General features: G+C 61.2%; 49 protein-coding genes, 1 tRNA gene and 1 pseudogene. 38 read left to right on the top strand and 13 right to left on the bottom strand.

The annotated features are described in order from the left end of the window. Positions 1-547: 547 nt before the first annotated feature. Positions 548-1,606 carry a quinolinate synthase NadA gene (nadA, locus tag ACIPOO_RS26240; protein WP_400610861.1) on the top strand — a complete coding sequence of 353 codons (1,059 nt, stop codon included), beginning with the start codon at positions 548-550 and terminating at the stop codon, positions 1,604-1,606. Between the two features lie 94 nt (positions 1,607-1,700). Here the strand turns inward: nadA and ACIPOO_RS26235 are convergent, their stop codons facing one another. Beyond that, a complete protein-coding gene (locus ACIPOO_RS26235; RefSeq protein WP_400610859.1) occupies positions 1,701-3,134 on the bottom strand; it encodes a M48 family metalloprotease in 1,434 nt (477 codons plus the stop codon). A 150-nt stretch (positions 3,135-3,284) separates the two neighbouring features. Between ACIPOO_RS26235 and ACIPOO_RS26230 the strand changes: the two genes are divergently transcribed. Beyond that, on the top strand, positions 3,285-3,536 hold the full coding sequence (locus ACIPOO_RS26230; RefSeq protein ID WP_400610857.1) for a sulfurtransferase TusA family protein: 252 nt from the start codon (positions 3,285-3,287) through the stop codon (positions 3,534-3,536). A gap of 33 nt (positions 3,537-3,569) precedes the next feature. Then, on the top strand, positions 3,570-4,640 hold the full coding sequence (locus ACIPOO_RS26225) for an AI-2E family transporter (protein WP_400610855.1): 1,071 nt from the start codon (positions 3,570-3,572) through the stop codon (positions 4,638-4,640). Positions 4,641-4,754: 114 nt separating this feature from the next. Here the strand turns inward: ACIPOO_RS26225 and ACIPOO_RS26220 are convergent, their stop codons facing one another. Continuing rightward, positions 4,755-5,228: a peroxiredoxin gene (locus tag ACIPOO_RS26220; protein WP_400610853.1), complete on the bottom strand. Its 474-nt coding sequence runs from the start codon at positions 5,226-5,228 to the stop codon at positions 4,755-4,757. A 10-nt stretch (positions 5,229-5,238) separates the two neighbouring features. Then, positions 5,239-5,802, bottom strand: a complete 564-nt coding sequence (locus tag ACIPOO_RS26215) for a glycine cleavage system protein R (protein ID WP_274134556.1) — start codon at positions 5,800-5,802, stop codon at positions 5,239-5,241. A 326-nt stretch (positions 5,803-6,128) separates the two neighbouring features. Here ACIPOO_RS26215 and dapA point away from each other — a divergent pair, with 326 nt between their 5' ends. From dapA to ACIPOO_RS26180, 7 genes are all read left to right on the top strand, one after another. After that, positions 6,129-7,007 (top strand): 4-hydroxy-tetrahydrodipicolinate synthase, encoded by an 879-nt coding sequence (dapA, locus tag ACIPOO_RS26210; RefSeq protein WP_274134558.1) that lies wholly within the window; start codon positions 6,129-6,131, stop codon positions 7,005-7,007. A gap of 17 nt (positions 7,008-7,024) precedes the next feature. Further along, entirely contained in the window at positions 7,025-8,140 is a 1,116-nt protein-coding gene (gene bamC, locus ACIPOO_RS26205) for an outer membrane protein assembly factor BamC (protein ID WP_400610850.1), read from the top strand. Beyond that, entirely contained in the window at positions 8,141-8,899 is a 759-nt protein-coding gene (locus tag ACIPOO_RS26200; protein ID WP_400610848.1) for an MBL fold metallo-hydrolase, read from the top strand. It begins immediately after the preceding gene. Between the two features lie 74 nt (positions 8,900-8,973). Beyond that, the gene (gene purC, locus ACIPOO_RS26195) at positions 8,974-9,687 is read left to right on the top strand and encodes a phosphoribosylaminoimidazolesuccinocarboxamide synthase (protein WP_085710248.1); all 714 of its coding nucleotides are present in this window, start codon (positions 8,974-8,976) and stop codon (positions 9,685-9,687) included. A 91-nt stretch (positions 9,688-9,778) separates the two neighbouring features. Beyond that, positions 9,779-9,868: transfer RNA gene (locus tag ACIPOO_RS26190), tRNA-Ser, on the top strand. A gap of 254 nt (positions 9,869-10,122) precedes the next feature. After that, entirely contained in the window at positions 10,123-10,401 is a 279-nt protein-coding gene (locus ACIPOO_RS26185) for a hypothetical protein (protein WP_400610846.1), read from the top strand. Continuing rightward, a complete protein-coding gene (locus ACIPOO_RS26180) occupies positions 10,398-10,637 on the top strand; it encodes a hypothetical protein (protein ID WP_400610844.1) in 240 nt (79 codons plus the stop codon). Before ACIPOO_RS26185 ends, ACIPOO_RS26180 begins: the two co-directional genes overlap by 4 nt. A 37-nt stretch (positions 10,638-10,674) precedes the next feature. Here the strand turns inward: ACIPOO_RS26180 and ACIPOO_RS26175 are convergent, their stop codons facing one another. Continuing rightward, the gene (locus ACIPOO_RS26175) at positions 10,675-11,622 is read right to left on the bottom strand and encodes a tyrosine-type recombinase/integrase (protein WP_400610842.1); all 948 of its coding nucleotides are present in this window, start codon (positions 11,620-11,622) and stop codon (positions 10,675-10,677) included. Next, positions 11,571-11,903: an Arm DNA-binding domain-containing protein gene (locus ACIPOO_RS26170; RefSeq protein WP_400610840.1), complete on the bottom strand. Its 333-nt coding sequence runs from the start codon at positions 11,901-11,903 to the stop codon at positions 11,571-11,573. Before ACIPOO_RS26170 ends, ACIPOO_RS26175 begins: the two co-directional genes overlap by 52 nt. Positions 11,904-11,943: 40 nt before the next feature. Here ACIPOO_RS26170 and ACIPOO_RS26165 point away from each other — a divergent pair. Then, positions 11,944-12,105 (top strand): annotated as a pseudogene (locus ACIPOO_RS26165) (DUF4113 domain-containing protein); the annotation flags it as partial. Between the two features lie 123 nt (positions 12,106-12,228). Here ACIPOO_RS26165 and ACIPOO_RS26160 read toward each other — a convergent pair. Continuing rightward, positions 12,229-13,128, bottom strand: a complete 900-nt coding sequence (locus ACIPOO_RS26160) for a DUF6236 family protein (RefSeq protein ID WP_400610838.1) — start codon at positions 13,126-13,128, stop codon at positions 12,229-12,231. A gap of 211 nt (positions 13,129-13,339) precedes the next feature. Beyond that, entirely contained in the window at positions 13,340-14,443 is a 1,104-nt protein-coding gene (locus ACIPOO_RS26155) for a hypothetical protein (protein ID WP_400610836.1), read from the bottom strand. Positions 14,444-14,700: 257 nt separating this feature from the next. Here ACIPOO_RS26155 and ACIPOO_RS26150 point away from each other — a divergent pair, with 257 nt between their 5' ends. From ACIPOO_RS26150 to ACIPOO_RS26130, 5 genes are all read left to right on the top strand, one after another. Beyond that, entirely contained in the window at positions 14,701-15,246 is a 546-nt protein-coding gene (locus ACIPOO_RS26150; RefSeq protein ID WP_400610834.1) for a hypothetical protein, read from the top strand. A gap of 30 nt (positions 15,247-15,276) precedes the next feature. Further along, complete coding sequence (locus ACIPOO_RS26145; protein ID WP_400610832.1) at positions 15,277-15,615, top strand: hypothetical protein; 339 nt, start codon at positions 15,277-15,279, stop codon at positions 15,613-15,615. Positions 15,616-16,026: 411 nt separating this feature from the next. After that, the gene (locus ACIPOO_RS26140; RefSeq protein WP_400610869.1) at positions 16,027-16,422 is read left to right on the top strand and encodes a nucleotidyltransferase domain-containing protein; all 396 of its coding nucleotides are present in this window, start codon (positions 16,027-16,029) and stop codon (positions 16,420-16,422) included. Beyond that, entirely contained in the window at positions 16,412-16,828 is a 417-nt protein-coding gene (locus ACIPOO_RS26135; RefSeq protein WP_400610830.1) for a DUF86 domain-containing protein, read from the top strand. The genes ACIPOO_RS26140 and ACIPOO_RS26135 overlap by 11 nt, the downstream gene beginning before the upstream one ends. A 151-nt stretch (positions 16,829-16,979) precedes the next feature. Beyond that, a complete protein-coding gene (locus ACIPOO_RS26130) occupies positions 16,980-17,441 on the top strand; it encodes a hypothetical protein (protein WP_274134564.1) in 462 nt (153 codons plus the stop codon). Positions 17,442-17,637: 196 nt separating this feature from the next. Here the strand turns inward: ACIPOO_RS26130 and ACIPOO_RS26125 are convergent, their stop codons facing one another. Both ACIPOO_RS26125 and ACIPOO_RS26120 read right to left on the bottom strand, forming a co-directional pair. Next, positions 17,638-20,622, bottom strand: a complete 2,985-nt coding sequence (locus ACIPOO_RS26125; protein WP_400610828.1) for a type III effector HrpK domain-containing protein — start codon at positions 20,620-20,622, stop codon at positions 17,638-17,640. Between the two features lie 63 nt (positions 20,623-20,685). Beyond that, a complete protein-coding gene (locus tag ACIPOO_RS26120) occupies positions 20,686-24,102 on the bottom strand; it encodes a hypothetical protein (RefSeq protein ID WP_400610826.1) in 3,417 nt (1,138 codons plus the stop codon). A 703-nt stretch (positions 24,103-24,805) separates the two neighbouring features. Between ACIPOO_RS26120 and ACIPOO_RS26115 the strand changes: the two genes are divergently transcribed. The 7 genes from ACIPOO_RS26115 (at position 24,806) to ACIPOO_RS26085 (ending at position 30,634) form a co-directional block, all read left to right on the top strand. After that, entirely contained in the window at positions 24,806-24,970 is a 165-nt protein-coding gene (locus ACIPOO_RS26115) for a hypothetical protein (protein ID WP_268800027.1), read from the top strand. Between the two features lie 110 nt (positions 24,971-25,080). Then, entirely contained in the window at positions 25,081-26,016 is a 936-nt protein-coding gene (locus ACIPOO_RS26110) for an FHA domain-containing protein (protein ID WP_400610824.1), read from the top strand. Next, entirely contained in the window at positions 26,013-26,372 is a 360-nt protein-coding gene (locus ACIPOO_RS26105) for a hypothetical protein (protein ID WP_274134568.1), read from the top strand. Before ACIPOO_RS26110 ends, ACIPOO_RS26105 begins: the two co-directional genes overlap by 4 nt. Positions 26,373-26,428: 56 nt before the next feature. Then, complete coding sequence (locus tag ACIPOO_RS26100) at positions 26,429-26,722, top strand: tetratricopeptide repeat protein (RefSeq protein WP_400610867.1); 294 nt, start codon at positions 26,429-26,431, stop codon at positions 26,720-26,722. Further along, the gene (gene sctV / locus ACIPOO_RS26095; protein ID WP_400610822.1) at positions 26,719-28,860 is read left to right on the top strand and encodes a type III secretion system export apparatus subunit SctV; all 2,142 of its coding nucleotides are present in this window, start codon (positions 26,719-26,721) and stop codon (positions 28,858-28,860) included. Before ACIPOO_RS26100 ends, sctV begins: the two co-directional genes overlap by 4 nt. Positions 28,861-28,910: 50 nt before the next feature. Next, entirely contained in the window at positions 28,911-30,191 is a 1,281-nt protein-coding gene (locus ACIPOO_RS26090) for a type II and III secretion system protein family protein (protein WP_400610865.1), read from the top strand. 14 nt (positions 30,192-30,205) lie between these two features. Continuing rightward, on the top strand, positions 30,206-30,634 hold the full coding sequence (locus ACIPOO_RS26085; protein WP_400610820.1) for a hypothetical protein: 429 nt from the start codon (positions 30,206-30,208) through the stop codon (positions 30,632-30,634). A gap of 11 nt (positions 30,635-30,645) precedes the next feature. On the opposite strand, the gene ACIPOO_RS26080 is transcribed toward ACIPOO_RS26085, so the two are convergent. Then, entirely contained in the window at positions 30,646-31,428 is a 783-nt protein-coding gene (locus ACIPOO_RS26080) for a tetratricopeptide repeat protein (protein ID WP_400610818.1), read from the bottom strand. Positions 31,429-31,612: 184 nt separating this feature from the next. Here ACIPOO_RS26080 and ACIPOO_RS26075 point away from each other — a divergent pair, with 184 nt between their 5' ends. Genes ACIPOO_RS26075 through ACIPOO_RS26015 form a run of 13 tightly spaced genes read left to right on the top strand, consistent with a single transcriptional unit; the run spans position 31,613 to position 40,589 of the window. Further along, positions 31,613-32,206: a type III secretion protein gene (locus tag ACIPOO_RS26075; RefSeq protein WP_400610816.1), complete on the top strand. Its 594-nt coding sequence runs from the start codon at positions 31,613-31,615 to the stop codon at positions 32,204-32,206. 35 nt (positions 32,207-32,241) lie between these two features. Beyond that, positions 32,242-32,463: a hypothetical protein gene (locus ACIPOO_RS26070; RefSeq protein ID WP_400610809.1), complete on the top strand. Its 222-nt coding sequence runs from the start codon at positions 32,242-32,244 to the stop codon at positions 32,461-32,463. A gap of 9 nt (positions 32,464-32,472) precedes the next feature. Next, on the top strand, positions 32,473-32,937 hold the full coding sequence (locus ACIPOO_RS26065) for a hypothetical protein (RefSeq protein WP_400610807.1): 465 nt from the start codon (positions 32,473-32,475) through the stop codon (positions 32,935-32,937). A gap of 3 nt (positions 32,938-32,940) precedes the next feature. Then, positions 32,941-33,723, top strand: a complete 783-nt coding sequence (gene sctJ, locus ACIPOO_RS26060; protein WP_274134580.1) for a type III secretion system inner membrane ring lipoprotein SctJ — start codon at positions 32,941-32,943, stop codon at positions 33,721-33,723. After that, positions 33,720-34,340: a type III secretion protein gene (locus ACIPOO_RS26055; RefSeq protein ID WP_400610805.1), complete on the top strand. Its 621-nt coding sequence runs from the start codon at positions 33,720-33,722 to the stop codon at positions 34,338-34,340. The genes sctJ and ACIPOO_RS26055 overlap by 4 nt, the downstream gene beginning before the upstream one ends. Next, positions 34,340-34,936 carry a type III secretion system stator protein SctL gene (gene sctL / locus ACIPOO_RS26050; RefSeq protein ID WP_400610803.1) on the top strand — a complete coding sequence of 199 codons (597 nt, stop codon included), beginning with the start codon at positions 34,340-34,342 and terminating at the stop codon, positions 34,934-34,936. Before ACIPOO_RS26055 ends, sctL begins: the two co-directional genes overlap by 1 nt. Beyond that, positions 34,926-36,248 (top strand): FliI/YscN family ATPase, encoded by a 1,323-nt coding sequence (locus tag ACIPOO_RS26045; protein ID WP_400610801.1) that lies wholly within the window; start codon positions 34,926-34,928, stop codon positions 36,246-36,248. The genes sctL and ACIPOO_RS26045 overlap by 11 nt, the downstream gene beginning before the upstream one ends. 16 nt (positions 36,249-36,264) lie before the next feature. Continuing rightward, a complete protein-coding gene (locus ACIPOO_RS26040) occupies positions 36,265-36,738 on the top strand; it encodes a hypothetical protein (RefSeq protein WP_400610799.1) in 474 nt (157 codons plus the stop codon). Beyond that, entirely contained in the window at positions 36,735-37,775 is a 1,041-nt protein-coding gene (gene sctQ, locus ACIPOO_RS26035) for a type III secretion system cytoplasmic ring protein SctQ (RefSeq protein ID WP_400610797.1), read from the top strand. Before ACIPOO_RS26040 ends, sctQ begins: the two co-directional genes overlap by 4 nt. Further along, positions 37,772-38,425 carry a type III secretion system export apparatus subunit SctR gene (gene sctR, locus ACIPOO_RS26030; RefSeq protein WP_400610795.1) on the top strand — a complete coding sequence of 218 codons (654 nt, stop codon included), beginning with the start codon at positions 37,772-37,774 and terminating at the stop codon, positions 38,423-38,425. The genes sctQ and sctR overlap by 4 nt, the downstream gene beginning before the upstream one ends. Positions 38,426-38,429: 4 nt before the next feature. Beyond that, complete coding sequence (gene sctS, locus ACIPOO_RS26025; RefSeq protein ID WP_274134589.1) at positions 38,430-38,699, top strand: type III secretion system export apparatus subunit SctS; 270 nt, start codon at positions 38,430-38,432, stop codon at positions 38,697-38,699. Between the two features lie 6 nt (positions 38,700-38,705). Next, positions 38,706-39,518, top strand: coding sequence for a type III secretion system export apparatus subunit SctT (gene sctT, locus ACIPOO_RS26020; RefSeq protein WP_400610793.1), 813 nt, complete (start codon positions 38,706-38,708; stop codon positions 39,516-39,518). Between the two features lie 24 nt (positions 39,519-39,542). Further along, complete coding sequence (locus ACIPOO_RS26015) at positions 39,543-40,589, top strand: EscU/YscU/HrcU family type III secretion system export apparatus switch protein (RefSeq protein WP_400610791.1); 1,047 nt, start codon at positions 39,543-39,545, stop codon at positions 40,587-40,589. 799 nt (positions 40,590-41,388) lie between these two features. On the opposite strand, the gene ACIPOO_RS26010 is transcribed toward ACIPOO_RS26015, so the two are convergent. The 3 genes from ACIPOO_RS26010 to ACIPOO_RS26000 all read right to left on the bottom strand — a co-directional run bounded on the left by ACIPOO_RS26010 (position 41,389) and on the right by ACIPOO_RS26000 (position 46,858). After that, entirely contained in the window at positions 41,389-44,178 is a 2,790-nt protein-coding gene (locus tag ACIPOO_RS26010; protein ID WP_400610789.1) for an ATP-binding protein, read from the bottom strand. Positions 44,179-44,491: 313 nt separating this feature from the next. Further along, complete coding sequence (locus ACIPOO_RS26005; RefSeq protein ID WP_274134593.1) at positions 44,492-45,730, bottom strand: saccharopine dehydrogenase family protein; 1,239 nt, start codon at positions 45,728-45,730, stop codon at positions 44,492-44,494. A 30-nt stretch (positions 45,731-45,760) separates the two neighbouring features. After that, complete coding sequence (locus tag ACIPOO_RS26000; RefSeq protein WP_274134595.1) at positions 45,761-46,858, bottom strand: carboxynorspermidine decarboxylase; 1,098 nt, start codon at positions 46,856-46,858, stop codon at positions 45,761-45,763. A 396-nt stretch (positions 46,859-47,254) separates the two neighbouring features. On the opposite strand from ACIPOO_RS26000, the gene ACIPOO_RS25995 reads away from it, so the two are divergent. Continuing rightward, the gene (locus tag ACIPOO_RS25995) at positions 47,255-48,943 is read left to right on the top strand and encodes an NAD-dependent malic enzyme (protein WP_400610787.1); all 1,689 of its coding nucleotides are present in this window, start codon (positions 47,255-47,257) and stop codon (positions 48,941-48,943) included. Positions 48,944-49,189: 246 nt separating this feature from the next. Continuing rightward, positions 49,190-50,860: a GMC family oxidoreductase gene (locus tag ACIPOO_RS25990; protein WP_400610785.1), complete on the top strand. Its 1,671-nt coding sequence runs from the start codon at positions 49,190-49,192 to the stop codon at positions 50,858-50,860. Positions 50,861-50,958 lie beyond the last annotated feature (98 nt).

The raw sequence follows: 50,958 nt of genomic DNA, 5'->3' as shown, positions 1-50,958 counted from the left end.
CCATGTGAGAGTAGGTCATCGTCAAGATTAAATTCCAGAACCCCAATCGCTAACGCGGTTGGGGTTTTGTTTTTGCGCCTGGAAAAGTTTTCCACACTGATGCCGCCCTGTAGGAGCGCGCTTGCCCGCGACTGCGCCAGGACAAACACCACCGCAGCGCCTGACCCACCGTCATCGCGGGCAAGCGCGCTCCTACAGGCGATTGTGGCGCCTATCCCGTAGCAGTCCGGCTTGCCGGCGAGGCGATCTCGGGTCCGCCATCGTCTGAATGCGACCCCTGACCCCTGTGGGAGCGGGCTTGCCCGCGACTGCGCCAGGACAAACACCACCGCACCGCCTGACCCACCGCCATCGCGGGCAAGCTCACGCCTACAGGTTCGTGGTGCTCCGCCGCCGGTAAGTGATCGCTCAACAGGTTACGTGATACATTCGCCGCCGCTTCAAAGCCGGAAGCTTCATGACCGTGAGGGTTTCCCGCTTTTTTTGTTGCCTGTTGTTCAGGTGTAAACTCGACGTTCGCGCTCGCGCGCATTCAGGTTCTGCGAACATGACACAGATTTCCGAACGCCTTCTGGTACAGGCGCATCTAGACGCCAAGCAGCCCAAGCCACTGACCCCGGAAGAAGAAGCCGAATACCGACGCCTGATCGCCGCCGAACTCAAGGCCCAGGACGCCGTACTGGTTGCGCACTTTTATTGCGATCCGGTGATTCAGGCGCTGGCTGAAGAAACCGGCGGCTGTGTGTCGGACTCCCTCGAAATGGCCCGCTTCGGCAAGAACCATCCCGCCAAGACCGTCCTGGTGGCCGGTGTGCGCTTCATGGGCGAAACCGCAAAGATCCTCACCCCAGAGAAACGCATCCTCATGCCGACGCTGGAGGCGACCTGCTCGCTGGACCTGGGCTGTGGCGTGGATGAGTTCACCGCATTCTGCGATCAGCACCCAGAGCGCACGGTGGTGGTGTACGCCAACACCTCGGCAGCGGTGAAGGCGAGGGCGGACTGGGTGGTGACCTCAAGCTGCGCGCTGGAGATCGTCGAGAGTTTGATGGACAACGGCGAGAAAATCATCTGGGGCCCGGACAAGCACCTGGGTCGCTACATCCAGCGCCAGACCGGTGCAGACATGCTGCTGTGGGACGGTGCATGCATCGTTCACGAAGAGTTCAAGTCGCGCCAGCTCGAAGACATGAAGGCGCTGTACCCGGATGCGGCGATCCTGGTGCACCCTGAGTCACCGGAATCGGTGATCGACCTGGCCGATGCCATCGGTTCGACCAGCCAGCTCATCAAGGCTGCGCAGACCTTACCGAACAAGACCTTCATCGTCGCGACCGACCGGGGCATCTTCTACAAGATGCAGCAGTTGTGCCCGGACAAGGTGTTCATCGAGGCCCCTACGGCCGGTAATGGCGCGGCATGCCGCAGTTGTGCGCACTGCCCGTGGATGGCGATGAATACCCTGGCGCGCACGCTGCAGTGCCTGCGTGAGGGGACCAACGAAGTCTTTGTAGACCCTGCGATCATCCCCAACGCCGTGCGCCCGCTGCAGCGCATGCTGGACTTCACCCAGGCTGCCCGGTTGAAACTGTCCGGTAACGCCTGAAGACAGCTTCAAGCTACGAGCCACAAGCTGCAAGAAAAAGCAAGATCACCGCGCTCCTTCTTGCGGCTTGTAGCTTGACGCTTGTAACTGCTCTTCAGTTCATCATCTCTTTGACCGCCCGCTCCTGGGCGATGATTTCCTGCTGCCGCGCATCGATCCGCGAGGCCAGTTGGAAGTTGTTGTTCGCCCGGCGCTTGGCGAACTCTAACTGCTGGATCGCCTGCTTGAAGTCGCCCATCAAGGCGAAGTACTCGGCGCGAGCCTGGTGTGAGCCGATCGTGTTGCCCGACAGGCCACGAGCATCGGCCACCTGGTTCCAGATATCCGGATCGTCCGAACGGCTCTTGAGCAGGGTCTCAAGGGCCTTCAGTGCTTCAGGCGCCTTGGACTGCTTGAGCAGCACATCCACCTTTGCCTGGTTGAGCGGGTAGTCGTCGGGATACATGTCCAGCATCCGGTCGACCCGCTGCTGGGCGTCAGGCAGGCGATTGTTGGTGATGTCCAGGTGGATGGCGGCCAGGTTGTAGGTGATGTTGTCCGGGGCCTTGTCCAGCAATGGCTTGAGGCTCTCGCGGGCTTCATTCAACTGGCCGGCCTTGGTCTGCGCCAGGGCCAGGCCGTAGCGCGCCGCGTCGTTTTTCGGGTTCTCGGTCAATTGCGCGCGGAAGCGCTTGGCTGCCACGCCCGGGGTTTCTTCATAGATCAGGATGACCCGCGAACGCATCAGCTGATACGCGAGGCTGTCTTCCTTGCCCCCCGGCTTGGCCTGTTCGGCGCGGTTGCGGGTGTCGGCGATACGCGACTCGGTCACCGGGTGGCTCATCAGGAATTCAGGCGGCTTGGCGTCATAGCGGTACTGGCGCGCCAGGCGCTCGAACATGGTCGGCATGTTGCGCGGGTCATAGCCGGCTTTTTCCAGATTGAGGATACCGATGCGGTCCGCTTCGGCCTCGTTCTGCCGGGAGAAGCGCGCCTGCTCCTGGATGGCCGCGGCCTGAGAGCCGGCGATGGCGGCAATACCGGCGTCACCTGCACCGGCAGCGGCCATGACGATGCCCGCCAGCATGGCCGCCATCACCGGCACCTGCATGCGTTGCTGCGCTTGCACCCCGCGAGCGAAGTGGCGTTGTGACAAGTGCGCCAGTTCGTGCGCCAGTACCGCTGCGTACTCGCCCTCGGTCTCGGCATGCAGGAACAGCCCGCCGTTGACCCCGATGATCCCGCCGGGCGCCGCGAAGGCGTTGATTTCCGGGGTGTTGATCAGGATGAATTCCAGGCGCCGGTCCTGCACCTGGCTGGTTTCGGCCAGGCGATAGACCGACGTCTCGACGAAGTCCTTCAGTTGCGAATCGGACAACTGCGAGACCTGCGCGCGCAACAGGCCCAGCCATGCGCGGCCCAGGTCGTGTTCCTGTTGCGGCGAGACGACGGAGGAACTGGCATCGCCGAGCGAGGGCAGATCGTCCGCGAAAGTCGGGGTTGCCATCAGGCAAGCGAGCGTCAGCAGTGCGGGGCGCAGAAAAGTCATGCACAAAACTCTGAGGCAGAAAGGGGTTACTGTAGCTGGCTCAATGGCTTGCTGACCAGAGTGGGGTATTCTTGAAAACCTGTAGGAATGTTCTTCTTCATGCTATTTGCGGTTTCTGTGTAATTGGATGTGTCTACCCGGAGAGAAACGATGTCTGACGCTGTAGGTCGTCCTGCGACCTGTGATGCCGAGCTGGATGCCAGCGGCCTGAATTGCCCGCTGCCGCTGCTTAAGGCCAAGATGGAACTCAACCGCCTGGCCAGTGGTGCCGTACTCAAGGTCACCGCCACCGACGCCGGCTCGCAACGGGATTTTCGCAGCTTTGCCAGACTGGCCGGGCATGCGCTGTTACATGAAGAAGTGGCTGACGGCATTTATCGCTACTGGCTACGCAAGGCCTGACGATTTCCTACCCCTCGCTTCAAAGGATCATTGATGTTCAAAGTGCTTCGCGACTGGATGCAGCGCTACTTCTCGGATGAAGAAGCCGTGGTGCTGGCGGTGCTGCTTGTCTTGGCGTTCACCATCGTCCTCACGCTGGGCGGCATGCTGGCCCCGGTACTGGCAGGTCTGGTGCTGGCCTTCCTGATGCAGGGGATGGTAGTTCAGCTCGAACGACTGCGCATGCCTGAAGGCGGTGCGGTCGGGGTGGTCTTCGCTCTGTTCATGGGGGCGCTGGCGTTGTTCCTGCTGGTGCTGGTGCCGTTGCTCTGGCATCAGATGATTACGCTGTTCAACGAGCTGCCGGGCATGCTCGCGAAATGGCAGTCCCTGCTACTGTTGTTGCCCGAGCGCTATCCGCACCTGGTGTCCGACGAGCAAGTGCTGCAGGCCATCGAGGCCGCCCGTGGCGAAATCGGCAAGTTCGGCCAGTGGGCCCTGACGTTCTCGCTGTCCAGCCTGCCGTTACTGGTCAACATGATGATCTACCTGGTGCTGGTGCCGATCCTCGTGTTCTTCTTCCTCAAGGACCGTCGGATGATTGGTCGCTGGGTCCGAGGATACCTTCCCCGTGAGCGTACGCTGATTACTCGCGTCGCCGAGGAGATGAACCGGCAGATCGCCAACTACATCCGTGGAAAAGTCATCGAGATCTTCATCTGCGGCGCAGTCACGTACATCGCGTTCGTCACCATGGGGCTCAACTACTCGGCGCTGCTGGCCATGCTGGTAGGCATTTCCGTCGTGGTGCCGTACGTGGGTGCGGTCGTGGTGACGGTGCCGGTGGCCTTCATCGCGTTGTTTCAGTGGGGCTGGAGCGACCAGTTCATCTATCTGATGGCGGTCTACGGGATCATCCAGACGCTGGATGGCAACGTGCTGGTGCCACTGCTGTTCTCGCAGACGGTGAGCCTGCATCCGGTCGCGATCATCTGCGCGGTGCTGTTGTTCGGCGGGCTGTGGGGCTTCTGGGGGATTTTCTTCGCGATTCCGCTGGCGACCCTGTTCAAGGCCGTGCTGGATGCCTGGCCACGCAATGAGCCGACGGTGGCACCGTTGTTGTAGGAGGCATGACGCAATCTCTGTAGGAGCGCGCTTGCCCGCGACGGCGTCCGGTCTGAATCACTTCGTGTGACTGACACAACGCCGTCGCGGGCAAGCGCGCTCCTACAGGGGGTGTCAGGCGTTATTGAGCGCCTGAGCCGCTTCCAGCACCGCAGCCACATGGCCCGGTACTTTCACCCCGCGCCATTCCTTGCGCAGCACACCGTTCTTGTCGATCAGGAAAGTGCTGCGATCAACGCCCATGTATTCCTTGCCGTACAGCTTCTTGAGCTTGATCACGTCGAACAGCTGGCAAAGCGCCTCGTCCTTGTCGGAAATCAGCTCGAAGGGGAATTCTTGCTTGGCCTTGAAGTTCTCATGGGATTTCAAGCCATCGCGGGACACGCCGAACACCAGGGTGTTGGCGGCCTTGAAGTCCGCGAACTGATCGCGAAAGCCCTGGCCTTCGGTGGTGCAGCCTGGGGTGCTGTCCTTGGGGTAGAAGTAAATCACCACTTGCTGGCCCTTGAGGGCCGACAGGCTGACCACCTGATCGCTGGTGGCTTGCACCTGAAAGTCGGCAACGGGTTTGTCCAGTTCTACAGCCATGGGGATGTCCTTACATTGGGGCTTGCGGGCGCCATGGTTCGATCAGCGCATCGAGGTTGAGGGCGTCGGCGAAGTCCAGGAACTGGTCACGCAGCCAACTGATCTGGGTGCCGGCCGGCAGGGTCACGGTGAACGTCGCGTTAAGCATGGTGCCGCCGGTCTGCGGGGCCTGATAGGTGTCGCAAATCAGGTTTTCCAGCTCGACATGGTGGTCGATGAAGAACTGGCACAGCTCGTTGATGATGTCCGGGCGGTAGGCCGAGCTTACGTACGCAACGTAAGGCAGGGCTTCCGGACGGCTTTCCAGCGAGGCGCTGCGCACCACGTTGACGGTGAACGCATGCTTCTTGGCCAGGTTCGGCAAGCCGGTCTCCAGGCGCGCCAGGGCGTCCCAGCTGCCGGAGACCTGCAGGATCAACGCGCTGCATTCGCCATGGCGAGTGAGGCGCGAGCTGACTACCGAGCAACGGTTTTCATGACTGGCGCGGCACAGGACGTTGGTCAGCTCCATCGGGTTGGCCCCAAGGGCACTGATGACAAGGAATTGTTCGCGAACTGTGGGGATGGACGACATGCAGCATTCCTAAGCGATGAGCGGTCGGTACATTGTGGGTCGGTGCGGCGGACTCGGTGAAAGTATCGATCGTGGCTTCGACTGGAACCCGTGCCCGTGTAGCCTCTCGCATCGGGCGGCAGCACTGCTGGAACGGGGTTTGTAGTGAAGAAAACGAACTCTCGGACGAGCTGCGCAGATGACCGGTACCGATCAAAGACCGAAGGGTAGCGAAAACCGTCGCCGAGGGGAATGCTCTCGGCGGCTGAAACCGTGGTACTTCGCTTGTGCAAGGTTGATGGCGCCAGTACCATTACCGCTCTCTTTTTCCGGCAGGAGCGGTTTGCATGATTGCGGGCAGTATGGTGGCACTGGTCACACCTATGGATGCACAGGGTCGTCTTGACTGGGACAGCCTGAGCAAACTGGTGGACTTTCACCTGAAAGAGGGCACCGACGCCATCGTTGCCGTCGGTACTACAGGTGAGTCGGCGACGCTGGACGTCAACGAACACATCGAAGTCATCCGTCACGTGGTCAAGCAGGTCGCCGGTCGCATTCCGGTGATCGCGGGCACAGGTGCCAACTCCACCCACGAAGCGGTCGAGCTGACCCGCAACGCCAAGACTGCCGGCGCCGACGCCTGCCTGCTGGTTACCCCGTACTACAACAAGCCGACCCAGGAAGGCCTGTACCAGCACTTCAAGTTCATCGCCGAAGCCGTCGATATTCCGCAGATCCTCTACAACGTGCCAGGCCGCACCGCCTGCGACATGAAAGCCGAGACCGTGATCCGCCTGTCGAAGATCAAGAACATCATCGCCATCAAGGAAGCCACCGGCGACCTGCAGCGCGCCAAGGACATCCTGGCCGGCGTCGACAGCGACTTCCTGGTCTACTCCGGTGATGATCCGACCGCCGTGGAGCTGATCCTGCTCGGTGGCAAGGGCAACATCTCCGTGACCGCCAACGTCGCACCGCGTGCCATGGCCGACCTGTGCCGCGCCGCGATGGCCGGTGACGCTGTCACCGCCCGCGCCATCCACGAAAAACTGATGCCGCTGAACAAGACCCTGTTCATCGAATCCAACCCTATCCCCGTGAAATGGGCCCTGCATGAGATGGGAATGATGCCGGACGGTATCCGTCTGCCGCTCACCTGGCTCAGCGAGTCCTGCCACGAGCCGGTACGTCAGGCCCTGCGTCAGTCCGGTGTTTTGGTTTAATGAGGAAGCACTACGCAATGAAGCGACTGGCCGGACTTTCCGCACTAGCCTTGATCATTTCCAGCACCAGCGGTTGCAGCTGGCTGTTCGGGCAGGACGGTTACTTCCGTGATCGCAGCAGCGATTACCTGGAAGCGACCCAGAAACCACCGATGCAATTGCCTGAAGGCATCCAGGAAGCCAAGCGCCTGGACCCTCTGCTGCCGATTCCGCGCAACGTCGCCGATGACACCCAGAAGGGTGAATTCAAGGTCCCGCGTCCGCAGCCGCTGTCCACCGTTGCCGAGTCCAGCGACTATTCGCTGCAGAAGAGCGGCGACAACCGCTGGGTCCTGGCGCAGCGCGCACCTGCCGAAGTCTGGCCGGTGGCCCACCAGTATTTTGAAGACAACGGTTTCCGCATCGCAGAAGACCGTCCTCAGACTGGCGAATTCAACACCACCTGGCAGCGTGCAGACGAACTGTCCGCATCGGTTGGCAAGCGCCTGGCCGGGGCGGGTGACAGCGCCAGCACCGAAACCCGCGTACGTGTTCGTATCGAACCGGGCGTGCAGCGCAACACCAGTGAAATCTACGTGGTCAGCGTCCAGCGTCCGGCTGGCAGCAGCGACGAACCTGCTTTCCCGTCGCGCAGCACCAACGTCGGCCTGGATTCGGTCCTGACCGACGACATGCTGGCAAGCCTGAGCCGCACTGCCGAGAAGGGCGGTTCGGTGTCCCTGCTGGCTGCACGTGATTACGACACCCCGAGCCGCGTCTCGCTGTCCGAAGACGGCAGCGGCAACCCGGTGCTGAACCTGGGCGCCGACCTGGATCGCGCCTGGTCAAGCGTGGGTCGTGCGCTGAACCAGGGTGACTGGCGCGTCGAAGACATCAACCGCAGCCTGGGCCTGTACTACATCAACCTTGCGGAAAAGGCCGACAAGCCCGAGAACAAGCCTGGCTTCTTCGCCCGCATGTTTGGCAGTGAAGAGACCAAGGAACAGAAAGAAGCCCGTGCCGAGCGTTATCAGGTTCGCCTGAGCAAGGTTGGCGACAACGTTCAAGTGACCGTCGAGAAGAACATCAATACCGTGGCGCCGGCTGAAATTGCCCGTCGCGTGTTGAGCGTCATTCAAGACAACCTCGGCTAAGTGCGTTTCGCGGTTCTTGGCAGCGGCAGCTGTGGCAACGGCACGCTGGTTGCGAGCAACGACACGTATGTCCTGGTCGACTGCGGTTTCTCCCTGAAGGAAACCGAACGTCGGCTGGACAGGCTGGGCGTCAGCGGTCATCAGTTGAGCGCCATCATGGTGACCCACGAACATGCCGACCACGTGCATGGCGTGGGTCTGCTGTCCCGGCGCTACGATGTACCGGTCTATCTCAGTGACGGCACCTTGCGTGGCATGCGCAAGCCGGTCGAGGCGGGAATGAAGCTGGTGGCGGGGCAGGGCGTGCAGATCGGCGGCCTGAACATCGATGTGGTCTCGGTGGCCCACGATGCGCTGGAGCCGACACAGTTCGTCTTCAACGACGGACGCCGCCGCTTTGGCCTGTTGACCGACCTCGGCTCGTACTGCCCCTCGGTGCTGGCCAGCTACAGCGGGCTGGATGCGCTGATGATCGAGTCCAACCACTGCCGTGACCTGCTGGCACGAGGGCATTACCCGTACTTCCTGAAACAGCGGGTGGGCGGGCAATTCGGACATTTGAACAACCACCAGGCCGCAAGCCTGGTGAGCGAGCTGGGATGGCAGGGCCTGCAACACCTGGTGCTGGCCCACCTGAGCAGCAAGAACAACCTGCCGCACCTGGCCCGGCAATGTTTCGTCGACACCCTCGGGTGCGATCCGGACTGGCTACAATTGGCCGATCAAGATTGTGGGCTCGACTGGCGCGAAATCGCCTGACATCCCGAATGGGCGACAGCCCGTCTATTTTTAAAGGGCACCTGCCCCGAACATTTCTGCAAGCGGAGCCCATCATGGAAAAACGTGAAGAACTCTACCGCGGCAAAGCCAAGTCGGTTTACAAGACCGACGACGCTGACCGCTTGATCCTGCTGTTTCGCAACGACACCTCGGCGTTCGACGGCAAGCGCATCGAACAGCTCGACCGCAAGGGCATGGTGAACAACAAGTTCAACGCCTTCATCATGCAGAAACTCGAAGCGGCCGGCATTCCGACCCAGTTCGACAAACTGCTGGCCGACAACGAAGTGCTGGTCAAGAAGCTCGACATGATCCCGGTCGAGTGCGTCGTGCGTAACTACGCCGCAGGCAGCCTGGTCAAGCGCCTGGGCGTCGAAGAGGGCATGAAGCTCAACCCGTACACCTTCGAACTGTTCCTGAAGGACGACGCCAAGGGCGACCCGTTCATCAACGAATCCCACGTCGTGGCGTTCGGCTGGGGCACCGCCGAGCAACTGGTACGCATGAAAGAACTGTCGCTCAAGGTCAATGAAGTCCTGAGCAAACTGTTCGACGACGCAGGCCTGCTCCTGGTCGACTTCAAACTGGAATTCGGCGTGTTCAGCGACGGCTCCATCGTCTTGGGCGACGAATTCAGCCCGGACGGCTGCCGCCTGTGGGACAAGGACACCAAGAAGAAAATGGACAAGGACCGCTTCCGTCAGGGCCTCGGTGACGTCATCGAAGCCTACGAAGAAGTGGCCAACCGCCTGGGCGTGCCCCTCTAAAAGAGAAACCGCCGCAAGCATCTGAAAAAACGCGAAAATTTTGAAAAAAAGGTTCGCGTTTTCACCCCAAGCTGTTATGATGCGCGCCGTTGGAGAGATGCCGGAGTGGCCGAACGGGACGGATTCGAAATCCGTTGTACTGGCGACAGTACCTAGGGTTCAAATCCCTATCTCTCCGCCATTATTGAATACGACTAAGCCTCTGAAATGGTTGAACATTTCAGGGGCTTTTTCGTTTCTGAGGATTTGTTTAGGGCAAATCTAGGGCAAAAAATCGACGCTATAAGCCGCTATAGGACTCCATGGGCCGTCCATCAATCGGTAGCGATCGCGCTAGTACGGAAGCAACCGAACGCCTGCTTCTGTGACGATATTTTGAATGGCGGGCGGGAAAGGCTGAAAGTACAATCAGCCGCCAATTTACGGAGGTGTGGTGTGAGCGAAAGCAAAGGACTGGTGAAAGCATCGATTCACTTGGTTGGCCATATCGCAGTTGGCACTGTGATGTTCGCCATCGTGGCTGGTGTAGCCACGGCGCTTGAGCTTTTCGTGCATTGGCTTCAGACGATGGGCGCGAGTGAGACCCTTGTGGATGTGCTGGGCAGAGTTGAGCGCCTTCTGTTGGTGCTCGACGTCGGGCTTTTTGTGATAATGTTGTTAGGTGCCACTTGGAAATTCATCCGAGAGATCTGGACTGAGGCTACTGAAAAATGAGTATGCTGAGAGATGAGTTCATGAAAGCTGCGAGAGAGACTCCTCGCATGTTTTTTGCTCCTCTGGTCGGGGCGGTCGAAGCCGTTTGGCGCGTGCTTGATGACTCGGCAGAGAAGGAACAAGAGAAAAAGAGAGGAAAGGTAGTTGTTATCCATCCTCGTAGTTTTCGTCGTTTCAGAAAAGCAGCGCATAAGGCCCGCGTAGAGGCAGAAAAGGCGGCTGACAAAACGGTATGATCGCTTTGTCATGAGTCTTTCGCGCACGGGGTGATCGCTATTTGGCACTGGGGTTCGCGACAAATCCCATCATTTCAGAAACCACTGCGGCTATGCTTTTTGTGTCCGCCGGTATCCAGCGCCCATAGTGCTTTTTTACCATCGTTGTGTCACTGTGCCCCAATTGTCGAGCGACCCATTCAACCGGTACGTAACGGGACAGCGCTTGGCTGGCGAAGGTGTGGCGGCACTGGTTTGCACCGCGGTGGCGAACTTCCGCTTTTACCAGGTGCGCGGTGAACCAGTTGCTGATGGTCTTGCCGCTCCAGAGCAGTACACTGGTTGAGCTACGAAATAGGAAGTGCAGACGCTCTTTGCGTTTGGTGATGTTATCCCGCTGCACTATCTCAATCTCTTCCGACGCGTAATCGGTGCTGTCCGCCATCAACTGGCGCAGCAGCTCTAGTGCTGGCTTGATCAGCTCGACGACCAGAATCCGTGAACGCTCTTTGGGTACTTTGAACTGTCCGCTCACCAGCGCCCGTCTGATCGACACTCTGCCGTTCACCAGGTCTACATCTTCTCTAGCGAGCGCTATCAGCTCGGACAACGAAAGTCCGGTCCAACTGTTAAACGGGATCATCCGTGCGTCTTTCTCGCGTTCTGGGTAGGCATCGGCAATGAGGGCAAGTGCCTCGTGGGAAAATGGATCGGCAGTCTCACTGTCAGCATCGATCTGAATATTTGTGATGCGGTCGAGTGGATTGGTTTTGATGACGCCGTCTGCAAACGCATCGGCCCATATCCCGCGCACAATGGTGAAGATATCGTTGACGGTCTTCGGAGCCGGGCCCTGTTTTAATAACCGGGCCTGCCATAGTTCAAGTTCACTTTTGCTGATGTCAGTGAAGCGTCTCTGAGCGAACTTCGCCTCTACGTGATTCGCCTTGCTGACTAGTTGTCGAAAGTGCTTTTGGCCTTTCGAACTTCCTGAACCTCCAACCACTTAACTAGCCCGTCTTTCACGGTGTGTTTTAATGACACGCCGGGGTTAAGTGACCAGGTAGCTGCCCTGGGGGTGCCAGGAAAGTGCGCCGCGTAGTCGAAGCGCCCTTCCTTGATCTCCGCCAATATCGTGCGGCGCTTGTGGTCGGCGTAAGCAATCGCGGCCTTGTTCACCTTCACAATTCCGGTGAGCGGTTCGCGACAGCGCTGGCCGTGCAGTTGGAAGACAATTCGCAGTTGCTTGCCGTTCATCTCTACGCCGGTGGGCAGCTTATCAGTCACAGCTGTCCACCCATCCAGCGTTCGATCTCTTTGCGGCCGGAAAGTGATGGGGGTGCTGGATGAGATCAACGGAAGGTGGGGGCCGGGGACGTTGCGGGCGGCAAGCGTGCCGGCGGATCCGGACTGGGCGATGCGCCGGGAGTTGATGAGTCAGAGCTTCACGACACGACTCGATCAGCTCTGGGTAGTGTCTGCCAAGTAATGGTGAGGGTGTTCGTCTCTGCACAAAATGGAAGGGGCGTGGCACAATGTAGGCAGCAACCTGATGGGTTTCCATCCCCGTAGCGGGGATGAAAAATGCTCGTGGTTGCCTTGGGCTTGGGTTTTAGAAAAGCTCTTTTTGTGCTTGATATAAATACTTATAAGGAGAAGTGGGTCGTTTGATGCCTTTAAACTTAAATTGAGGGTTGATCTTTATGAGGCTGGAAAAACCGGCTGCAATTGTTCCAACCATTTTTTCAGTTTCGCTCAGGCCTATTGAATCTAGATTTTTCCAAGCCTTGCTTCCTACCTCAATTGCTTTCGCGAAGTCAGTATTCATATCTACTTTCAGATCGGATAGATAAATTGGAATTTGTGACTCTTTGGTGGTTTTGAAGAGGTCAACACACGCCAAGTCAAGCTCTTTCAACTTCTGCTTCAGCGTGTCAGCGCTGTCTATAGATGCGCTTATTTCTTGGGTCATCGCTTCCAGATGAGTCCGGAACGCGATTAATTCTGAACGCCTTTTAGCTTTAAATTCCAATATTTCCGCCAGCGGTACTTCGCTGGAAGGCAACGGAATTGCATTTATCAACTCGATCCGGGTGCCTTCAGATTGCTCAAGCAGGTGACCTGCGACGGTTAGTGAGTTCACGCCTCCGGCTAGGCTCCACATACCTGGCTGATCCGCCTCCGCGCTTTCTAACGCCATCATTTGAGTGGTAATGGCTGCATCTGCGAAATTTCCATAAAGGTTAAAGCTTGGCCGATCCATAATGCCAGATGCTTCAAGAAATTTGGCGTCTGCATCACTTCGATTATGTATCAGGTTATTCGTTGGCCATATAAGTCGATCCCAGTAAAATAAGCTAGCGCGCAGGTCGCCTTTATCCAATGTGCTTGATCGAAATGAAATACCTTTTCCATCAACATGTGATGGCGGTGTAATAATCACACCTCGCATCTTCGGTTTGGGTTTACCAAAATCAGGGTCATACTTTTTGCGCCACTTTGCTTCGCCCACAGTCTTTACTCCTTATGCAAGTATGATCCAGCATCTAAATGCGATGCGGGGTTACAACCCAGTGGTGAAGTCCAGGCCTTCGCACTGGCGGACCCAGCAAGCTTGCATGGCCTCCAACAAAACCCTCCACTGGGAAGGGCCTATATTCACCTCCGTGGCGGGTAGTCGAAGCCAGCGAGGTGAGTTGTGCTCAAGAATTAGACATCGTTCATTATGGGGCAGCATGGCGTCTTCTCGAGGCGGAAATCAGTTCGGAAAGTTTCTTATCAAGCGTATGAAGAGTTTCTTTAGTTGCGTCGGGAAGTGATGTGATAAACGGAAGTTCCACTACCGGTGCTGGGTGTTCGTCAACTGTCTCGCAAATAATCACTTGTACTATCGGTTTGGTTTTTGCGATTTTAAGGAGATTGGCTTTGCGATGGTCAGGTATCGTTTTTCCATTCTGATAAAGGATAATTAGAAATGAGCAATTGGCCCCCAGTTCAGATCGATCAAGCGCGCCCTCCAGCGGTCCAGATCCTCCTTGGATCCCGATATCTCGAAAATGATGAACGATGCTGCTACTGATTTTTCTGGTTTCATGTTTCTCGCTACACAACTCTACTAGGGAGAATCTATGGCCTGTCCACTCTTTGAAATCAAACGCCGCTGGCGTCAGATTCTCCGTTGGGAGAATTGCCATTAGAAATGATTCGCAGAAATCTGTGATCTCATTTCCATATACAAATCCGCGCGCTTTTAATGCCGCAATATTCAGAGCTTCTACGGTCCCTGCCCTCGGGCTGTCAATCGCCTCGCTCGCCTCTAGTTTTCCGAGTCCATGGGAAGGTTTTATGGAGTGCTTAGTCATTACGTACAGCCTGCCGAGCAGGTCAATTTGGTCCCATGTCAGTTCTTTTAGGGAAAGTATGTAATGGCGCTTAATATTATATGGCACTATTCCTTTGGCGACTGATTTTGCGAGCCGGCCATATAAGCCATTCTTTTCCATCTCAATATCATTCAGACACGCATCTAATAAAGAGTGGTAATCTGCTATATCGATTGAGGAGTTTAATATGGTTTCATCTATGGAGTTGCTGTTGTCGCCCAGCATTGCTATGTGAAACTTTGCAATCTTCAGGTCCTGTCTTTCTAGTAAATATTTTCTGACTTCATCAATTGCCAGCTTAGTGAAATCATATGCAGCATTTGCACCAGGTACTCCGCTGTTCGAAAGCACAGTGGAGGTCACCAAATCGGCAATTCTTAGGGTCGTGGATTTCTCAGGTTTTTTTAGAAACTCCAAGCCCGCCTTCCCTAAAACAGATTTCATGGATCAGGTTTCCTCAGTGTGGACGCCTAGGTTCGCTTGCAGCTTAGCAAGCCACGATAAAAAAGCCTCCAGGTGGACTGAGCTTGGTTCAATTCGGCCACGCGAAGAAGCGTTCAGCGGGGTAAATCTGGGCGTACTGTGTGCGGCGGACACGGGAAGTGTCAGGGCCAGAGGTCTGCGATTGAAGAGTTGGCTGGGTGATAGCGGATAGCCCGTAGTCGTGAGTAAAATCGGCTATCACTCATAAGGGATCGATCATGAAAGCATGGATTGCGGTTGCACTCCTCTCGGGTATCAGCGGCTATGCCATGGCCGGAGACGCAAGCGAGCTTACCGCCGCGCAAGTGGTAACATCGCTTTTAACCATAATTGGCGCGATATGCGTGTTCATCGTCAGTCAGGTGGTGCTGAAGCTTGTCATTGAGCCTGTGCAACAGTTGAAGGCCGCGATAGGACTGGCTGCAAATACTCTCCTCCGCTATCAGGGCAAGATCACGAATGCTTCCACGGATGAGGAGGTAGCACAAATGGTCAAGAGTCATGCTGCCGATCTGATGTCGAAGGCTGAAGTCATCTCCGGCTATTGTCTTGCCCGCTGGGTGTTTGGCCTCCCTACACGCAAGGACATTCGTAGCGCTGCCCAAGAATTAAATCTGATCGGGTACAGCCTTCTCAGCGCGTTTACTCAGCATCAGGAACCCCACGAGAGGCCAACCGACATATTCAAATTGGCAAAGAGCAATTCAGAAGCCCTGTCTAAGGTCGCCAAGCTACTGAAGGTCAGCACCAGCTACCCCGGTTAGTCACTGGAAACGCATAGCAAGGAAGACCAGATGAAAGAGTGGGTCAAAGCAGCAGCACTAACAACCCTGTTTAGCACTGGGGCGGTAGCTCAACCTATGGTGTACGGGTTGGGCACGCAAGGGTGCGGCAAATACGTTGCTGCGACTGACCAATCTCGACGTGGCGACTCTCAGGCGATCTATCAGTACATAACTTGGATGTCTGGCTTCATCAGCCACGCGAGTGCTGTTGATGGTACCGAATATTTCAAAAACTCAGATACAGATAGCATCGCGCTTTGGCTAGAGAGGTATTGCCGCGCTCACCCTCTGGAGCCGTTCAGCACTGCGGTTGTTCACTTGATGCTTGAGCTAACCAAGAAGCAATAGGCCTTTGTCCTGAAACCCAGCCCGCCGAAGTGTAGAAATTGTGCAGTGGTGTCAGTCTGGTTTCTCGCTGAAAAATAACGATAGGCGAAGGGTGGATTTGCCGGACCTCTATGCAGTGGCGAGCGAGCTGGAACCTAAGGTGTCTTGGCTACGGGTAATATTTTAGGGCATATTTAGGGCAAATCAGGGGCCGCTCGAGGCTTGTCTGCGGCTTGAATTGTCGGTGAAAACCTTGATAATTGTGGCCTCAGGCGGGCTATGGTGATATCCGGTCGGGTTCAAATCCCTATCTCTCCGCCATTACAAATAAAGCCCCAGAAGTTATGCTTCTGGGGCTTTTTGTTTTTCTGCGTCAGAAAAATCTGGACGCAAGACTCTACTCGCCGCGGTCAAGGGTGTCAGGGCATGATGATGGACGTTGAGAAGCTTTCCCGGCATCTGCAGGACTCGATGCCTGATCTCCAGGCGATATACCTTTTCGGCAGCTACGTCAGCGGTGATTTTCAGTCCCATAGCGACCTTGATATGGCCGTTCTGCTGAAGACCAAGTGCAATCCTGTGGCCTTGTGGCGGTTGTCCGGTGAGTTGGCGGATATTGCTGGAGTGCCGGTCGATCTGGTCGATCTTCGGGCTGCCTCGACGATCATGCAGTATCAAGTACTTATTACGGGGCGGCGGATATGGGTTGCGGACAGTTCAGTGGGGCTGTTCGAGGCATTCGTGCTGAGCGAGAAGACGGATCTTGACGCTGCCAGAGCAGGCTTGCTGGAAGATGTTCAAAAGGAAGGGGTGATTCATGGCAGATGATGTATTGATCAACAAGGCTGCGACGATCGAGCGCTGCGTTGCCAGAGCGCGCGAGGAGTATGAGAAGGGTCCGTCCTCGTTCGCGACCGATTTCACCCGCCAGGATGCTGCGATTCTCAATATCCAGCGAGCCTGTGAAGCTGCCCTGGACATGGGCCAGCACCTCATCCGCCGAGAGCGCCTGGGCATTCCTCAAAGCGCTCGGGACGTCTTTGAGTTGTTGTGCAGGGGAGGGTGGCTGGAGGCTTCGTTGCTCACGACGATGAAGAACATGGTCGGCTTCAGGAACATCGCAGTCCACGAGTACCAGACGCTGCAGTTGCCAATCACGGTGGCGATCATCACTCAGCATCTCGACGATTTTGTGCGTTTCAGCTCCTTTGTGCTGACGCGGGATGCGGTCTGATTCAGTGGCGGAAGCGCCGCTTTTTGTGAAATCTCCCCCACCCTGTGAAACGTTGTGAAGCCCCGCAATAAAGGCGATTTGCCCATGCTAACGTCCTCGGCGGGGTATCGTTAGTGTGACGGTGCCATCATTCGAGTGAGGGAGCAGCGCAATGAGTACCGTATCGCCTACCGGCAACCAGCCAAGCAGCCAGAAATCCTCGACGACGGCGTTCGATGACAAGTTGAACATCGCCAAGTCCAGCAAGATCATTGCCGATTACATGAAGCAGAACGGCAAGGGTGCGATCACCAGCCAGGATCTGGCGAAGCTGGCCAGTGATACGTCGGGCAAGGTGCCTGCCGATGTGTCGAGCGCGGCGCAGTACATGCAGCGTCATCCGGATGTGTTCACCGCCATCGAGACCCATGACGTGGCCGGTGCCGATAACCTGTCGGGCGTGTGGAACTTCGAATGGGCAGCCAGCGGCGGCCTGAACGGCACGGCGACCGATGCTATCGCCAAGATGCAGGACACCTTTGATCTGGCCATCGCCAAGTCGGCGCAGATCACTGAGCTGACCACCGGCAAGAAGGCTGAGCTGGACTCGACCAAGCAGCGTCCGAGCAACTGATTTCAAAGCGCTGGTTACAAAAAAATCCCCAGGTCATGGCCCGGGGATTTTTTGTCCGAAGTATAAGAATGACGTTCATGCCTTGTAGGAGCGCGCTTGCCCGCGATCCAGTTTGCCAGTCACATTGAGCGTGACTGACAAATGGCTATCGCGGGCAAGCGCGCTCCTACAGGATGTATGGCGAAGCTTGATCAGGTCATGAGGTCCAGGTTTCGCCACCCGGCCAATCCTTGGTCGGGATGTCGCTGATGGTGCCGTCCTTCACGCCGTCGATGCCGTAGCGTTCGATCGACCCGCCCAGCACCTGGGCGAAGTGGTCGGCCTTGGCCTGTTGCTGGCCTTCCTTGACCAGCCCTGGGATGATGGCGCCGAGCACCGCCACGCCAGCGCCCAGGAAGCCCAGAGCCCCCGCCACGGAAGCCACTGCGGGCAGGAAGCGTGTGACGCCCAGCAGCGCCATGCTGCCCTCTGCGACCGACGCCGAGCCTGCCAGGATACCCAACGAGCCTGCTGTGATGCCGAAGCCGCCGGTCAGTGTGTCGCCTCGACGAATCGCCTGCACGCCGTCGAAGATGCCGTACGCCCCCGCTGCGATGCCGGCCAGGCCGCCAATACCCTTGGCGCTTTCTTCGAAGTTCTTCGCGATGTTCTTGTAGTTCTTGCCGTCCTTGACGTTGTCCTTGATCTTGTCGAGCTGGTGGGCGGGCAGGTTGTTGTCGGCGACCAGTTTATTGCCTTTCTCGATCGCGCCGTCCAGGTACTGCTGATAGGCCTTGGAGCCGCCCTCGGTGAGCACGGTGGTGGTCTGTACCGAGCCGGTGGTGATGTCGGAGATGTTCTTGTCCGAGAGTTTGCCGCCGTTCTGGGTCCCGCGAGCGATGGTCACGCCAGCCAGGAACAGGCCACTCACGGCGTGCAGGGTGCCACTGCCGTAGGCGCCCTTGGCATCGCCGCTTGGGTCGAAGTCAGACAGTTTGCCCATCTTGTCCAGGAACTTGGTGCCCTGACGGAACATGTCCCAGTTGCCACGGAAACCCGCGACGATCTGATCGGTGGTCGCAACGCTGCCGTCTTCGTTCATCAGCAGTTCGGGGGAGTCGTTGCGGATCTGGTCGATGCGCTCGCGCAGTTTGTCTTCGTCCAGGTCGGCGCCGCCATCCTTGCCATAGGCGGCTTTGAGGTCGTCGAAGCTCGAGCCCTTGAAGGCGTTTTCCTGAGCGATGCTGGAGAAGTTGTCGTTGAGCTGCTTGTCGAACTGGTTGGTGAATTTCGGGTCCAGCGCACCGTTGTACAGTGCCACTTCCAGGCTGAACGTGCTGCCGGCCGCTTCAGGGGGTTCGGTCTTGAGCAGTTCACGCAGGCGGTCGCCCGAGGCCAGCGAGTCCTTGTAATACGCCTGGATCGCTTCGTTATGGGATGACTTGCCCACGGCGGCCTGGATATCCGCGGGATCGCTGATGCCGAGCATCGACTGGTAACTCTGTGCCGTCGCATAGAAATTGGCCAGTGCTTCGGGCTGGTTGGTCTTGCCGTCCTGGGTGGAGGCGTCCCACGCGGCGTCCAGCGCCTTGCCGGACTTGATCTGGTCCTCGTAGGTCTTGGTCACGGCGTCCTTGAGGCCCGGGTTGGAGTCGAACAGCGACTTGATCGACTCGTCCCCCTTGTTCTTGATGTACTCGGCCGTGGGCTTGTCGTTCTGCAGGATGCTCATGTGGTCGTTGATGTCCTGCAGAACCTTGTCCGGCTCCCAGAACGCGCCAGATCCGTTGGCAATCGCCACCTTGCCGTAGTCATCCCCCCACATTCCGGCCTTGGCGCCCTCGATCACCAGCTTCTGGGCGTTTTGCAGATCGAGCAGCACGGCGGCTTTTTCTTCTGCGGAATATTTTTCAGGATGTTCGAAGACGTCCTTGCCCAGTTTGCTGGTGTCGACATTCGCCGTGACGTTGCCCGAGACGACAGTTGACAGCAGCGCGCTCAGGCCGGTGGCGTCGGCCGGGGCGGAATCCTTCAGCCAGGTCTGGATGTCCGCCTTGCTGGCTTTGCCGTCAGCACCGCCGGCCAGGAGTTTGCTGGACGTATCAAGGATCTTGAACGCACCCGGTTGCGACCAGAAATCCAGTGCGGCCTTTTCCTTGTCGGACAGCTGCCCATTGGCGTCCTTGTAATCCTTGATGTTCTGCGCGGTCAGCGTATCGCCGGCGTCGGTCTTGCCGCGGATCGAGTCGTACTTCTGTTCGAGGATCGCCGCGTACTCGGCGATTTCCTTGGACCCGGCGTCGGCATCCGGCTTGGCCTTGAGGTAATCCTTGTAGCTTGCGATGTCTTCGCTGGCCTGGGCCTTGGGCAGGGATTCGAAGCCGTACTTGCCGAAGTCCTGGAGGCGTCCGGCTTCGGTGCCGTGCTTGGCTTCGCCGCTTTTGGTAAAGCCGTCAACACTGCTGTTGGCGACGTCATCGCCGGTGAGGACCTTGCCGTTCTCGTCGTAGCCGACGATGCGATCCAGCACCTGGCTTGCGCGAAAGGCTGCATCAGGGTCTTTTTCGAAGTCGCCGACCTGCTCCTTGAGCATGTCTTTCACGCCGCTCTGGTTGCCCAGGTTCTTCAGCAGCGGGTTGTCGTCAATGATGTCCTGGGCCGAGCGGGTGTCACCTTCCGGGCGCTCCCACTTGATCCCCAGGGCCTCGGCCTTCTCTTTGGAGGCGCTGTTGTCGCCCGCCGTTTCAATGTGCTTAAGCTCGCCCTTGAGGTTTTCGAAGCCGTACTTGCCGAAGTCCTGGAGACGGCCGGCCTCGGTCCCGTGCTTGGCGTCGCCGCCTTTGGTGAAGCCGTCGACTCTGCCGTTGTTCACGTCCTTGCTCGCGATGCGACTACCGCCCTCGTCCAGTTGTTCGATGTGATCGAGCACCTGGGTGGCGCGATAGGCCGCGTCACGGTCGGTTTCGAAGTCACCGACGCGCTCCTTGAGTTTGTCCTTCACGCCGCTCTGGTTGCCGAGGTTCTTGAGCAAGGGGCTGTCGTCGATGATCTGTTCGACCGTGCGATGGTCATCCTTGGGCAGTTGCCATTCGATGCCGGCATCCTTGGCTTTGGCGCGGTCGACGGCGTCGCCCCAGAGGGCGTCTGATTTGCCATCGACAACGGCGTTGGTCTTGGTGACTTCGTTGACAGCGAGGGACATTTGGCAGGCTCCTGGACTGAAACGGTGAACGCCGCGTACCTGGCGGGACGCGGCGTGAGGGTGTTATTTCTTGTCGTAATCGACGTGCAGTTCGTCGTCCAGGCGGTTGCTCGACGAGCCGCCTTTCTGTGGCGTTTCGTCGAAGTGCTGCCACTCGGCGCTCTGGAAGCGGAACAGGCTGTCATCGGGCGGGGCTTCGCGGCCGCCGTAGTTGTGGATCGAGTAGTGCAGGTACTCGACCTTGTCGCCCCAGTTGTCCTGCAACAGGCCGTCGGCGGCGAGGTCGCGGTACCAGTCGTTTTCCTTCTCGCTGGCCTTCTGCTTTTTGTTGTGGTCGACGAAGTAGCCGATGATCCCGCCGATCACTGCCAGCACAACGCCAACCAGGAAGAACGGCCCGGTCAGCGCCGCCGCCGACCCTGCGCCGACCAGTGCTGCGGCACCCAGCACACCGGCCGATGCGCCGAACGCACCTGCGGCGATCTGCAGGCCACCGGCGGCCTTGGCCAGCGGGTCACCGGTTTCGACGCCGCTCTTGATGGTGAACGCGCCGAGCACGATGTCGGCAAAGCCGCCCACCACGTCGGAGGCCGGGCCCAGCACCTTGATGACCGAGCCTGCGATTTTCGCGGCCTTGCCGGCACCCAGTTTCGCCGCACCGGCGCCCGACACCGCATCGTCCAGACGTTGGGTGATGCCGCCCTGGATCTTCTCGGCGTCGGCGAAGGTGCCCTTGCCATCGCCCAGGATGTTGGAGATGTCCGGGGTGATGTCCAGCGCGTTGCCGATCTTGGTCTTCAGCGCTTCGGACAGCTTGGGATCGCGCACATCCACCAGTGGTGACTGGATGCCTTGCTTGCCCCAGATTTCCGGCAGGGTCTTGTCCAGGCCGAGGAAATCGACCATGCCGCCTTTGCCCACCAGGTCGGCGACAGCGTCACCCAGCTTGACGAAGTGGTTGCCGGCGCCGGCGAAACTCAGGAAGTCCTTGGCGATGGCCAGGCGTTGCTGCGGGGTTTCCGCGAGCTTGCCGCCGTTGCCTGCCAGCTGGTAGATCCCGGAGAACAACGAGACACCGGCGCCCATGGAGCCCAGGATGCCCTTGGTGTTGAGCGCGCTGAATACCTCGCCCAGAGTGCCGCGGTCGGCAATCGGTACGTAGGACTTGGACAGCGCGGTCTTGATGTCGGCCTCGGTGACCTTGCCGTTGGTCTTGTAGGCTTCGCCCACTTCTTCCAGCGCCTTGGTGACGGCGGACAATTTCTTCTTGTCCCCCAGACCCTCTTCAAGAAACTTCTCGATGACTTCCTGGGTACGGCGTGGCAGGTCGAGCAACTCGCCCTTGAGCACGCTTTTGAGCAGGCCGAATTCGTCTTTGGTCGCCAGTTCCTTGTTCTCGTCGGAGATCTTGCTCGGGTCGGCGATCAGGTCGTTCAGGTCACTGGTCAGGCCGTCGGCCTGGATCGACTGCGCGGCCTTGGTGGCAGCGTCCGGATCGAACAGCGACAGCGAGGTCAGGGTATCGCTGAGGTCCTGCTGTGCTTCGTGCTCCTTGCCCTGTTTCTGCAGGTCCTTGAGGTAGGTGACGTAATCCGGGTTGTTGGTGAGGTCCAGCAGCTTCTGCTTGATCTCGTCCTTGTTCGGCAGGCGGTTGATGGCGCCGTCCATCTTCGACTTGTAGTCGGCGCTGACGGTCGGGTCGGAGAACAGGGTGCCGATCTGCTCCTGCAGTTTCCCGCCGTCGATGATGTCGTGCATGTCGGCTGAGGTCAGCTCGGTCTGCTTGTCATCGAACACCCGCCAGGTGCCGCCAAAGGCGCCGGGTTCTTCTTCGTAGCCGGTCAGGCCGCGACCGTTCTGGTAGGCCGCCTGGGCTTCCAGAGCACGGACCAGCTTGGCGCGCGGGTCGTCCTTGGCAATCGAGCCGTCCTCGACGCCCTTGCGGTAGTCGTCGAGCAGCTCCTTGGTCGCCAGCTCGCTGACGGTCAGCTCCGGGGAGTTCTCGTCCTTGTCGTCGGCTTTCACGCCCGTGCCCAGGCTGAGCACGTCCAGTTCGTCATGGGACGGCAGGCCGGCCTTGCTGCGTGTGTCGTCGACTTCGGTCTTGGTCCAGGCTTCCCACTTGGCGACCACGTCGTCATACAGTTGCGGGCTCAGTTCCTTGGAGACGATGACCTTGCCTTCGCTGGTCTCGTAGCGGATCAGACCGTCGCCCAGTTCGTCCGGCGAGCCGAAGGTGATGTCGGTGTTTTTCAGGAAATCGTTCGGTCCTGCCAGTTTGTAGCCTTCGTCCTCGCTCTTGTGGATCTTGCCCCAGGTCTCGTTGGCGGTGCTGGCGCTTTCGAACAGCTCCGGGGTCAGGTCCCTGGATACCACGACCTTGGTGCCGTCATGCAGCTCGTAGGTCAGCGTCTCGCCTTCCTGGCCCACGGTCCAGTTGAAGTTCTTGTAGTCATTGAGGCCCGGCACCGGCGTACCGCGGTCGGCCAATACGGCGCCGTCGGACACCGCGGTATTGATGTCGGCGGATTTGGCCGGATCGTTGATGACTTCGTGCAGCGAGGTGAGGTAGTCGAACAGTTGCGGGTTGTCATCGCGGGCCACTACCACCTTGTCGGTGTCGGTGTTGTAGCGGATCAGGCCCGGGCCGACCTCGTCCACCTCGCCAACCGCCGTGCCGGAGTAGGGCGGCCAGACTTCGTTGTCGGTCGCTCGGCGATAGCCATCGGCCTCGCTGGCGCTGATCCCGCTCAGGGTGTCGTAGGCGTCGTTCACGGCCTTGAACAGAGTCGGATTGTCGCGTTCGGAAACGATGTGCTTCTCGCCGTCCTGGGTCACGTAACGCACCACTCCCGGCCCGACTTCGTCGGCAGGGCCGATGCTCAGGTAGTCACCAGTCTTGGGCGGCTTGGCGTCGCCTGCGACCTGTTTGTAGCCGTCCGCTTCGCTGGCATTGATGCCCGACAGCGCCTTGAAGTCCTCGGCGACCTGCTTGAACAGTTCAGGGTTTTCCTGTTCGGCGACGATCACCTTGGTGCCGTCCTGCAGTTCATAGCGGATCAGCCCCGAGCCTTTTTCATCCGGCGGCCCGATGTACTTGTAGGCGCCGAGGGTTTCCGGTGGCGGAGCATCGCCAGCGGTGAGTGTGTAGCCTTCATCGCCGCTCTGCTTGATCGCTTCCAGGGCCGGGCGGTCATTGACCACCTGCTGATAGAGCTTGGGGTTGGTGGCCTTGCTCACCAGCACCTGCTCGCCGTCCTGAGTGGTGAAACGCACGATGTCGGCACCCACGGTGCCCGGCTCCTCGATGGACTTGTAGTCCTTGAGGGCCGGCGCTTTTTCATCGGCGGTGGCAGGCCGGTACTGGTCGGCGTTCTTTACGCTGCTCTTTAGAAATGCGGTAAAGGGCGTCTTCGGCGCCACTGCGCCCCGTGTCAGGTTTTTCGGATCGAGAGTGCTGTTCAGGGGGAGAGTGGACATCGGGTAGAACTCCTGTTGGAACCGCTCGGGCGGTGACGCAAGGGCCTGTCTGAACGGTCAAGTTATCGTGTTGTTCTCACGGGTTTAAAGTTGGAAGCCGCCTGTGAAAGTGTGCCGGGTCAGACCGGTTAGTTGGGCGTACTGGACGAATAGATGAGGTGCCTGATCTCGTGCAGAATCATGTTGAATCATGAATGCATTGAACTCCAGACAGACATCTACCGTCGGACTTGAACTAACGAACGGCTGGAACCCTATCAGAGTGTCGAGGCGCGGAGCGTACTGTGCGCAAGTTTTCACAAGATTTCACAACCTGGCTGGGCCGCGTGAATCAAGGCTTCTGGCCAGTATTGTCGCCGTGAGATGCGCAGTAAAACTGGCGTCGATTTTCAGTCGTCGCGACAACGAATAAAAATAAAGTTCAAACTCGGGCCCGGAAAAATGCGAAATTGGGACGTGAGTTCAAATATCAGCCGCCAGGCTTAATGTGACAGTTCAGCGCTCCCTAGTTGCCGGATGGGTGACGGATATGACGTTTCACAAGTTTTCACAGCGGTGAATAATTTCATCTGCGTAGTATGGATTCGTGCACTGACGTAACGCCGAAGTTCATTTGTAATAAACCGGCCTTACGGTAATGCACGAATGATCCATGTGCCGCAATGCGGCTGAAGACATCCCCATCCCTGTAAGGAGAAAGAAAATGGCAGAAGTCCCTCCAGCAAGCTCCGGCGGCGGCGCAGACGCAGCGATCGCGAAAATGGAAGCCACCTTCAACATGGCTATCGAGAAGTCGGCAAAGATCACCGAGCTGACCACCGCCAAGAAGGCTGAGCTCGACGCGACCAAGCAACGTCCTCAGAACTGATGTGCTCATGCGGGCAGCTGCAAGGCTGCCCGCATGTTTTTTCTGGCATCACCCGATTTTTTTTGCGTCTACCTCGCCATTGCCTGCACGCCTGATTCGGGTAAACCGACATGACAGCCCAGATTTCACTGACTTCCGTGCCTGCGCCCTTGGCGCCGGGAATGAGCGCTCCCCAACTGCGTATCACCCATGGCCTGCACCAGGGTGTGTGCCTGTCTCTGGACAAGGCCGCCTATGTCATCGGCAGCGCTGGTGCTGCGGACCTGCTGCTGTGTGACGCCGGTGTCGTCGAGCGGCACATGGCCCTGCGGTTTGCCAATGGTCAGGTGGCGATCGAAGCGCTGGGCGGCGAAGTGATCGTCATCGGCCGTCACGCCCGGGAAATAAAAGTGCCAGTCGGCAGCGGCCACCGCACCTATTTCCCGGTGGACATTCGCCTGGGCGAGGCACGCCTGACGTTGACCGATACCGCCGCTTCACCGGCCCATGCCGCCCCTCTCAAATCGAGCAAAGCGCTCAAGCCGCACTGGATCGTCGCGCTGCTGCTGATGTTCCTGTGTGTGGGTGCGTTTGCCTTTCGCGGCGAAGCTGTCGCGCCGACCGAGGTCGCGCAAGCCCCTGTGCCTGCGGTCAGCAACGACCGTCAATCGCCCGGTACAGCAGAGGCGGGCGTGTGGCTGGAGAAACAAATGGCGGCGGCAGGCCTGAACCAGATCAAGGTCAGCGAAACCGGCGGCCAACTCAGCCTGCAAGGCAGCTACGACCCGGCCAGCAAGCCGCGCTGGATGAGCGTGCAACAGGCCTTCGACAGCCGCTACGGGCAGTCGGTCGTGCTGCATGCCGAGGTGACGCCGCGCGCAGAAATCGCAAGGCCAAGGGTGCGTTTTCAGGCGATCTGGTTCGGTCCCAATCCCTACGTCGTCAACGAGAGCGGCAAGCGGCTGTACCCAGGCGCGGCGCTGGCGGACGACTGGACGCTGGAGCGCATCGAGAACGATCAGGTGATCCTCGCCCGTGGCGAAGAGCGGTTCACCTTCACCCTATGAAAATCGATCCGCGCCCGACGCTGCCCACGATTTCCGAAAAAACCCCTGCGGTCGACGCCGTCCAGCCGGTCCATCAGCGCCAGGGTGCGCGCTTCGAAGCGGTCCTGAGCAAGCGCGAAATCCGCGCCCGCCGCTCATTGCGGGGCGATGTCGAAAGCGCCTCGTCCACCACCGGCATCAGCCCTGAACTGTTTGGCACCGCGCGGTCGGTGGAGCTTCTGGAATATGTGCTGGAGCAGGTGGTGCCGGAGCTGGACGCCGAGCCCCAGGTGAAGGAACTGGCCCAGGCGCTGATTCGTGAAGAGATCGACCTGCGCCGCAGCCTTGAAGAACAGCGCGCCGAGGCTCAGGCCTGATGCCGGTGAACAGGTCCACTCGTCAAAGCCAGGATGCCGTCGAGCTGCTCAAGGGCATGGGCGAGCTGTATCGCCGGGGCGGCCAGGTGCAGCGAGGGCTGGTGATGCTGCTGATCGCCGCGCACCTCTCGCCTGACGATCCGGCGTTGCTGCGCAGCCTGGCGACCGCCTTCACCGCCGGCGGGCAGCCCGACCGGGCGCTGCGCGCGATTGACCGGCTGACCAAGATCGAAGGCGATTCGCCCGACCTGTTGCTCTTGCGCAGCCGGGCCCTGTGGCGGGCGGCGCGCAAGGTCGAGGCGCGGCAATGCTTCAAAGACTATCTGATCGCCCGGAGAGCCGCGCAATGATGCTCATGAACCGCTTCAACGACCTGGCCCGGATTGCTGCGGGGCGCAGTGACGTGATCATCGTCGCGTTCATGCTGATGGCCATCGTCATGATGATCATCCCGCTGCCGACCTGGCTGGTGGACGTGCTGATCGGCCTCAATATCTCGCTGAGCATCCTGATCCTGATCGTCGCGTTCTACATCTCGCACTCGGTGGAGTTTTCCGCGCTGCCGCCGCTGATTCTGTTGAGCACGTTGTTCCGCCTGGCGCTGTCGATCACCACCACGCGCCTGATTCTGCTCGACGGCAACGCCGGTCATATCGTCAAGGCCTTCGGTGATTTCGTGATCGCAGGGCAGGTGGTCGTGGGGCTGGTGGTGTTCCTGATCATCACCGTCGCCCAATTCGTGGTCATCACCAAGGGCGCCGAGCGGGTGGCCGAAGTCGCTGCGCGCTTTACCCTCGATGCGATGCCCGGCAAGCAGATGAGCATCGACAACGACCTGCGCAACGGCGACATCGACCAGCACGAAGCCCGTCGCCGTCGCTCGCGTCTGGAGCGTGAGAGCCAGATGTTCGGGGCGATGGATGGCGCCATGAAATTCGTCAAGGGCGACGCCATCGCGGGCCTGGTGATTCTTGCGGTCAACCTGTTGGGCGGCATGCTGATCGGCATGCTGGAGCGCGACATGCCGTTTGGCGAAGCGGTCCATACCTATTCGCTGCTGACCGTGGGCGACGGGCTGATTGCGCAGATTCCCGCGCTGTTGATTTCGGTAGCGGCCGGTACCGTGGTGACTCGGGTCAACAGCGACAGCGCTCAGGGCAACCTGGGCAGCGAGATCATCCAGCAGTTGGGTAACAGCCATATGGCCTTGGGCCTGACCGCCTTGATTCTGCTGGGCGTGGCGCTGCTGCCGGGCTTTCCGGCGTTTGTCTTCATCGGGCTGTCGGCGCTGCTGGGCGCTTCGGCGTGGGTGATTTACCGTCGCAGCCGGGTCATCGAGGCATCGCCCGAAACCGAGGTGATGGAAGCGCCGGAGGTCGAGTACGAAGCACCGGAGCCGGTGCCGATGCTCAGCAAGCCGCTGGACAGCCGCATCCTGCTCAGCCTCGGTTCCAGCCTCGCACTGGCAGCACCTGCCCAGCCATTGCGCCAGCGCATCGAAGCCCTGTGTCACGAAGTGCGTGGTGATCTGGGTATCGAGGTGCCGGTGCCTGACGTATTCGTCGACCCGGCCATGGCCGCCAATCGTTTCGTGATTGAGCTTGAAGGCGTGCCGGTCAGCGAGGGCGAGCTGCCGACGGACTGCCTGTTGCTCAAGGACGATCCGGTGCATGCGCAATTGCTCGACGTGCCAGCCCTTGAGGCGGACTCACCGCTCAGCCGCCGGCCTGCGCAATGGATCGAGCAGCATCATCAAAACAGCTTGCAGGAGGCGGGCGTGGCCTTCATGCGCGCCGATGAAGTGCTGGGCGCGGTGGTCGAGCGCACCCTGCGCCGCTATGCCGCGGACTTCCTCGGGATCCAGGAAACACGAGCGATTCTGGAACGCCTTGAGGGCAGCTATGGCGAACTCATCAAGGAAGTGCTGCGCAGTGTGCCCCTGCAACGTATTGCCGAAACCTTGCGCCTGCTGATCGCTGAGGGTGTGTCGATCCGCAACCAGCGCGCGCTGCTTGAGGCGATGGTGGAGTGGGGCGGCCGTGAAACCGATGCGATACGCCTGGCCGAACAGTTGCGCGTGGCGCTGGCACGGCAGATCAGCCACCAGTTCGCCGACCGCAACCGGGTCATCAGCGCCTTCGTGCTGACCCCGGGCCTGGAAGAGCAATTGCGCACCACCCTGCGCCGTCAGGAAAACACCCGTGACGCCTTTTCCGAACACACCAACCGCGCCTTGCTGGTGCAGTTGCGCCACGCCTGCGAGCGGCTGTCCGAACAACAGGACACCGTGTTGCTGGTCCATCCGGAACTGCGCCGGGCGATGCGTCGCCTGATCGTGCGGGGCGAACTGGAGCTGGCGGTGCTGTCCTTCCGCGAACTGGCCGGCGAATACAACCTGCAGGCCGTGGGCACGGTCAGCCTCAACGAAATCACCGACCGCCGCGCGCCCAGCGGCGTGGCCAATACCCCCATGGCGACTGCCTCATGATCTGTTCTTCTCTGTTTCGCTTGCGTGGTTTCTTCGGCATCTGTGTGGTCATGCTGGCTGCGTTGACGGGGCCGTCGCTGGCGCTCGCCCAGAACATCACCCGTGGCAGCACCGGCACGGTTGACCTGGCCTCCGGTGAAGGGCGCATCCTCAACTTCAAGGCGCCGGTGGATTCGGTGATGGTCGCCGAACCCGGCATCGCCGATTTGCAGGTGGTGTCTCCCGGCGTGATCTACGTGTTCGGCAAGGCGCCCGGGCAGACCAGCCTGATCGCCCTGGGCACCGACGGTGAACAGATCGCTTCGCTGAGCCTTGCGGTCAGCAGTAACACCACCGCCGTCAGCCGCCCACTGCAAAGCCTCAACCCCGGCAGCACCGCACGCATCGAAGGCGCGGGCAACCGCGTGCTGGCCAGCGGCAGCGTCAAAAGCGTAGGCGAGGCGACCGACCTCAACGCCCTGCTCAGCACCGAAGGTCAGGACTTCAAGACCGCGATCAACGGCGCGTCCTACCCCGGCTCTGCCCAGGTCAACATCCGCGTGCGCTTCGCCGAAGTGTCGCGTTCGGAGCTGCTGCGTTATGGGGTCAACTGGAATGCGCTGTTCAATAACGGCACCTTTTCCTTTGGCCTGCTGACCGGTGGCTCGCTGGCGGCCGATGCAGCCAGCGGCGCATCCAATGTCATCAGTGCCGGGCTGTCTTCGGGCAACGTCAACATCGACGCCATGCTCGAAGCCCTGCAAAGCAATGGCATCCTGGAGATTCTGGCGGAGCCCAACATCACCGCCATGACCGGCCAGACCGCCAGCTTCCTGGCCGGTGGCGAGGTGGCGGTGCCGGTGCCGGTCAATCGTGATCTGGTGGGCATCGAGTACAAGCAATACGGCGTGTCGCTGCTGTTCAGCCCCACGGTATTGCCCAACGAGCGCATCGCCCTGCAAGTGCGCCCCGAAGTCAGCAGCCTGATGGGCTCAAGCACAGTCAATGTCAGCGGCTATCAGGTGCCTTCGTTCCGGGTGCGGCGCGCCGACACTCGGGTAGAAGTCGGCAGCGGCCAGACCTTCGCCATCGCCGGGCTGTTCCAGCGCGAAAGCAGCCAGGACGTCGAGAAGGTGCCGATGCTCGGCGAGATGCCGATCCTGGGCAACCTGTTCCGCTCCAAGCGCTTCCAGCGCAACGAAACGGAACTGGTGATTCTGATCACGCCGTACCTGGTGCAGCCGGTGCGCACTCGCACCCTGGCCACGCCCCTCGACGCCCGCCCCGAAGGCGCGACCACGGCGTCCGCCGGGCCGCGCAATGGCGGCATGTTCGGGTTCTACCTCAAATGAGCGGGGGATCAGCCATGAAGCGCGCAACGTCTGCATCCGTTCGCCCGGTCACTGTGCTGGGCCTGGCGCTGATGCTCTTGAGCGGCTGCCAGACCCATCTGGAGCCTGCCTCCTATTCGCCGGACTACCGGGCGATGACCCGCGCCGACGGGCGTGTCGAACTGATCCCGGATGAATGCCTCAAGCCGTCGGTGGAGGACAAGTTCGACACCGACGAAGAGACCTATGTGCCGTTGCTGCCGCCGGGCTGCGCCAACAACCTGACCTTGCTGCAGATGGTCGAGCGGCGCGAGGACCTGCTGCAGGGCCGGGCAAGCGGACCGACCATGGCCGCGCCCGTCGGGCGTGCGGCGCAGGTGTACATCGATGGTTATGACCGCGAGGAACTGCGCCGACGTCAGTCAGAGCAGCAGGCGACTGTCGACAAGCAGGAGCGCCAATGACCGTGTCGCGCTCAATGGCTGTCGATCAGACCCAGTTCCCGGGCCTGGGCCTGCGGGTCCTTGATGGATTTGATCCGCTGGGCTTCGGTCAGCAGCTTCTGCCGGTCGGCGGCCGGGATGTCGTCAAGGCGCAGCGCCTGCACGTCGCTGTCCTGTCCGGCCAGCACCGTCACCAGCAACTGGTTGCGTTGATGGCGGGGCAGGGCACGGGCCGAATTGGCGACGCTGCCGATGGTGTCCAGCGCCTGACGCGACTGGCCGCCCAGCGCGTAGGCCAGGGCGAGGTTGCAGCGGGTGTCGAGATCGTTGGGGGTCAGCGCGAGACTCTTGCTGAACGCGGCCTGGGCTTCGCTGGCCTGGCCACGCAGGATCTGCGCGATGCCCAGACGGTTGAGCGCTTCGGGCTGATCGGCGTGGGCGCTGGCCTGGGTCAGCACGGTGACGGCGCGGTCCAGTTTGCCTTCGCGCAATTGCGCGGTGCCCAGTCCCAGCAGCGCTGCGGCGTCGTTGGGCTCAAGTTCCAGCGCCTGCTGGTAGGCGCGCTCGGCACCCCGTGCGTCGCCGCTGGCCAGGCGCGTTTCGCCAAGCTTGAGCCAGGCCTGTTGCTGCGCCTGGGGCTGTTGCGTGGCCTTCTCGTAGAGCCCGGCTGCGGTGGCTGGGTCACCGCGTTTTTCAAGGTCGGCGGCCAGGCGCATGAAGCGTTCGTAACTGCTGTCGGCCGCCGGCTGGCTGGCGCAGGAGGCGAGCATCACGCTGCCGGACAACATCAGGGTACGCAGGAAACGGTTGGACATGGACAAGGCTCTTGGGTCGAGAACGGCGGGGCCTCGAAGCGATCGCTCAGGCTCTCTGCGCGATCGGGTCGGCTCTCCCGAAAGGGCCTCCATTCTATCCACTTGAGGCGTGATGGCGACCGTTATCTGCGCAGGTTTTTCATGCCTTCGATCATTGCCGACACCCTCTGCCGGAGCCGTCTTCATGGGTAATCGTTGCGTGCTGCTATTGGCGTCATGGCTGTGGTTCGCCGCACCGGGCACCGCTCTGGCCGAAGAGGCATCAGGCGATAACCCGCAGTGGTTCACCCAGCCCTACGCCTACTTGCTGGTGGAGCAGGACGTGCGCGCCGCGCTGGAAGAATTCGGCCGCAACCTGGGGCTGATCGTGGTCATGTCGGACAAGGTTCACGGCAAGGCCCGTAGCAGCGTACGTGGCCGTTTGGCGGGGGATTTCCTGGCCCAGCTGTGCGAGACCAACGGCCTGAGCTGGTACTACGACGGCAACATCCTGTACCTCAACAGCGACGCCGAAATCGGCACCCGGCTGTTCAAGTCCCAGGAGTTGCAATCGGAGCAACTGGAGGCCTGGCTCAACAGCCTGGACGTGTACGGCAAGCAGTTGTCGTCGCGCTTCGGTCCCGATGGCGACGAGCTGTTCGTGTCCGGGCCGCCGGCGTATCTGAACATGGTTGCGCAGCATGTCGACCAGCAACGTCGCCCGGTCGCCGCCCCCGTCATGCGGGAGCGCGGTGTGCGGGTGTTTCGCGGCAGCAGCGTTACCGAAGTGAGCAACTGAAGCAGCAAAACCCAACCTGAAGAAGGAGCACAACGATGTCCGTCACTCCCGTTGACAGCACCACCCCCAACGTCGGCGCCACCTCCGAGGCACAGTTCAACGCGGCCGTGGACAAGTCCAAGACCGAGATGAGCGATGAGGAGTTCAACGATGCGCTGATCACCCAGGCGGTCACCATCGGCGGGCAGTTCATCATCATGCCCAAGGCCCAGGAAATGCTGAACGAAGCCCAGTCGTCCGAAGACGACGAAGAGTAGGTCGCCACCATGACTGCCAGTCTCGCAGCACCAGCCACGGCGGCATTGCCGCCGTCAGGAGGGCCTGCCGGTGTGCAGGCGTCCCAGAACCTGTTCGAACACATGGCCAGCAATGCCAAGAGCATGCCTGAAGGCGCGAGTCCGCATCAGATCGGCGAAGGTCTCATGGAGCGCCTGAACGGCTTCATCGACCGCTCGCGGACCTTTTCCGAGCGCGCCGAAGGCCTGGCCAATGGCACCGCCCGCAGCAATGCGCCGGGTAGTCCGGCATCGGTCAGCGAACCGCAGCGCCTGGCCTCGGCGCAGACGCCGGGCAGTGACGGGCAACCGCCCAAAAGGGTGGCCGAGCAGCAGGTGGACCAGATCGTCAACTCGCTCGGGCGGATGTTCGACTACTCCATCGAAACCCAGATGGTGGTGCGCGGCGCCACGCAGATTTCCGGCTCCGCCAACACGCTTTTGAAAGGTCAATAATTCATGTCCAGCCGTTGTCGTGCCCTGCGTTTGATGATTGTCGTGGTGTTTGCCGGCCTGCTTCAGGCCTGCGATACCGCCCTGTACACCAACCTGGGCGAGCGCGAAGCCAATGCCATGGTCGCGGTGCTGTTGCGCGAAGGCATTGCGGCGTCACGCAAGGTGCAGGACAACGGCCAGCTGTCGGTGGTGGTCGACGAGAAGCGCTTCGCCCAGGCCATGGCGGTGCTGGACAACGCCGGCCTGCCGGGCCAGTCGTTCTCCAACATGGGCCAGGTGTTCAAGAGCAACGGCCTGGTGTCGTCGCCAGTTCAGGAACGGGCGCAGATGGTCTATGCGCTGAGCGAAGAACTGTCCCACAGCGTGTCGGAAATCGACGGCATTCTCGCGGCACGGGTGCACGTGGTGTTGCCCGACAACGACCTGCTCAAGCGGGTGATTTCGCCGTCGTCGGCCTCGGTGCTGGTGCGCTATGACCCGGCCGTCGATATCAATCAACTGATCCCGCAGATCAAGACCCTGGTCGCCAACGGCATCTCGGGCCTGAACTACGACGGTGTCTCGGTGACCGCCATCAAGGCTTCGGTCGCCCGTCAGCAGGCGAACGCTCAGCCGCGCCTGGCGAGTTTCCTGGGCATGTGGATGCTCGAAGACAACGTGCCCCGTGCGCGGATGATTTTCGGCGTGTTGCTTCTGGGTATTCTCGGGCTGGCGGGTGTCCTTGGCTGGCAACAATGGCAGCGTCGCCGCGCCGATGCGCTGTACACGCTGGAGGACGCCCGATGAGCGCGCAGCGCCAGGCCTGGCAGGGCTTGCTGGAGCAGCCGCTGAGTTTCGTCCGGCCACAGCACCTGCGCGATTGCCTGCCGGACGGTTTGAGCGATCAGCAACGCACGGCACTGCGCAACACGCCGCGCTTCCATGACCGGCTGTTGCGGGTCATGACCGGCCATTTCAACTTGCCGCCGCTGGCGCAGACTTCATCGCCCCACGACAGCGACCTGGCCGTGCTGCTGTTGCCACCTGCGGCGTTCAAGACCTTGCCGCGCCTGTGCGGGGCGATCTGGCATTCGGCGACCCTGGCCCGTGAGATTCGCAGCGACGTGGTCACCCAGTTGCGCGAGCTGCTGGGCAGCGAAGTGTTCGCCACCGCCCTGGCACATCGTGCGCTGGCCGGCGCCGCTGACTTGTTGCGCCAGCCCGCCGACTTGGTGCAGGCCATCGACCGCGACGGCGCCAGTTGCATCGCCGCCTGGGTGCAACAGCAGCCCGCCGACCTGCGCGCCTGGCTTGCACTGCGCCTGGATCTGCCGGTGGCGGACGGCTCACCCATCGGTGCGGGCGTCGAGATCGTGCGACGTGCCGCCTCGACCTTGAACCAATCCACGGGAGAGGCCGCCTGATGAGCGAACTACCAAGCCGACCTGCGTCGCGAATCATCCGCGCCGAACAGGCTGATCTGTGGATCGATGGTTATGCGTTCGTCCGTGCAGCCCAGGAGCAGGCGGACACGATCCGCGAGCAGAGCGCCCAGTGGCTGGAGCAGGCCCGCGAGGAGGGCTTCGAGCATGCCCGGCAACAGGGGGCCGAAGAGGTTGCTGCGTTACTGGCGCAGACAGCCGCCAGGGCCGATGCCTGGCTCGGTGGGCTGGAAGTGTCGCTGGCCGATCTGGCGCTGGACATCGTGCGTGAAGTGATCGGCGAGATGGACGAGCCCGAACGTATCCTGCGCTGCACACGCAAGGCGCTGACTGCGTTTCGCCAGGACCAGGCCCTGACCTTGTTCGTCTGTGCAGGGCAAGTCGAGGCGGTGCGTTTGCGGCTGAAATCCGAAGCGGACCACCTGCCGATCACGGTCGAGCCGGACGAGCAACTGCACTCCGGCCAGGCACGCCTGAGCGGGCCGGTCGGTTCGGTGGAACTGGGGCTGGACGCGCAACTGAACAACCTGCGTCGCAGCCTGCTGCCCTTCGTCGATGAGGTGCAGCTTGAGCGTTGACCTTGACGCAATCATCCCGCGCCTTGGCGAGCGCCTGCGCGACGCCCGGCCTCGGCCCATGAAAGGCACGGTGCGCAGCATTCGCGGCGTGTTGCTGCGGGCCAGTGTGGCTGGCGTGCGTATCGGTGAGCTGTGCCAGTTGCGCGACCCCGGCAACGGTCGCAGCCTGGCGGCGGAAGTCATCGGCTTTGAACAGGACGAAGCGATTCTGTCGCCCATTGGTTCGATGGAGGGGCTGTCGACCCGCACGCAAATCATCGCCACCGGCGAGACCCTGGGCGTCAGCGTGGGCGATGCTCAGCTGGGGCGAGTCATCAGCCCGATGGGCGATTTTCTCGACGGTGACGCGCCGCTGGGTGTGCTGCAACGCTACCCGCTGCACGCCGAGCCGCCTGCGCCGTTTGCCCGGCAATTGATCGTCAAACCGCTGTCTCTGGGCGTGCGCTCCATCGACGGTCTGCTGACCCTCGCCCAGGGCCAGCGCATGGGCATCTTCGGCGAACCGGGCGTCGGCAAGTCGTCCCTGCTGGCGAGCATCGTGCGCCACACCGAGGCGGATGTGATTGTGATCGGCCTGATCGGCGAGCGTGGCCGGGAAGTGCGCGAACTGCTGGACGTGCAACTCGATGCCCAGGCCCGGGCGCGCAGCGTGGCCGTGGTCGCCACCTCTGACCGGCCTGCGGCGGAGCGGGTGCGGGCGGCGTTCGTTGCCACCGCGCTGGCCGAATATCACCGTGACCAGGGGCGCAATGTGCTGTTGCTGATGGACAGCCTGACGCGCTTCGCCCGTGCGCAAAGGGAGATCGGCCTGGCGGTGGGAGAGCCCCCGACCCGGCGCGGTTACCCGCCGTCTTTTTTCTCGGCCTTGCCGCGCCTGCTGGAGCGTGCCGGCCCCGGCGCGGTCGGCAGCATCACCGCGCTGTACACCGTGCTCACCGAAGGCGACGTGGCCAGCGATCCGGTGGCCGAAGAGACGCGCTCGATCCTCGACGGCCACATCGTGCTCAGCGCTGAACTCGCCCAGCGTAACTACTTTCCTGCCGTGGACGTGCTGCGCAGCCGCAGCCGTCTGATGGATCAGGTGGCCAGCGAAGAACAGCGGCGCCTGGCCATGCGCATGCGCGACCTGATGGCGCGGCGCAATGAAATCGAAATGCTCATCCGCGTGGGCGAATACGCACCCGGCAGCGATCCGCTGGCCGATGAAGCGATCGCCCGGCACGACGCCATCGAAGCTTTCCTGCGCCAGCCTGCCTCGGAGTCGAGCAGTGCGACCCAGACCCTCAACCACATGCGCAAGGTCCTGGCGTGACCTTACCGGAGAACCCATGAACACCAATGATCTACGTAGCCTCCAGGCACTGCGTCAGTTGCGCGAACAGCGCGCCTCCAGCCAGTTGGCCGCCCAGCAGCAACGCTGCCGCGAGACCCACAGCGCGCTGGACGACGCCAAGGAGAAACTGCGCCTGCACCGCGAAGCTCTGGCGCGCAAGGCCGAGCAGATCTACGGCAACTTCAGCGAGGGCCTGTCGGTCAGCGCCTGGCAGGCCGCTCAGGACCACCTCGACGAACTGGCCGACAACCAGCGCGCGCTGGAAACCAGCGTCGATCTGAACGAGCAGGCCCTGGCGGCGCAAGAGCGCGAACGCGATGTGTTCCGTGCCGCGCGCATGGCCCGTCAGCGTCAGGCGGAGGCCTGTGATTCGCTGCTCGACCACCGGCTGCGCAGCGAACTCCAGGTCCGCGAGCGTCGCGACGAAGCCGATGACCTGCCCGTGGCTTCCGCGAGGAGCGGTGCATGACGTGTCGGGAAAGCGCTCCCTGGTCTTCCCGGCCGGGCGCTGACACGCGCATCGAGCGGCGGGGGGGCTGCGATCCACGATGGCTGGCACTGCATAACCGTCTGCATCGCCGCCGCGATGCCTGGCAGGGGGAGTTTGGCGGGCAGCCGGTCACGGTGCAGTGGGCCAGCGTTGCGCCGGTCGCTGAATCCTTGCTGGACATTCATCTGACCCTCGGCAGCGCCGCGCTGTTGCTGCAATTGCCGACGGCGGCGCTGGCTTCGCTGGGGCTGGCCGGGCAGGCCGATCACCTGACCGGGTTGCCCGGCACGATGCTGCTGGAGCTGGCGCTGCTGGGTTTCATCGAACCCCTTGAGCGTGCGGCCGGGCGGCCTCTGCAGGTGGTCGAAGCGCCGGAAGTGGCGTTGAGCGAACCGTTCGTGCTGCACCTGACGCTGGAGGTGACCTGCGCCGGCGGCGAACCCCTGGCCGTCCCGCTGCACCTGAGCGCCGAAGCCGCGCAGCTTCTGGCGGATGGACTGGACGCGCACCTGCCTCCCGTCGCCCACGGACTGGCGGCGCTCGGCTGGCAATTGCCGGTGCACGCTGGTGAAGCGCCGCTGAGCGTGGCCGAGCTGCGCAGCCTGCGACCGGGCGATGTGGTGATGCTCGACGACTGGCCCGCAGGCCATGTGCGGCTGGTGTTCGATGACCGCTTGCAGGCCCGTGCCGTGCTGGACGGCACCCGCGCAACACTGCTTGAACAACCGATGGCTGTATCTTCTTTGAAGGATGTTTGCATGACTGAATCTGCTGTCGAGTCCGCTGTGGAAAGCTCGCTGGACGAGCTGCCGTTGAAACTGGTGTGTCAGGTCGGCACTGTCGAACTGTCGCTGGCGCAACTGCGGGAAATGGGTGAGGGCAGCCTGTTGCAACTGACGCCGCAGATGCACGATGGCGTGGACCTGCTGGTCAATGGCCGGCGCATCGGCCAGGGGCAACTGGTAAAAATGGGCGACGGCCTGGGCGTGCGTCTGTTGAGCCTGGTCACGCCATGAATGGGTACCAGCCCAACCTGATTGAAATCATTCTGGTCGTTGCCACCATCGGGTTGATCCCGCTGGCGGTGGTGACCCTGACCGGCTTCATGAAGATTTCCGTGGTGCTGTTCCTGATCCGCAACGCCCTGGGCGTGCAGCAGACGCCGCCGAACCTGGTGCTGTACGGCATCGCCCTGATCCTCTCGGTGTACGTGACCACGCCCTTGATCGGCGACATGTACCGGCAGGTGGAGGGCCGTGACCTGAACATGGAAAACGTCGAGCAGGTGAAGGAGTTCGGCGATGCCCTGAGGCCGCCGCTGCAAGCGCACCTGTCGCGTTTTGCCAACGAGAGCGAACGCGGGTTCTTCATGCAGGCCACCGAGACCATCTGGTCGCCGGAGGCCCGCGCCGAGCTGCGCGACAACGACCTGGTGGTGCTGGTGCCGGCATTCGTCAGTTCCGAGCTGACCCGCGCCTTCGAGATCGGCTTTCTGTTGTACATCCCGTTTCTGGTGGTGGATCTGCTGGTCGCCAACGTGCTGATGGCGATGGGCATGTCGATGGTGTCGCCGACGCTGATATCGATACCGCTGAAGATCTTTCTGTTTGTCGCCTTGAGCGGCTGGTCACGGCTGATGCACGGCCTGATATTGAGCTACGGGTGAAGCCATGGGCCAGGACGTCTTTCTATCGTTGATGAACAAGGCGCTGATGACGGTGTTGCTGCTGTCGGCGCCGGCGCTGGGGGTGGCCATTGTGGTGGGCCTGAGCGTCGGCCTGTTGCAGGCCCTGACGCAGATTCAGGACCAGACCCTGCCGCAGGTGGTGAAGCTGGTGGCGGTGCTGCTGGTGATCGTGTTCGTAGGGCCGTTGCTGGCAAGCCAGGTACTCGAACTGGGCAGCCAGGTGCTGGACAACTTCCCGGCCTGGACGCGCTGACCGACCATGGACGTGAACGTTGCCAATGCCTTTCTCGAAGTGGCGTATCCGGTTATCAGCTCTGCTGCACTGGCGGCCAGCCGGGCCATGGGTGTGGTGGTCATCACCCCGGCGTTCAATCGCCTGGGCCTGACCGGCATGATCCGTGGCTGCGTGGCGGTGGCGATTGCCGTGCCGATGTTCATGCCGGTGTTCGGCGCGTTCACGGCGCTGCCGGAGCACGGCGGGTTCCTGCTGGCGGGCCTGATGGTCAAGGAGCTGCTGATTGGTGTGCTGATCGGGCTGCTGTTCGGCATTCCGTTCTGGGCCGCAGAGGTGGCGGGGGAACTGGTGGACCTGCAACGCGGCTCGACCATGGCGCAGTTGATCGACCCGCTGGCGTCCGGGGAGTCCAGCGTCATGGCGACGCTGTTGACGGTGATGCTGATCGCGCTGTTCTTCATGTCAGGCGGCTTCATCATGATGGTCGACGGTTACTACCACAGCTATCAGCTATGGCCGGTGACCGCCTTCACGCCGCTGTTCGCGAGCTCCGCGCTGATGGCGGTGCTGTCGATACTCGACCAGGTGTCGCGGGTCGGCGTGATCATGGTCGCGCCGCTGATCATCTGCCTGCTGGTCACTGATCTGATGCTTGCCTACCTGTCGCGGATGGCGCCCAGCCTGCACATCTTCGATATGTCGCTGCCGGTAAAGAACCTGTTTTTCACCGTGCTGATGGTGATCTACATCGGCTTCCTGATTCCGGTGATGCTCGATCAACTGGCGGAATTCCGGGGCACCGTGGAGTTCCTCAAAACCCTGGCAGGCTCGGAGTAGGCCCGCACTTGAACAGGAGCCGGCATGGCCGATAGCAGCGAAGAGAAATCCCAGCCGGCCACGGACAAGAAGCTGCGTGACGCGCGGCAGAAGGGGCAGGTCGCCAAGAGCCAGGACCTGGTGTCGGGGATGGTCATCCTGTTCTGCACCCTGTGCATCTCGATCCTCTTGCCCCAGGCCCAGGCTCAAGTGACGGCGTTGCTGGACATGGTTGCGCTGATCTACATCGAGCCGTTCAACACGGTCTGGCCGCGGGTGATCGACACCGCCGAGCAGCTGGTGCTGACCATCACCCTGCCTGTGGTTTCGGTGACGGTGGCGGTGGTGGTGCTGACCAACATCATCACCATGCGTGGCGTGGTGTTTGCGGTAGAGCCGATTACGCCGGAGTTCAAGCGGATCAACCCGGCAGAGGGTTTCAAGCGGATTTTTTCCATGCGCAGCTTCGTCGAGTTCCTCAAGGGGCTGGTCAAGCTGTTGCTGCTGGCGCTGGCGTTCTACGTGGTGGGACGCCATGCGTTGCAGGCGCTGATGGAGTCGTCTCGGTGTGGCGCGGGCTGTATCGAGTCGACCTTTTATCTGGTGCTCAAGCCTTTGATGTTCACGGTGCTGGCGGCGTTCCTGCTGGTGGGTGGCGTCGATGTGCTGATGCAGCGCTGGCTGTTCGGGCGTGACATGAAGATGACCCGCAGTGAGCAGAAGCGTGAGCGCAAGGATGTCGATGGTGATCCGTTGATCAAGAGCGAGAGGCAGCGCCAGCGTCGGGAGATGCAGGCGCTGGCGACCAAGCTTGGCCTGGCCCGCGCGTCGCTGATGATCGGCACGGCGGACAGTTGGGTGATCGGGGTGCGCTATGTGCGGGGGGAAACCCCGGTGCCGGTGGTGGTGTGCCGCGCTGAGCCTGAGGATGCGCAGGGGATGCTGGCGCAGGCGGCGACGCTGGGGATCGCTCATGGTATGGATGCAAGGCTTGCGAATGAGATAGCCAGGCGTGCAGTGCCGGGTGATCCGGTGCCGGACAATACCTTTCAGGCGGTGGCGGATTTGCTGGTGGCGGCGCGGTTGATCTGAGGATTTCCCTGCGTTGCGCCACATATTGATCGTTCCCACGCTCTGCGTGGTAACGGCTCTCGTGACGCTCCGCGTTTTGGGTTGACGCGGAGATTGGGTGTATATCCGTTTGCGGTGGTGGTGATGATTCACCTTTGCGCCCTTGCGGCGCGTTACTTTGTTTCGGCAAAGTAACCAAACCATTTGCGACAGGCTGGGCCTCGACTTCGTCTCGGTTCCCTCCCTCCGGCGTCGTTCCGGGGGCACGCCGTGATGGGCCGTCCCTGGCCCGCACGGCTTTCGCGGCTTCCTGCCGCTCATCCCCCTCCACGACGCCTGCGCTCGGCCTGGCGCCTTGACGTCGCGCCCTGTGTCGCCTGAATTACCGCGCACCAAGATCAAAAGCCAGATCAAAATCTAAAACACACCAACGCTCCCGTAGCAGCACGGCTTGCCGGCGGGGGCGTCTTCAAAATCGCCGACGCCGGCAAGCCGGACTGCTACGACTTTGGGGTATGGCGAAAAAATGAAATTCACCCCAACCCTGTAGGAGCGCGCTTGCCCGCGACGGCATCCTCAAGGCCGCCTTCGTCAGAACGCCCGACACCCCCCCCGGGTAGCAGTCCGGCTTGCCGGCGTCAGCGCCCTCAAGATCGCCAACGCCGGCAAGCCGGACTGCTACGGCCTTCGGCCAGAAGCGACCTGAACGCACGACGCAAACCCCGTAGCAGCCGGGCTTGCCCGCGGGAGCGATCTCAAGGGCATCACCACCGCAAGGCCTTCACCGGAGCCCATGATGCAAACGATTGCGCCTCGGGCTTTAATTATCCGGTTGGCAGACCAGATCATCTTCCTCTTCCAGCCGGTTGAGGTCGGCGCACAGTTGGATCGACCAGAAGCTCGCGCCCTGGGCGATGGCTTCGCTCTGGGCCTCTTGCAGGACCTGGTGGGCCTGGGCGATCAGGGTGTCGTCCTGGGCGAGCAACTGCGCTTTGGTGCGCAGCAGTTCCGGCACCAGCCAGCGTTCGTGGCGGCCGATTGCGGTGTCCAGCGTCTGTTCGATCACTTCCAGCGCGCGGTGCGCCAGCCCGAGCATCGCCAGGCCTTTTGCATATTCGCAACGCATCAGGCTGTAGAGCGGGCTGCCGCCCTGATCCTGCAGCTGTTCCAGCACTTCGCCCAAATGCGGCAGGGCTTCTTCGGCGGCGCCCTGGCGGATCTGCAGGATGTGCTCGAAACAGTGGGCGAACTGGCGCCACAGGTACAGGTCGTGCCCCTCCATGCTGTCTTGCAGCACGGACAGATAATGCCGGGTTTTATCCAGCCGCCCAGACAGCAAGGTGATCGGGATCGCGCTCAGGCTCAGGGTGTACCAGAGAGTGGCAGGGTGGTTGAGGCGGATGGCCTGGCTGACGCTCTGCTCAAGGGCCAGCAGCGCCGTGTTCACGTCACCCTGCAGCAACTGGATCTGCGCCTTGAGCGAGCTGGCCGCGATGCGCTGGTCGAAGTGCAGGTCGATCAGGTGCGTGTTCGCCGACAGTGGCGAACTCAAGGCCTCGACCACGGTGCGATGAGCATCCTCCAGCCGTCCCATGTGGAACAGCGCGGCGGCGCGCATGCGCAATCCCAGCAGCTTGCGTTCGCTGCGGCTGCAATCGCGGATCAGCTCGACGTAGCTGTCCGCCAGTTCCAGCGCGGCGACGTACTGGTTGCGGCAACTCAGGTCATTCCACATGCCCCACAACGCACGGAGTTTGTGTTCGGTGTCGTTCAGGGCGTGGGCGTCTTCGCTGACCTGCAGCCAGGCTTCGCGGATTTTCGTGCCGCCACCGAACGTCAGGGTCATGACGCTGGCCGAGATGGTCAGCAATTGCATGCGCTGACGCTGCGGGATCTGCGCATGTTCACCCGCCGGTTGCAGGCCACGGCTGACCCAGTCATAGCATTCGGCAGTCAGGGACAGGCGCAGCCACAGCGGCGCGCTGACCAACGTCAGCTCGACCGCCAGTTCGCGGTCGCCCTGTGGCGAGTAGGCCCACTCCAGCGCCGCGCGAACGCTGTCGACATCTGCGCCGTAGCGCGCAAGCCACGCCTGCGGAGTGGTCCCGACCAGGTCCTGCACCGATTTGTGCAACTCATCGAGCGCCCAGTCGGCGTGACGCAGTGCGGTGGCATCGGTTTCGCCGTGTTCTTCCAGCTTGTGCTGTGCGTAGAGGCGGGTGGTTTCCAGCAGGCGATAACGCTTGATGGCGTTGCGCTCGCGTGACATCACCAGCGATTTATCCAGCAGGCTTTCCATCAGTTGCGCTGAAACCTCGGCAGGCACATCGATCACCGCCTGCACCGCATTGAGGGTGAACAGACCGGTGAACACCGACAGTTGGCGCAGCATGGCCTGTTCCTGCGCCGACAGCATCGCGTAGGTCCAGTCCAGCGCTGCGCCAAGGGTTCTATGCCGGGGTAGGGCGGTGCGTCGGCCGGTCATCTGCAAGCGGAAAACCCCGTCGAGCATTTCCGGCAAGTGGGCGATGCCGAACGCCTTGACCCGAGCGGCGGCGATTTCGATAGCCAGCGCGTTGCCGTCCAGTTTGCGGCAGATCGCCGCTGCGGCCTGCACGTCGCGATCACGGAATACGTAACCCAAGTCATGGGCGGCGATGCGCTCGACCAGCAGCTCGATGGCCGGGTACTGCATCGCCTGCTCGGTATTCAGGTCAGGGGCGTCGGGCGGGTAGGGCAGCGGCGCCAGTTCATGCACGAACTCGCCCTGGGCGCGCAGCGGCTCGCGGCTGGTGACCAGCACCGAGCATTGGCGGGCGTCGTGCAGGATCACTTCGATGGCGGTCGCGGTTTCTTCGAGCACGTGCTCGCAGTTGTCCAGAATCAGCAGCACCTTGTTGGCGGCCAGTCGCCTGGCAATCCCGCGCAGCGGATCCTCGGCGTTGCACTCGATCTTCAGCGCCGCAGCGATGACCACATGCACCAGTTGCCCACGGCTCACCGATGCAAGATCGATGAAACACACACCTTGCCCGTAGTGCGGCTGCACCCGGTCGGCCAGGGCCTGGGCGACGGTGGTCTTGCCGATGCCAGCGTGGCCGGTGATGGTCACGAAGCGGCGAGCCTCAAGCTGCTCACTGAGTACCGCCAGCAGTTTCTCCCGGCCGAAGACGGGCCGGGTGCTGAACTGCACCTCGGGCTGAGCGGGGCTGACGGCCTGCACGTCATGAACGGCAGGGGCAATGATCGGCGCGACGAAGCGATAGCCGCGTCCCGGCACGGTCACGATCCAGGTCGAGTCCCCGTCATCGCCCAGGGCCCGACGCAGGGTCAGGACCTGCGCGCGCAGGTTGCATTCCTCGACCACGACCTTCGGCCAGACCAGCCCCAGCAGTTCGGACTTTTCAAGCAATTCGCCGGGACGGGTGGCCATGGCGATGAGCAGCAACATCGCCCGGCTCCCCAACTGCACGGGCTCGCCATTTTTCAGCAACTGGTGATGCTGAGGTATGAGCGCAAAGGGACCGAAACAGATCGCGTCATCCGGGACGGGGAAATCCAGACCGCTTCCTTGGTCGGATCTTTCAGGGCTGAATCTGTCGAAACTCATCGCATACCTTTAAAAGATGAAGGTCTGGATAGCCTGGTAGACCGTCAGCTTGTATCCAGAATCAACGGGTATGCAAGAGTTTCCGACACATTGGTTACTATTTGTGTGTTCTGCGTCGCAAAGGCTCTGAACAGGCCCTTCCACAGGTTTTTAACCCACTGGTTAGTGAGTGCGTGGCGCAGTGCGGGAATGTCGCAGTGTCTTGCGAGGTACGCGTCGGGCGAAGTCGCCTGAGCGCTGGATGGCGGGGGTTGTATCAGAAGAGGATGCGCCCGGGCGGGCGCACCTCATGTCGGGAATCGATCCTGAGAACTCACTCGTCCCAGGCGCGATCGCCGTTTTCGTCCTTGATGCGGGTCGGCAGGCCCATCACGTCCAGCGCCTTGAGGAACGCCTTGGCAGGCAGCTCTTCGACGTTGACCATGCGGTTCACATCCCACTCGCCACGGGCAACCAGCAGGGCTGCGGCCACGGGCGGCACGCCTGCGGTGTAGGAGATGCCCTGGCTGTCGGTTTCGGCGAAGGCTTCTTCGTGGTCGGCCACGTTGTAGATGAACACTTCGCGCGCCTTGCCGTCCTTGGTGCCTTTGACCAGGTCGCCAATGCAGGTCTTGCCGGTGTAGCCCGGCGCCAGCGAGGCAGGGTCAGGCAGCACGGCCTTGACCACTTTGAGCGGCACGATCTCGACGCCTTCGGCGGTCTTGACCGGTTGCTCGGAGAGCAGGCCCAGGTTCTTCAGCACGGTGAACACGTTGATGTAGTGCGCGCCGAAGCTCATCCAGAAGCGCACGTTGGGCACGTCGAGGTTCTTGGAGATCGAGTGCACTTCATCATGACCGGTGAGGTACAGGTCCTGGGAGCCTACGACTGGCAGGTCGTCGGTGCGCTTGACTTCGAACATGGTGTTGCTGGTCCACTGGCTGTTCTGCCAGCTCCACACTTGCCCGGTGAACTCGCGGAAGTTGATTTCCGGGTCGAAGTTGGTGGCAAAGTATTTGCCGTGCGAGCCGGCATTGACGTCGAGGATGTCGATCGAATCAATGCGGTCGAAATATTCTTGCTGCGCCAGTGCGGCGTAGGCATTGACCACACCCGGGTCGAAACCGATACCGAGAATGGCGGTGATGTTCTTCTGTTGGCATTCCTCGAGGTGTTTCCACTCGTAGTTGCCATACCAGGGCGGCGTTTCGCAGACCTTGCCCGGCTCTTCGTGGATAGCGGTATCCAGGTAAGCCACGCCAGTGTCGATGCAGGCACGCAGGACCGACATGTTGAGGAAGGAGGAGCCGACGTTGATCACGATCTGGGACTCGGTCTCCAGAATCAGCGATTTGGTCGCTTCGATGTCCAGCGCGTTCAGGGCGTAGGCCTTGATCTCCGCAGGCTGCTTGAGGCTGCCCTTGGCGTTGACGCTGTCGATGATGGCCTGGCACTTGGAGATGTTACGCGACGCGATAGCAATACGACCGAGTTCGTCGTTGTGCTGCGCGCACTTGTGGGCCACCACCTTGGCGACACCTCCCGCACCAATGATAAGAACGTTCTTCTTCAATTTGTTTCTCTCTCCTTAAAATCCGCCAGCTTAGGAAAGGCTGGACAGGTAATCGTCAAACCCGAATTCACGAACCACCTCGACTGTACCGTCGAGTTGTTTCACTGCAATGGACGGCATTTTCAGGCCGTTGAACCAGTTCTTCTTGACCATGGTGTAACCCGCGGCGTCAACGAACGACAGGCGGTCGCCGATGGCCAGCGGACGCTCGAATTGGTATTCACCGAAGATGTCTCCGGCCAGGCACGACTTGCCGCATACCATGTACGTGTGATCGCCCGCGCTTGGGGCGAGTTTCGCGTCCAGGCGGTAGATCAGCAGGTCCAGCATGTGGGCTTCGATAGAGCTGTCGACCACGGCCAGGTTCTTGCCGTTGAACAGGGTGTCGAGCACGGTCACTTCCAGCGAGGCGCTCTGGGTGATCGCCGCTTCGCCCGGCTCCAGGTAAACCTGCACGCCGTACTTCTGCGAGAAGGCCTTCAGGCGCGCGCAGAACTGGTCCAGCGGATAGCCTTCGCCGGTGAAGTGGATGCCGCCGCCCAGGCTGACCCACTCGACCTTGTGCAGCAGGTGGCCGAAGCGCTCTTCGATGGTCGACAGCATCTGGTCGAACAGGCTGAAATCGCCGTTCTCGCAGTTGTTGTGGAACATGAAGCCGGTGATCTCGCCGATCACCTTCTCGATTTTAGCCGGGTCCCATTCGCCCAGGCGGCTGAACGGACGAGCCGGGTCGGCCAGCAGGTAGTCGGAGCTGCTGACCTGCGGGTTGACGCGCAAGCCGCGGACCTTGCCGGCGCAGGCAGGGGCGTGGCGCTCCAGCTGGCTGATGGAGTTGAAGATGATCTTGTCGCAGTTGTCGAGCATCTCCTCGATCTCGTCATCTGCCCAGGCCACGCTGTAGGCGTGCGCTTCGCCGGCGAACTTCTGGCGACCCAGTTTCAGCTCGTACAGCGAGGAGGAGGTGGTCCCGTCCATGTACTGCTGCATCAGGTCGAACACCGACCAGGTCGCAAAGCACTTGAGGGCCAACAGGGCTTTCGCACCGGAGTTCTCGCGCATGTAGGCGATCTTTTCCATGTTGCGCAGCAGCTTTTGTTTGTCGATGAGGTAGTACGGCGTTTTGATCATTTCGTGGCCTCCAGCAATGCCAGCCGAAAAAGGACGGCGATTGTGCCTTCACTCGCAGGGGATCGAAAGGGCGAAACCGATTTTTTGCGTCCTGATGCGACGCAACAGCTCGGAATTGCCCATTGCTGAAACATTTTGACGCCTGTTTGACCGCTCAAGCCCCCGCCTGCCTGACAACTCTTTCACTGTGCACGGCTTTTGTTTCAGCCATCATTTGGCAATCAAAAGCGTGACAAAATGTCGCAATTGCTTCCAGACGAGTAAGATAGGCCCCCTGATTTTTCCAGCCCCTCATTTTTTCGGACGGAGCCTGCGTCGAGCGTCGTGAAAGACCGACCTCCGGGGCATCCCTTCGGGCATGTATTGATAGAGCAAATAGAGAAAAGGCGATTACTGATGACCAAAACTTCGCGACCTTTATATATTTCCTACGCTGGCCCCTCGCTGCTGGAGATGCCGCTGCTCAACAAGGGCAGTGCTTTCACGCCGCAGGAGCGTGTGGATTTCAACCTGATTGGCCTGTTGCCGCAGAACGTTGAAACCATCGAAGAGCAGGTGACCCGCGTCTACAACCAGTACCAGCAATGCGCGAGCGACCTGGACAAGCACATCTACCTGCGCTCGATCCAGGACAACAACGAAACCTTGTTCTTCCGCCTGCTGGACTCGCATCTGGAAGAGATGCTGCCGATCATCTACACCCCGACCGTGGGCCAGGCGTGCCAGGAATTCTCCAAGATCTACCGCACCCACCGCGGCCTGTTCATTTCCTACCCTGACCGCGACCGCATCGACGACATCCTGCGCAGCGCAACCAAGGATCGCATCAAGATCATCGTGGTGACCGACAGCGAGCGCATCCTGGGCCTTGGCGACCAGGGCATTGGCGGCATGGGCATCCCGATCGGCAAGCTGTCGCTGTACACCGCCTGTGGCGGCATCAGCCCGGCCTACACCCTGCCGATCGTGCTGGACGTGGGCACCAACAACCAGGAACTGCTGGACGACCCGATGTACATGGGCTGGCGCCACAAGCGCGTGACCGGCAAGGAGTACGAAGACTTCGTTGCGCTGTTCATCGAAGCCGTTCAACGCCGCTGGCCGGACGTGCTGCTGCAGTTCGAAGACTTCGCCCAGACCAACGCCATGCCGTTGCTGGAGAAGTACCGCGACGAGCTGTGCTGCTTCAACGACGACATCCAGGGCACCGCGTCGGTGGCCGTGGGTACCTTGCTGGCCGCGTGCAAGGCCAAGAACGAATCCCTGGGCCAGCAGCGCGTGGTGTTCCTGGGCGCAGGTTCAGCCGGTTGCGGCATCGCCGAGCACATCATCGCGGCCATGGTCATCGAAGGCCTGAGCGAAGCCGAAGCACGCAAGCGCGTGATGATGGTCGACCGTTTCGGCCTGCTGACCGACAGCATGGACAACCTGCTGGACTTCCAGAAGAACCTCGCACAGAAAGCTGGCGACGTGGCGGGCTGGTCCTCGTCCGAAGGGTATCCGGGCCTGCTCGACGTGGTCACCAACGGCAAGCCGACCGTGCTGATCGGTGTGTCGGGCCAGCGTGGCCTGTTCACCGAGCAGATCATCCGCGAGATGCACAAGCACTGCGCCAAGCCGCTGGTGATGCCGCTGTCCAACCCGACCTCGAAAGTCGAAGTCACGCCGCAGGAAGTCCTGACCTGGACCAACGGCGACGCGCTGGTGGCCACCGGTAGTCCGTTTGCACCTGTGACTGTGGGCGATCGCACGTTCCACATCGCTCAGTGCAACAACTCCTACATCTTCCCGGGCATCGGCCTGGGCGTGATCGCGGCAAAGGCTACGCGCATCACCGACAAGATGCTGATGGCAGCGTCCAACGCGCTGGCCGAGTGCTCGCCAATGGTCACCGGCAAGGGTGATGCAGTATTGCCGCCGCTCAAGGAAATCCAGGAAGTGAGCAAGAAGATCGCCCTGGCCGTGGCCAAACAGGCCCAGGCTGAGAACGTCGCGCTGGAAACCACCGAAGAGATGCTGGTGGAAGCCATCGAGCGTCACTTCTGGATGCCCAACTACCGCAGCTATCGCCGCAGCGCGGTGTGAAGCAGCGACCCCGCTGCAAACCGCTGGACCCGGTGTAACACCGAACCGCTGTAGGAGCGCGCTTGCCCGCGACGGCGGTGTGTCAGACGACGAGCTTGTCATGGACACACCGCTCCCGCCGGCAAGCCGTGCTGCTACGGACGGTGCGATTTGCAAAAGACCGCCTCACGAGGCGGTCTTTTGTTTTGCAGCAAAAGACTTCAGGATGACCCATCGATAGAAGACAAGAAAATCATCGAGGGACGCATGCAAACGGACAGTGTGCTCTATGACTATGTGATCGTCGGCGCGGGCCCCGCCGGGTGCCTGTTGGCCAACCGGCTGTCACACAACCCCTCCCATCGTGTGCTGCTGCTCGAAGCGGGCGGGCAGGACAACTATCCCTGGATTCACGTGCCGGTGGGTTATCTCTACTGCATCGGCAATCCGCGCACCGACTGGTGTTTCAAGACCGAAGCCGAACCCGGCCTGAACGGGCGCGCGCTCAACTACCCGCGCGGCAAGGTCTTGGGCGGGTGTTCCTCGATCAACGGCATGATCTACATGCGCGGCCAGTCCCGCGACTATGACGAATGGGCCGCGCAGGGCAACAAGGGCTGGGGCTGGCAGGATGTGCTGCCGATCTTCAGACGCTCCGAAAGCCACTACGCCGGAGACTCCGAACTGCACGGCGCCAAGGGCGAATGGCGGGTGGAACAGCAGCGCCTGTCATGGACGTTGCTCGATGCGTTTCGCGAAGCAGCAGCCCAGACTGGCATCGCCTCGATCCCGGACTTCAACGGTGGCGACAATGAAGGCTGCAGCTATTTCCAGGTCAATCAGCGCCGTGGCGTGCGCTGGAATGCGTCCAAGGCGTTTCTGCGGCCAGTCGCCCAGCGCCCGAACCTGACCGTGATGACCGGCGCCGAAGTCTCGCGGATCGAATTTGAAAACGGCCGCGCCAGTGCCGTGCTGGCCAGGGTCGACGGCCAGGAGCGCAAGCTCGGTGCCCGTCGTGAAATCATTCTCTGCTGTGGATCGATTGGCTCGCCCATGGTGCTGCAACGCTCAGGGATAGGCCCGCGTGCGCTGTTGGAGAAGCACGGCATCGGCGTGCGGGTGGAACTGCCCGGTGTGGGCGCGAACCTTCAGGATCACCTGCAATTGCGTCTGATCTACAAGGTCAGCAACGGTCACACCCTGAATCAGATGGCGGGCAGCCTCTGGGGCAAGATGAACATGGGGTTGCGGTATGCGCTCAATCGCAGCGGGCCGCTGGCCATGGCGCCGAGCCAGCTCGGTGCGTTTGCCCGGTCAGGCCCCGAGCAGGCCACCGCGAATCTGGAATACCACGTGCAACCCCTGTCGCTGGAACGCTTCGGCGAACCCTTGCACGGCTTTCCAGCCTTCACCGCATCAGTGTGCGACCTGCGCCCGCAAAGCCGGGGGACTGTGGAAATCCGCTCGCCACACGCCGACGCCGCGCCGATCATTCGCCCCAATTACCTGAGCCACGAGACCGACCTTGCGGTCGCCGCCGACGCCATCCGCCTGACCCGCCGCATCGCCGCCGCCCAGGCACTGGCCAGCTTCGAACCGGTGGAATACCTGCCCGGCGCCAGCCTGCAAAGCGAAGAGGAACTGCGCCAGGCTGCCAGCACCATCGGCACCACCATCTTCCACCCGGTGGGCACCTGCAAGATGGGTCACGGGCGCGATGCGGTGGTCGACGACCGGCTGCGAGTGCACGGCGTCACCGGGCTGCGCGTGGTCGACGCCTCGATCATGCCCACCATCACCTCCGGCAACACCTGCTCGCCCACGGTGATGATCGCCGAGAAGGCAGCGCAGATGATTATCGAAGACGCCCTAATGCTTGGCCGCACCATGACGGACGGAATCGCCACAGCAGCTGAATACGCGACAAATCCCCTGTAGGAGCGGGGGGGGGGGGGGGGGGGGGGGGGGGGGGGGGGGGGGGGGGGGCGGGGGGCGGGGGGGCGGGCGCGCGGGCGTTGAGGCTGAGCACGACGCGT

This window comes from Pseudomonas sp. NPDC090201, from assembly GCF_044746825.1.
GTDB lineage: Bacteria > Pseudomonadota > Gammaproteobacteria > Pseudomonadales > Pseudomonadaceae > Aquipseudomonas > Aquipseudomonas putida_AD.
Note: the sequence above shows the minus strand (reverse complement) of the source record. Positions and strands in the feature narration are given on the sequence as shown.

What these genes read in the sequence shown, in the direction of transcription:
- nadA (WP_400610861.1), top strand. Translation starts at nt 548, where the DNA reads ATGACACAGATTTCCGAACGCCTTCTGGTACAGGCGCATCTAGACGCC.
- ACIPOO_RS26235 (WP_400610859.1), bottom strand. Translation starts at nt 3,134, where the DNA reads ATGACTTTTCTGCGCCCCGCACTGCTGACGCTCGCTTGCCTGATGGCA.
- ACIPOO_RS26230 (WP_400610857.1), top strand. Translation starts at nt 3,285, where the DNA reads ATGTCTGACGCTGTAGGTCGTCCTGCGACCTGTGATGCCGAGCTGGAT.
- ACIPOO_RS26225 (WP_400610855.1), top strand. Translation starts at nt 3,570, where the DNA reads ATGTTCAAAGTGCTTCGCGACTGGATGCAGCGCTACTTCTCGGATGAA.
- ACIPOO_RS26220 (WP_400610853.1), bottom strand. Translation starts at nt 5,228, where the DNA reads ATGGCTGTAGAACTGGACAAACCCGTTGCCGACTTTCAGGTGCAAGCC.
- ACIPOO_RS26215 (WP_274134556.1), bottom strand. Translation starts at nt 5,802, where the DNA reads ATGTCGTCCATCCCCACAGTTCGCGAACAATTCCTTGTCATCAGTGCC.
- dapA (WP_274134558.1), top strand. Translation starts at nt 6,129, where the DNA reads ATGATTGCGGGCAGTATGGTGGCACTGGTCACACCTATGGATGCACAG.
- bamC (WP_400610850.1), top strand. Translation starts at nt 7,025, where the DNA reads ATGAAGCGACTGGCCGGACTTTCCGCACTAGCCTTGATCATTTCCAGC.
- purC (WP_085710248.1), top strand. Translation starts at nt 8,974, where the DNA reads ATGGAAAAACGTGAAGAACTCTACCGCGGCAAAGCCAAGTCGGTTTAC.
- ACIPOO_RS26180 (WP_400610844.1), top strand. Translation starts at nt 10,398, where the DNA reads ATGAGTATGCTGAGAGATGAGTTCATGAAAGCTGCGAGAGAGACTCCT.
- ACIPOO_RS26155 (WP_400610836.1), bottom strand. Translation starts at nt 14,443, where the DNA reads ATGAAATCTGTTTTAGGGAAGGCGGGCTTGGAGTTTCTAAAAAAACCT.
- ACIPOO_RS26150 (WP_400610834.1), top strand. Translation starts at nt 14,701, where the DNA reads ATGAAAGCATGGATTGCGGTTGCACTCCTCTCGGGTATCAGCGGCTAT.
- ACIPOO_RS26145 (WP_400610832.1), top strand. Translation starts at nt 15,277, where the DNA reads ATGAAAGAGTGGGTCAAAGCAGCAGCACTAACAACCCTGTTTAGCACT.
- ACIPOO_RS26140 (WP_400610869.1), top strand. Translation starts at nt 16,027, where the DNA reads ATGGACGTTGAGAAGCTTTCCCGGCATCTGCAGGACTCGATGCCTGAT.
- ACIPOO_RS26135 (WP_400610830.1), top strand. Translation starts at nt 16,412, where the DNA reads ATGGCAGATGATGTATTGATCAACAAGGCTGCGACGATCGAGCGCTGC.
- ACIPOO_RS26130 (WP_274134564.1), top strand. Translation starts at nt 16,980, where the DNA reads ATGAGTACCGTATCGCCTACCGGCAACCAGCCAAGCAGCCAGAAATCC.
- ACIPOO_RS26125 (WP_400610828.1), bottom strand. Translation starts at nt 20,622, where the DNA reads ATGTCCCTCGCTGTCAACGAAGTCACCAAGACCAACGCCGTTGTCGAT.
- ACIPOO_RS26120 (WP_400610826.1), bottom strand. Translation starts at nt 24,102, where the DNA reads ATGTCCACTCTCCCCCTGAACAGCACTCTCGATCCGAAAAACCTGACA.
- ACIPOO_RS26115 (WP_268800027.1), top strand. Translation starts at nt 24,806, where the DNA reads ATGGCAGAAGTCCCTCCAGCAAGCTCCGGCGGCGGCGCAGACGCAGCG.
- ACIPOO_RS26110 (WP_400610824.1), top strand. Translation starts at nt 25,081, where the DNA reads ATGACAGCCCAGATTTCACTGACTTCCGTGCCTGCGCCCTTGGCGCCG.
- ACIPOO_RS26105 (WP_274134568.1), top strand. Translation starts at nt 26,013, where the DNA reads ATGAAAATCGATCCGCGCCCGACGCTGCCCACGATTTCCGAAAAAACC.
- ACIPOO_RS26100 (WP_400610867.1), top strand. Translation starts at nt 26,429, where the DNA reads ATGGGCGAGCTGTATCGCCGGGGCGGCCAGGTGCAGCGAGGGCTGGTG.
- sctV (WP_400610822.1), top strand. Translation starts at nt 26,719, where the DNA reads ATGATGCTCATGAACCGCTTCAACGACCTGGCCCGGATTGCTGCGGGG.
- ACIPOO_RS26090 (WP_400610865.1), top strand. Translation starts at nt 28,911, where the DNA reads ATGCTGGCTGCGTTGACGGGGCCGTCGCTGGCGCTCGCCCAGAACATC.
- ACIPOO_RS26085 (WP_400610820.1), top strand. Translation starts at nt 30,206, where the DNA reads ATGAAGCGCGCAACGTCTGCATCCGTTCGCCCGGTCACTGTGCTGGGC.
- ACIPOO_RS26080 (WP_400610818.1), bottom strand. Translation starts at nt 31,428, where the DNA reads ATGTCCAACCGTTTCCTGCGTACCCTGATGTTGTCCGGCAGCGTGATG.
- ACIPOO_RS26075 (WP_400610816.1), top strand. Translation starts at nt 31,613, where the DNA reads ATGGGTAATCGTTGCGTGCTGCTATTGGCGTCATGGCTGTGGTTCGCC.
- ACIPOO_RS26070 (WP_400610809.1), top strand. Translation starts at nt 32,242, where the DNA reads ATGTCCGTCACTCCCGTTGACAGCACCACCCCCAACGTCGGCGCCACC.
- ACIPOO_RS26065 (WP_400610807.1), top strand. Translation starts at nt 32,473, where the DNA reads ATGACTGCCAGTCTCGCAGCACCAGCCACGGCGGCATTGCCGCCGTCA.
- sctJ (WP_274134580.1), top strand. Translation starts at nt 32,941, where the DNA reads ATGTCCAGCCGTTGTCGTGCCCTGCGTTTGATGATTGTCGTGGTGTTT.
- ACIPOO_RS26055 (WP_400610805.1), top strand. Translation starts at nt 33,720, where the DNA reads ATGAGCGCGCAGCGCCAGGCCTGGCAGGGCTTGCTGGAGCAGCCGCTG.
- sctL (WP_400610803.1), top strand. Translation starts at nt 34,340, where the DNA reads ATGAGCGAACTACCAAGCCGACCTGCGTCGCGAATCATCCGCGCCGAA.
- ACIPOO_RS26040 (WP_400610799.1), top strand. Translation starts at nt 36,265, where the DNA reads ATGAACACCAATGATCTACGTAGCCTCCAGGCACTGCGTCAGTTGCGC.
- sctQ (WP_400610797.1), top strand. Translation starts at nt 36,735, where the DNA reads ATGACGTGTCGGGAAAGCGCTCCCTGGTCTTCCCGGCCGGGCGCTGAC.
- sctR (WP_400610795.1), top strand. Translation starts at nt 37,772, where the DNA reads ATGAATGGGTACCAGCCCAACCTGATTGAAATCATTCTGGTCGTTGCC.
- sctS (WP_274134589.1), top strand. Translation starts at nt 38,430, where the DNA reads ATGGGCCAGGACGTCTTTCTATCGTTGATGAACAAGGCGCTGATGACG.
- sctT (WP_400610793.1), top strand. Translation starts at nt 38,706, where the DNA reads ATGGACGTGAACGTTGCCAATGCCTTTCTCGAAGTGGCGTATCCGGTT.
- ACIPOO_RS26015 (WP_400610791.1), top strand. Translation starts at nt 39,543, where the DNA reads ATGGCCGATAGCAGCGAAGAGAAATCCCAGCCGGCCACGGACAAGAAG.
- ACIPOO_RS26010 (WP_400610789.1), bottom strand. Translation starts at nt 44,178, where the DNA reads ATGAGTTTCGACAGATTCAGCCCTGAAAGATCCGACCAAGGAAGCGGT.
- ACIPOO_RS26000 (WP_274134595.1), bottom strand. Translation starts at nt 46,858, where the DNA reads ATGATCAAAACGCCGTACTACCTCATCGACAAACAAAAGCTGCTGCGC.
- ACIPOO_RS25995 (WP_400610787.1), top strand. Translation starts at nt 47,255, where the DNA reads ATGACCAAAACTTCGCGACCTTTATATATTTCCTACGCTGGCCCCTCG.
- ACIPOO_RS25990 (WP_400610785.1), top strand. Translation starts at nt 49,190, where the DNA reads ATGCAAACGGACAGTGTGCTCTATGACTATGTGATCGTCGGCGCGGGC.